This is a genomic window from Methanobacterium formicicum (genome assembly GCF_029848115.1).
Classification (GTDB): Archaea; Methanobacteriota; Methanobacteria; order Methanobacteriales; family Methanobacteriaceae; genus Methanobacterium; species Methanobacterium formicicum.
The window spans coordinates 1-57,671 of sequence record NZ_JARVXG010000037.1; the positions used below are offsets into that span (position 1 = coordinate 1).

Genomic DNA, 57,671 nt, shown 5'->3' on the forward strand with positions numbered 1-57,671 from the left:
GCCGGCAATGGTGATGGAAATTGAAGGCATGGAAGGGAAATTTATTTTAATATAATGGAGTATGGGGGACGAATAATGAATAAAGTTCCTAGGTCAATTCTAGAGGAAATCCAGGAAGAAACCCATCAGAAATTAAAGGATAATGAAGATTTTGATTCTGAATTAATATCAAAACTTAGAAAATTAGATATTTATGATTCTATTCCAAATGAACGAAAATTAATTTCTATTTTACGAGGTGAATCCCCATGAGGATACAGGAACTGGAGATCTGTAACTTCAGAGGGATAAAAGAATTAAAACTTGAACCCAATGGGAATAACTTCCTAATTTCGGGTCCCAATGGTTCAGGAAAAAGTGCCATTGTGGATGCAGTGGACTTTCTTTTAACTGGTGATGTCTCTAGGATGAAAGGACCCGGAACCAAGGACATCAAATTGAAAGAACACGCACCCCATGTGACTTCAGATTTGAAGGATTGCTGGGTTAAAGCAGTAGTTGAGCTTTCAGGCATTGATGAACCAGTGGGAATAAAACGTGAGATGAGCAAACCTCGAGATCTTATCTGTGATGATGAATATGTTGATTTTCTAAAACCTGTCCAGGAATTAGCTTCCCGGGGGCAGCATGTATTAACCAGGCGTGAGATTCTTAACTTTGTTACCGCTGATGCCAATAGAAGGGGAAAACAAATACAAAACCTGCTTAAGATTAATGAAGTAGATCTTACCCGTCAAAGATTGGTCAAAGTTCGAAACCAGTTAAGAAATGAATTTAAAAATGCCCAGGGAAATCTGGAAACCTCAAAGACTCATATAAATAGTACGGTTGATACTGATACATTTGATGAGGATGTAATTCTCAATTTTGTAAATGAAAATAGGAAAATATTGGGTGGTGGACTAGTTAAGGTGCTTGATTCATCCACTGTTAAGTTCGACCTTCAGTCCCCAGATATTGGCTCTGATGAGAGAATCAATCTGGAGTTACTGGAAAAAGATCTTGAAAACCTTCCAGATGCTGATTTTAAAGAAGAAATAGGGTTGTTACAATCTCAATTTAAAGAGTTGTATGATAAGATTCAATCTGATAAGACTAATCCTAAAGATCGACTCGTTTTAACTCAGTTAGGTTTGAAATTAGCAGGAGATACATGCCCCTTATGTGATACTTCCTGGGATTCTGATGAACTGGAGATGCATCTATCCATAAAGTTAAAAAAACTTCAAAAAGTCCGGGAAGATATCGAAAGGTTAGAAGAATTATCTACTGAGATATCCTACCAGGTTAAAAATAAGTTGTCCAGTATTAGTGAAGTACTAAAGGCAAGTAGGGTGTTAGGATTAGACACAGAAACCTATCATCTGATGGTTTGGGAAGAGAATCTTTTAAGGATTGAGAAGGTTCTGGACTCGGATAATTATCAAGGTGAACCATTATCCCCAGCCATGGATCTTCAGGAAATAGGTAATCGAATATTTAAAGTGGCAGACGAACGTTACGAAACCACTTCCCCAGAGCAAACTGCCTGGGATAAACTCAGCCGATTGGAAGAGAACCTTAAATATTATGAAGAAAACCTTGTGAAAAGAGAAGAAACTGAAAATGCACTCGGTAATGCTGAGGCACTTCATGATGCTTTTATCAAAAGCAGGGATCAAGTCCTGGATGAATTATACACTAGTATTAAGGATCGTTTTGTAGAACTTTACAGGCAACTTCATGGTAGTGATGAGGAAAACTTTGATGCTTTACTGACATCATCTGGTGCAGGAGTTGACTTTAAAGTAAATTTCCATGGCCAAGGAAACCACCCTCCACATGCACTACACAGTGAAGGGCATCAAGATAGTATGGGAATCTGTTTATACTTAGCCTTGGCTGAGCGTCTGACACAGGGATATATTGACCTCATAGTCCTGGATGATGTGATGATGAGTGTGGATGCACCTCACAGGAGACAAATCTGCCATCTTTTAGCTGATTTCTTTAAAGGAAAGCAGTTTTTCATTACCACTCATGATCAGACGTGGGCTAGACAGCTGAGACTCGAAGGTGTGGTGAGTTCTAAAGGTATGGTGGAATTATACGATTGGCAGATTGATTCCGGACCTAGAGTGAATTCACAGGCTGATATGTGGAATGCCATAGACAAAGATCTAACAAGAAATGATATCCCTGCGGCTGCTGCTAAATTAAGGAGAGGTTCTGAAGAATTTTTCCGATCGGTATGTAATTCATTAAGAGCAGAAGTAAAATTCAGGGATAATGGCCAGTATGAATTAGGTGATCTTCTACCCCCTGCTCTTAAGACTTACAAGAATTATTTGAAGAAAGCAAAAAAAGCAGCAAGATCATGGGATGATAATGAAGAATATGATAGATTGGTTGCTTTAGAAAAATCGTCTGGTGAAATATTCAGTCGAACTAACTCTGAAAATTGGGCTGTGAATGCTAATGTTCATTATAATAAATGGGCTGATTTCACTCTTTCAGATTTTAAACCTGTAGTTGAATCATTTACTGATCTTTATTCTGTCTTCAAATGTGATAAATGCGAAGGATTGTTGCATGTAAATGTAAATGCAAACAAGGTTGAAGCTGTTAGATGTAACTGTAATAGTTTTAATTGGAATTTAAAGGGTAAATAGGTGAAAAATTTACATGATTCTTAAATAATATTCTCGAGGTTTTAATAGTGAAAAATAAATCTTACTATTATAATGAATTTGATTTAAAAGAAGAATTTTCGAGTTTATCATCTAAAACTACTGAACAATTCCAAGAAGATGCTATAAACAAGTTAACGGATTGGTTCAATCAGAACCATAAACCTTATTCAGGAGGTGTTTTAGCAATACCTACTGGCGGAGGTAAAACCTTTGTTGCTAGCCGTTTTCTGAGTTTAGGACCACTTTCAAATGGATATAAAGTCTTATGGTTAGCTCATACTCATCATCTTTTAGAACAAGCCTATACAACAGTTGGCGAAGAAATTGGTCACACCAATCCTTCTAGAGATAAATTATCTTTAAGAGTTGTTTCAGGAACTAAAAATCATTATAAAATGCGTGATATTAGCGAAAATGATGATATAATTTTTGCAACCCTTCAAACAATTACAAGATCATACAAAAAAGAATTCAAACATCCAAGTATTGAAAAATTTTTAGAATCTACAGATGGAAAATTATTTGTAATTTTTGACGAAGCTCATCATGCCCCTGCTTATACATATAGGCAGTTGATACTTTCCCTTAGACAAAGATTCCCAAAAATGCATATATTAGGAATGACTGCAACCCCAACCAGAACTGACGTCAAAAAGGGAATTTCTAAGACGGAAAAAGAAAAATTGGAAAGAATTAAAAACGTTCAAGATGGCAGACTAAAAGAACTCTTTCCACAAGGGAATCTGTATAGAATTAGCATGCATAATTTAATTGCTTTAAATATTCTAGCAAAACCTATTTTTGAACCGCCAAAATATACCAACTACGAAGTTGAGATTACTAATGAAGATTTAAACAAATTAAAGAATAATAATAAAGTTCCGGAACATATAATAACTAGATTAGCTTCATACGCCCCTAGAAGTGAGTTTATTGCAGATACCTATGCTCAAAATCAAGACAGATATGAACAAACAATCGTTTTTGCAGACCGCAGAGAACAATGCGTTCAACTATGTGACTACCTTAAAAAAAAGAATGTGAAAGCAGGTTATATTTTCTCACAGGGAAAAGAAGAAGGTGGAAGCTTTCAAAGAACAGATGAAGAAAACAGGAAAGTGTTGGAAGACTTTAGAAATGGAAATATAGATGTAATTGTAAATATTCGGATGTTAACAGAAGGAACTGATGTTCCTAAAGCTAAGACTGTATTTCTCACTCGTCAAACTCTTAGTGAAATTTTAATGACACAAATGGTAGGAAGGGCATTAAGAGGGCCTAAATTTGGTGGGAAAAAGAATGCATTTATTGTACCGTTCATAGATGACTGGAAACACAAAATTTTATGGGTGCCCCCAGAGATTGTGAAAGGTGAAATTTCGGTTACTCCCCCACCTCCACCACCACCTGTTGTATTGGAATTTGTATCATTTGAAGCAATTAAAAAAATATCTGATGAGTTATATACAGGAGATTTCATCTTTGAATCCTATTTGAAAAAATTTATTCCTATTGGATGGTATCAAACTGAATTTAAAGGAACAGAAGACAGTGGGGATAATACCATAACATTAAGGGATCTAGTAATGGTATTTGATCAAGAAAAACCTTATTTCGACAAATTCATTCAAGAACTTAATAAACTTGACATAAGTAACTACAGGAGTCCAGATACTAAGTTTAAATCTAAAAAATCTGAATTGAGAACTTGGTATGATACCTTCTTCAGTGAAATAGAAGAACCTGATGATAATGATTTGAGAAATCTTTTCAATATTACAAGTCATGTTGCTCAAAATGAAGTCGAACCAATCTTCTTTGAATTTGAAAATAGAGAAGCAAATGATATGGACGCTCTAGTTGCTAATTTCAGTTCAATGAATCTAAAGATGGGCGAATTAATTGAAAAAGTGAAAAATGAGTTCCAAAGAAGCGATCGTTATTGGAATTCAATATATCCTAATGAAGATCAGTTTTTAAAACATTTCTTAATCCGTTTAGTAGCTTCAGAAAAAGAAGAAGAGAAAGATAAAGATGATAAATTTATTAGCTCAAATGAATTTACTGAAAAGACTGAACTAGAAAAACTAAAGAGTATAGATCTTAATATTCGAAAAGAAGCATGTGATAATTTATTGTCCATTGGTAAGGATTGTGAATTAAAAGAAGAAACAATTGAAGCCGTTTTTGATATTTCTAGAAGAGATTCTGAACAAGAAATAAGACAAAGCGCTCAAAATACTCTTAATAAAGTTGAACGGAAATTATTACCCGTTGAAAGAAGTGAAATCATTAGAAGAGATGGTGATGCATGTTTATGTTGTGGTGAAAGAAATTATTTGCAAATTGACCATATTAAACCAAAATGGATAAAGATTGATAATTCCTATGAAAATCTGCAAACATTGTGCAAATTTTGTAATGGTTTGAAGGGAACCAAAACTATTAATTTCCTTGAGAATGAGACTAAACTACACATTAAACCTTCAGAACCTCCCTCTTTTAAAGATATTTATTATATGGATCGACTTAGCGATGTTACAAATCTAGAACTATGGAAAAAGATCCTGAAAAGACAAATAAACTTTTTTTATCAGTGCAATGCAGTGGATTCCGTGAACATCGGTAAAAGAGGATATAATCTTCGTAATTGGGAAATCAGATTATATTCAGGAAATGATCCTGATTGGATTAAAACTCATCTTGATTATTTGGCTAAAGAAATACTCTTCCTTAGAGATCGTTATAATCTTAAGGGGCCCAATATGATAAAAATCGTTGATTAATAACACCAACAAAAAAAACTTTCAATAGTTTAAATATCAAAATATTTAATCAAATCCTCTTTTAGACCAGATCTTTGCACTTGAGACATTGATTGTTCTTTTAGGATAACTGTAAACTCATCAGCTAATTCTTGGAGTAAGCGTTCCCATAATACATAGTAATCATGGTTAAAATTAATGGTTTTAATACCGGTAGTATCATTTACACCCTGCTTCAGTAAATGAGGATTTAAACTACTAATAATTTCTTCAATAACCTGGTTTAAGAAAACTTCATCCATCTTAAGATAGCATGCATCACTATGATATTGGCTGATACTTTCCATTCTCTTCCTAAGAATAGAGCGTGCATTTGAACATAAATCAACTATATATTCTTCAGATATTTCAAATAGTTCATCAATGTCTTCTTTAGTAATAAAATCCTTCTTGAAAAGAGATTCAGATTTATAGTGGGTTAATATGGGGTTCTCCTTATATTTCTCTACAAGATATAGTAAACTAGAAACTGGTAAGAAAGATAATTTAATTCCCTCTGTCATTTCCTGGAATTGAGTAACATATTCTGGAATTTTTTCAGGGAAATCCGGTGCCACAACCACCATATACTTAACATAATCTTTATAAGCTCCCATTAGTTGGTCCTTACACATATCAGTACAGTAATTCTTTAAATTTAATAATTGAGGGTCTCTAATTGTTCCAGAATGGGCTGCCCTGCAATTAATAACCACAATATAAGGTTGTGGTGCATAGGTACCAAGGACTAGAAGATCCCACCCTTCCGTGCGTCTATTAAAAATAGTTTCATATTCAAGTAACTGGAATGATTCATTTACCAGGGTTTTGAAAACCTTTTCTGGTATTTCTCCATATTTTTCCCGGGCTAGAACTGTATTCTTAGTGGAGATTTCCATTAAATCTGATTTGAGATCATTTAGGATGTTATCGATATTTCTGTCATCAGAAACAACAATTCCATCCTCTTTTTTTCTTTTATCCACAATTTCCATTAAGACATCTAATTTTTTACCAGAAATATGATTAGGTTGGGTGTTTAACTTATCTTGACAAATTAATTCACCAATCACTGCGGGGTAGTGTTTACAAAATGGTGATTGTCCTTGTCTAACCCGGTAGATATAATCTTTGCATTTACCATCACAGGTATAGGAAAAATCATCTGTGCCTAAATTATAAATTTTTACATTTAAACTATCTACAGAGGCCAGGATCAAATCATCAGTACAAGATTCTATCTTCACTGCCTTTCTTAAAACAAAATCTTCTGAATCTTTAATTTTAGCAATCAGCTTAGCTTCTTGTAACTTAGTTACTATTGTATCTAGTTCAGAAGGTGATAAAGTTAGATTTTCAGCTGCGAATTTGACTAGTTTTTGTTGTTTGAGAGAAGAATATCCTTTTAAACCGTTATGTTTACAGATTTCTTTAACCTCTTTCATGGTGATGGTTTTTAGTAGATCTTCCCGGTTAGATGTTGACATATTTCATGATATATGAAATTAATACATAAAAACATTATAGATTTGATTTTGGTAAATAAAATTAAATAAAAAAAGAAAAAATTAGATATTTTCAATAAAGCTATTGAAATTATCCACGGCTTTGAATTCAACGTCCTGACTTAGTGCTTCAAAGTGCTTTTTACCACACTTTATTTTGTCTGCTTCAGTTTGTCTTAATGATCCAATGTCAACATTTCCCTTAGTTTCCAGGACAAAGTATAACTTTTGTTCACCCTCTTTATCTAAAAGCACAGCCCAGTCAGGATTATATGATCCCAAAGGAGTTGGAATTTTAAACCATGGCGGAAGTTTAGCATATAATATAATATTTTCATCTTCCTCAAATCTTTCTGCAAACCCTTTTTCAATCTCAGAATCATATATAACATGGTCGTAAACTGAACGTTCACTTTCTAACATATTTTTCGATAAATAACCAAAGAGTTCAGTTTCGTTAAATAATTCTTGGGCATAATATTCACTATCCCCAATTTTGGTGTATTTAATCCCATCCACTATCATATGATTCATTTGAGAGGAAATAATCTTTAGAGTATCTTCCATATATTGTTGAGGATTTCTCTTAAATTGCTTTAATGTATCACTTTTAATTAAGATATCCACCAATGTTCTACGGGTTAAATAGGTCTCATTTTGTAAAAAGGTTATTATATCCGGTAATAATATCTCATCTTCTTCAGAATGAACTACTCCATGCTGTTTTTCAAATGATTCAATACCTTTACCTTTGATAAGTAATCCGGCTTTAGTATAAATGAGTTTAGGTGTTTTAACATCTAAATTCTCGTCCATGGCTTTAGAACAGTTATTAATTAGTTCTTGGCTATCGAAATCAACGGCATAGGTGGTTTTATATTTGATCTTATCCCAGAAAGCCTTGAATTCCTCACTTAAATAGACTTGCTTATTTATCTTGACTTCTTTTTTATCATTAAGGTTTTTAATATCTAGTTTCTTGGTAAGTTTACGGGCCGCAGCTTCAATATCTTCTTTGAATTGTTGGTATTTTTCAGGAATTTCCACGGCTTTCTGTTTTATGGCAATCTTTAATTCATCCTGAACCTTACCTTTGGCATCAATATAACCTTTATCTTTGAAATGATTGAATATCTCCTCCGAAGCCTGACTTCCCAGGTGCTCTAATTCGCCCTTGTCATTTTCAAAGCTGATACTGGCAAAGGTATGTTTTTGAATGATTCCGAATTTAATTCCTTCATCATCCTCAATTTCTTTTTGCAGGGTCTTGGCAAAGTCTTCATAACTTTCATTGGCCATGACTGTGAGGGTGTTAATCTGATTATCCTTGATTCTTTCCCCTTCCTGATTTACACATAACCTTAAACCTCTTCCAATTTCCTGTCTTTTTTTGATGGTGGATCTAGTTTCATTTAAGGTACAAATCTGGAATACATTTGGATTATCCCAACCTTCACGTAGGGCTGAATGAGAAAATATGAATCTGAGCTTACTATCAAAACTTAAAAGCTTCTCTTTATCTTTCATTATCAAGCTGTAAGTGTCATCATCAGCTAAGGTGTTTCCCCTAGTGTCTTTAAGGACTCCTTTCTTATCCTGGGAGAAATAACCATTATGAACTCCATCCGCAGGTGTTTCTAAATCTATTTCTTTAAGTAAGGTGCTGTATTTTTGTTTACTGATTACTTTCTTGTATTCTTCTTCAAATATTTCAGCATAAATTCCTTTTTGAGGATTGCCTTCCTCATCATAGTAACGGTAATTAGCCACTTTATCGATAAAGAATAGGCTTAGAACCTTTATACCTAAAGGATTTAGTTTTAACTCCTTGTTAAGATGTTCTTCTATGGTTTTACGGATTTGTTGACGTTTAATAAGTAAATCATCAATATCTCCTACAGGCTTTCCAATGGCGAGAACATCCTCTCTATTGGTGAAATCTACATATTCATTTCCTTCTTCACAATAGATTTCATTGACTACATACCCTTCATAGATTTCCCTATTTCCGAGTTTTCTAGAGGAAAGATCATCACCCTGTTTTACAGTGACAGTTTTCCGCTTAGTTTTACCTTTATTGAAACTATCTATCTCAATTTTAGCAGTGATAGGTGATTTCTTATTGTCCACCGAGACTAATTTTAAATAAGCTTTATTATGATAATCAGCTGATTCAAAGGAGGCTACTTCAATTTGCTTAACCAACCCCTTATCATAGGCATCAATGGCATCCAACTTATATACTAAGTTGTGAATTTCTTTATGGGTTGCTGAGTATTGTAAAGTACAAAGAGGATTTAAAGAAGCGATTGCTTCCTTAGCTTTGACAGTTGCTGAAGTGGATTGAGGTTCATCAATAATAACTATAGGATTAGTTTCTTGGATCAGTTCAATAGGCTTCATACCGCTTAATTTATCATTTTCGCGGTGAATAATATTAGCTTTGGTTTCTTTGGTAGGATCAGTGAAGCTTCTACGGAAAGCGTCAATATTAATAATCATTATTTGAATATTGCTGTTAACTGCAAAGTTTCTGACCTGTTCCAGCTTTTGACTATCATAAATAAATGAATCATAAATTACATTATCATATAACCCTTTGAAATGATCCCTGGTCATCTGGATGGCCTTATAAACTCCTTCTTTAATGGCTATGCTGGGAACTACAATAATGAATTTGGTAAAACCATATTTTTTATTTAGCTCAAATACTGTTTTAAGGTAAACATAGGTTTTTCCAGTCCCGGTTTCCATTTCAATATCAAAATTAAGATTATTGGGACTTAAAGTTTCACTGGGAGCTAAAAAATTCTGTAATTGAACTTTTTTAAGGTTTTCTAATATGTCATCGTTACTGATTTCTAATCTATTTCCTATACCTTGCCCAGCATCATAAAGACCAACTTGAACACCCGGAACAGTAAAATAGGATTGCATGGAATTTTGGCCTTCAAATAAATCCACAATAGCCGATATAGCTTCATCCTGATATTCTAAATTAGGATCAAATTTAAGTTTCACTTAAACCACCTATATTGTTACAAATTCCTCGATTCCATTTGTTTTAAGAGTTTCTTTGATGTTTGTCTTGTCACTATCACTGGCAAAACCATTATCCTTAAAGACGACACGCATGACTTCAGGGGAAAGATCATCTTTTAATTTAATGATTTCAGAAGCTAATGTTGATGTTAAATTATCATCTAAACAGACGATTAAGGCCCCAAATCCGATAGAATAGAATTTTTTATCTTTGATCTGATATTCTTCAATTGGTAATGTGAGATCAATTCCATACTTGAGCATTATTTCATAGACTAAATCAAGTTCGTTGCGGCCTGGAACGAGATTTTTTACACTATCTAATAAAGTCTGTTCTAGATTATCGTATTCAGGATCCCATTTGGATAAATTAGATGAATCAAGTTTGAAAACTTTAAATCCAATATCTAAATTATTATTAGTTTTAGAATCTAGTGAAGTTTGGCCATTTTGATTCATTTCAGAAACAATTTTATCTCCTGCTCGTCGAATACGTTCTTTACCAATCTCACAGATATTCTCGTAACCTTCTTTATAAGTATCATCGTTTTTATCAATTTTTTCCGGTAATTGGACCATTATAAACTTACGATTACCCCCATCTTGAACATTTAATTGCATTAAGGAATCTGCAGTAGTTGCAGATCCTGAAAAAAAATCTATTACAATTTCATTTTTTTTAACCCTACTAATTATTGACAAATATTTAATTAATTGAGTTGGTTTTGCAAAATCAAAAGGTATTTTCAGTGACTTTAATTCTTGTGAGGCTTTAGAATTCATAGCATCTTCAATAATAGTTCCCGGAACTACTTTACTTTCTTCTTGAGACTTATAATATTGCTTTGTAAAGATGTTCCACTGTGATTTTTCTCCATTCTCATTAATAAGTGGACTATTTTTAGATTTTTTGAATACTAAATTTTTTTTCTCAATTAAATAAGAATCTGCAGACCATCGCCAAACTTTATCATCTCTAGTCTTCGGAACAACTTTTTCACCGTCTTTTTTAATTTTAGGAAAAATATTTCCAGGAGGAATAGCCAAAGACCCATCAGGACATTTAACATAATATCTTTGGTTTTTACATCCTCTTAGAGGATCTAATGATCCTTGGAACAATCCGCTGGTTTTATATTTTCCAATTTCATCCTGATTTTTGAATTGTTTTATATAATTTTCATTTTGAGGAAAAACAAATCCTTTATTTAAAGACACATTTTTAGTATAACAAAGAATATAATCTATAGATGGACTAACAAATTTTCCCATACTACTGCCCTTTTTCATAACTCTTGAAAACACAGCGACAAAATTTTCTTCCCCAAATATTTCACTGGAAATCTTCTTAAGGTTATCTATCTCATTATCACCAATACTTATGAAAATAACGCCATCATCACTTAGTAAATTTCTAGAAAGTCTTAAACGTGGATAAATCATATTTAGCCAATTTGTATGATACCTTCCACTAATATCTGAATTATTTGAGATTTTTTTTAGATCGTTATCAACTTGGCCAGTTATTTCTAAGTAATTTTGCATGTTATCATGGTAATTATCTGGATAAACAAAATCATTACCAGTATTATAAGGCGGATCTATATAGATCATCTTTATTTTACCATAATAACTCTTCTGAAGCAATTTAAGAACTTCAAGATTATCCCCCTCAATATAAAGATTCTCAGTTGTATCCCAATTCTTACTTTCCTCTTTACACGGCCGTAAAGTTCCTGTTGAAGGAGTTTGAGCAAGACGTAAAGCCGCAGACTTACCTTTCCAAGTAAAATTATAACGTTCATAATCGTCTTCTGTATATTTTCCTAAAACTTCTCTTAGTTTATCAAAATCAATTTTATCTTCAGTTACAATTTCGGGAAATAGTTCTTTTAGCTCGGAAACGTTTTCTGAAACTATATCTAAGCTTTCCCCATTAAGTTGAGTCTCTTGCATTGTGGGCCTCCTTGATTTCAGTATAAATTATATATTTTATATTTAAATTAGCACTGATTTTCTCCATTTAATTCAACCTACCCCTTAATCTTTCCCTTTTATCCTTTAAAATTTTAATTTCCATATTAAATTCAACAATACGATTAAATTGTGTCTCTTTTTTTATTTTTCCCTTAATAAGTTCTATTTTATTATTAATATTATTTATCTCATCATAAATATTCTTTAATTCATAAACTCCAATATCTGAAGATATAGTGGAAATTTTAGAAACATTATAACGAATTATATTCTCAATAATGCAATTATAAAAAGTAAGAAAATTAGTGAAGTTCAAATTCTTCAGTTTAAGGTCTTCAAATAATGCAATATCATTTTCATCTAAATTATCAAGATCAATCCAGTCGGTGAAAATAAATTCATCAATAGTATTCTTACTTTTGTCTGCTTTGTTAAATCGCATGTGACCCGCAAATAAACGAATCTCATTAGTTTTTTCAAATGATAGAACCATGGGGTATGGAATGGTACGCATTACTATCTCTGCTATACGCTTAGTTTTACTTGGAGATCTTAAATTGACACTGATGAACTCAACTTCATTATATTCCCTAATATCACTGCTAAATGGTTTTATATTGGTATTTTCAGGTTTTAGGGAGTAATCCCAGATTATGCGATTAATATTTTTGGTAAAGATATCTTTATCAGCTTTACTCATACTGGCATTTTCAAAAAAGAGTTTTTTATGTATCTTATTGCCTACTTCACAGTTTTTGGGAATTTCGATAAAATCTGTTAATTTAGACACCTAAACACACCTTTTATCTTAATATAAGGAATGTTACGAGTTCAAATTCTTCCAGTCCAGTTCTGGTATTTTTAACTGGGGATGTGCCACCTCTATGAAATAGGCTGTTAACCCCAATTTCTTCTTTTTTACCCAAGATGTTATCAATACAATCTGCTAGTAAATCCGAATACAATTGCATGTCCTGCCCATCATTGGTTTCTTGATTAAACTCATTGACTAATTCCAGCAAAACCTCTTTTTCCCCCAAACAAAGCTTCTTATAATAATCAAGTATCTTTTTAACATGGAGATAACTTAGTTTTACTTCACCATCATTAGTGATATATGTCAAAAAGAAGGGATATAATGGGTTCTGGTCTTTGGTCTTACCAAATCCTTTAACTTGCCTTAAAGTGAAAATAACACCTGGTTTAACGCTTTCTTTTAGAGAATCGTCAATTTCAACTATGGAATAAATGCCAGTGGGTGCTTCTTCCAGTTCTTGACGGTTTTCTTTCATATATTCCATAAGATCAATCTTAAAGTCATTAAAGGTAAGATCTGTAATTGAAATACCGCCAGAAACATCTTCTAAATCTATTACTTCCTCTTGAAGTCGTGTTAGCTGTTTTTTCCTGTATTCCAGGTCATTCATTTTCTTTTTATTGCCATCTTCAATGATGTTTTCTTCGCCCGTAGCTGACACGTCAACCATAACCATACGGTTTTCAACACGGCCTTTGAGTTTAATGTATTCATCTAATTCCATGTTGGGCCAGAAATTCACCAGTTGAATTTCATCATTTATGGAACCGATACGATCAATACGACCAAAACGTTGAATAATACGGACAGGATTCCAGTGAATATCATAATTAATAAGATAATCACAGTCCTGGAGGTTTTGACCTTCAGATATACAATCAGTTCCTATAAGAATGTCTATTTCATCTTTTAGTTTACTGTTAATTTTGGCACGTTCTTTGGAAATTGGAGAAAAATTAGTTAAAATATTGTTAATATCAGTAGCTCCAATCCCTTTAAGGGTTGTTTTGTTCTCATCAGAACCAGTTACCAAAGCAGTATATAAATTATAATCATTTAAAGCCCATTCAGATAAGTTTTCATATAGATATTTGGCTGTATCTGCAAATGCTGTGAATATAACTATTTTTTTGTTATTATCATTTATGGGGTGATGTAGTTTATGGTGAATTATCTTTTTTAAGTCTTGAAGTTTAGCATCACGACCAGGGGTGATTTGACTAGCTTCACGTAGAATATAGGTAAGTTTTTCTTTATCTGCAACCAAATCCTGTTTCCATTTTATGAGGTCCATGTCTTTGAAAAGAACTTTCTTTTTCTTTCCAAACATCATATCATCATATTCTTCCTCATCCGGATCAATAAGGCTGATATCTACAGTAGGATCAAAGTTAATATCGTTAGTTTCAATTTTTTCGACTAAATAAGATATTTTATCCAGCAAGGTAGCTATGGTAAGTTTAAACGAATGAATGGAACTTTCCATACGTTTCAACATGTTAATTCGCATTAATTCCACTACTTGCCTTTCGCGATCAGTTTGCTTGAAAACTGCGTGACCTTCACCCACCAACATATCATATTTTTCACTGTAAGCTTCACGCTTATCAGGCAATAAATACTCTAAAGGAGAATAAATAGCAAGTTTTAATCTCTTAATGGAACTGTTAACCTCTTTAAGAGGTGGGAATTCATGTTCAGTATCTATATCAGAATATTGATTTATGGGATTTTTGCGAATTGGGAATCTTCCAACTTCATCTAAGTTGTAATATTTTTCAATATGTTTTCGAGATCTGGCAATGGTTAGAGTATCGAGCAACTTAAAATAGTCTAAATTCATCATATCAACGAATTTTTCCCCGGTTCTTTCTTCATCCTCCAATTTAGACCATGCATTGAAAACCATCTGGGCATTACTCAAAACTTTTTGAACACTATCCAAACCTATATCTTCAAATGCATTATCCCGATCTTCAGTTATGAAAGAAATTTGATTCTTTATATCATTCATCCGGTTGTTTACAGGAGTTGCTGAAAGCATGAGGACTTTTGTTTTCACCCCTGATTTGATAATATCATTCATTAATCTTTCATAACGAGTTATTCGATCTTTAAAGGAAGGATTATTTCTGAAATTATGGGATTCATCAATGACAATCAAATCATAATTTGACCAGTTAATGGTTTTTAAATTAATTTCTCCTGAAATTCCATCATACCGACTTAAGTCAGTGTGATTTAAGACATCATAATTAAATCTATCTTCTAAAAATAGGTTTCGAAGGTCATTTTTGGTGTAAATAGTCCAGTTTTCCCTTAACTTCTTTGGGACTAACACTAAAACTCGATCATTTCGAAGTTCATAATATTTAATCACAGCTAATGCAGTGAAGGTTTTTCCCAAACCAACACTATCTGCTAATATACATCCATTGTGTTTTTCCATTTTGTCAATGGCACCAATAACGGCATCTTTCTGGAATTTATAGAGTTTATTCCAGATTTGAGTCTCTTTAAAACCAGTTCGTGTTTTAACAATATTTTCTTCAGTTAATTCATCAAGATAATCTCTGAAAATGTTATACATAGTCACAAAGTAGATGAACTCACCAGGATTCTCTTTATACATCACCTGCATCTGTTCTAGGACTTTTTGTTTCACATCATCAACCAGAGATTTATCATCCCATAGTTCATTGAAGTTTTGCAGATAATGGAAAGTAGCTTCTTTGCCGTACATACATGAGTTAAAATCAGAACGATTAGAAGGTGTGATTCCCAAACCATCAGTTGTAAAATCAACACTCCCATTTATTAAAACGTTTTCTTCAGGATTCTCGATATAAACCATTCTTGGCTGGGCTGAGTTAATGTTTTTAAAAGATTTAATTTGAGCTTTATCTTCAAGCCATTGAGCACATTCACGGGCAATATGGCTTTGTTTCATTTCATTTCGAAGTTTAATCTCAAATTCATTGACAAAAAGGTCTCTTTCAAAATTTTTATCAATGTAATATTCCCTATACTGTTCATTATCATTTTTAAGAAAACTAGGTTTAGTAAAAATAAATCGCATGTCATCAATTTTATTGAGTTCATTCCTTAACTCATAATAGGCATAAATGGTAAAATAAGCAGAAATTATTGAAAGCTTAGAACCTTTTTGGAGGTTTTCTCTCAATTCCTCGTGTACAGTTCCATTTTTTTTGTTATCTAACATTTTTGGTGCTTTCAAACTTTCACCTTCAATTAAAAATGTTGTTTAGAGATGATTATGTTACTATTGTAAAGTAATATTAATAGTAATCTCATATGATATATAAATGGAATGGTCCCTTTAAATTCATTTCAAAGGAACATAATAAAGTATCATCAATCTAACAACGTTATTTCGAAATATTTCCTTAATCCATCATTTAAAACAATTCAATACTAATCTGAGAAGCTATTTGCAGAAGTATGTATTTTATATTATAATGATCAATAATAGTAGGAGGGGTTAATATGAAAATAGTAGCTGTATCACATCCAATACCAACTGAATATGCAGAACGAATATATGACGATGGAAAAACTGTCTTTGTAGGTAAATCTTATTTAGGTAAGGTTTCTCCAGGAGATAAATTCATTATCTATGAATCTCACGGGGCTAAAGCCTATACTGGCTGGGCAGATATTGTATCCATTGGAAAACAAACAACAAACACCATCACCCGGAAGTATGGTGATAAATTAATGATTACCAAAGAAGAATTTCAGGAATATGTTAAAGGTCGTCCTGAAATGAATGTTATTGAATTTGAGAACTTCGAAAAATTCAATAAACCAGTAGTTCCTAAGCGTTTCGTTGCAGTTTCCGGCAAATACATCTACGAGGATGAATTTAAGACAATAACTAAAAATAAAGGTTGAGGATATAATGGATTCAACCAATAAGTGTCTTAAAGAATGGAATGCAACTATTGAAGCTTTGGGGCAAGGAAAACAAACTATTCTTATTAGATCTTATGGTACTACTTCTGATAGTTTTCTTTTATATCCCACTGTAAGTTATGCAAATAAAGATAATTTTTTAGAAGGTTTCAAGCCAGAGCATCAATCTTTTGTAAAAGAAAATGCACTTCCCAAAAAGGATGGGAATAAAGTTGCAATTAAATATTATGCAACTGTTGAAAAGATTTTCGAAAAGTCTCCTTCTGCTATTTCCAGACTTCAAAAAGATTACATCTGGACCAGTGAACACGTTCGCAATTATCTTAAGGGTAAAAAAGCACAGGTATGGGTTTTGAGGGTTTATAAATTAAAGGAACCATACATGGCTGAACCTACTCCTGGTGCCATTAAATATGCTAATTTGAAGGAAAAAGTTTCCTTAGACAATATCAAGCCTGTACTTAGTGATGAAGAATTCTCAAAAGTTCTTGAAATTTAACAGGATGAGTTATATGGATGATAATAACATCGAAGCAAAGGAAGTATCAGTTGGGGAACTTTTTAGCCCTAATTTCATGTTTAAAATACCTATTTATCAAAGAAATTTAAGCTGGGGCAGTGAAGACTTTGATTTACTCTTTGAAGATATTTATGATGCTATGAATAATGGGCAAAATCAGTATTTTTTGGGTTCCATTTTGCTTCAAAAAACTGATACAAAGAAATTATATGAAATAGTAGATGGTCAGCAAAGGCTTACTTCCTTAGCAATTTTATTAGCAGTTTTAAGGGATTATTCTGAAGATAAAGATAAAATCAATGAATATCTCTATCAAAAAGAAGATGAATATAAGGATATACCTGCACAAATTCGCATTACACCCTGGGCAGATCTAGATGAAATATTTCAAAAATATGTTTATTCGATAGATGGTACAAACTTATTTTTAGAGAAATTTAATCAAAACCAAATTAATTATAAAGATACACAAGATCCTTATTATCACATTTATGAAGGTTTAAAAACTTTCAAATCTAAATTAACAGATATTGATACCACTAAATATTTGAAATACCTACTTAATAACGTATATATGGTTCATATCATTACTAACACATTTGAATCAGCTTATCGTCTTTTTAATGTTTTAAATGCTCGTGGAGTGCCATTAAGCACTTATGATCTTTTAAAAAGTGAAAATTTAGGTGCAATCCAAGATAATAATAAAAGAGAAAATGAAGCTCTTAAACTTAGGAATATTGAAAATACATTGGGCCTTAAAGAGCTAGACAAAATAATTGGTTTCATAAGGACTATTAAAACACAAGAAAAAGCTAAGATTAATGTTTATGAAGAATATAGGGGTCTTTTTGATAAAGAACTTCTCGAAAGAGGGTCAAATTTCATTAATTGTTTAGATTCAACGTCGAATATTTATCATAAAAAGATTTTAGAACCTGAAATTAACACAAATCCTCAAGATCAAAATGCATATAAAACAATTATCCAACTCATGACGAGGTTTATACCTAATTCTGATTGGATTCCTCCATTAATTGCATTCTATGAGAAATTTAATTCAGATAAAGATTTGCTTGAATTTACATTACTTCTTGAAAAAAAGGTTTTAGTTGAGTGGATGGCAAGTTTTTCTCCAACTGAACGAATTACAAGCCTTAATAAAATCATTAAATTAGTTGATATTAGTAATTCACCTGAAGAAACAATAGACAAACTTCTTTATTATAAGCCAAAAGATGTTACTCGAGGTAGGGCAAGGGTTTTAGATTTTAGTAATAAAGAAGAAATTCAAGCTATAATTACTAATAAATTAAACGATCCTCAGTTATATTCGATTTTTGGTGGTAAATTAGCCAGATACATTTTATTACGTTTAGATATGGAACTTTGGGATTTAGCAGCTTTTCATGGATATAATGGAATGATCACTGTAGAACATATCCTACCTCAAAATCCGTCTAAAAATAGTGAATGGCCTACATTATTTACAGAAGATGAAAGTAGTGAATTTACAAATAAACTTGGAAATCTGGTTCTTTTAAGTGGTAGGAAAAATTCACAAGCCAGAAATTTCGATTTTAATAAAAAGAAAGATGTTTATTTCGCTAAAAAAAGTTCATCTTTTCAAATTACCCAGAAAATCCAAGAATATGATAATTGGAACCCCAAAAATTTTAAAAATAGGCATGAAATGTTAATTAATAATTTTTTAGATATTTTTTTAGTCTGAAAATTATTCCTAATTTTTTTTCTAAGATTAGTTCTTAATCCATATTTACTGCAATTATGAAAATTGTTTATGAAAAAGTATAAATTAAGTACCAACAAATTCTCTAACGATAATAATGAGGGGGTTTGTTTCTGAACGACGAAGATGTTAAGTATCCAACTCTTCACCTTTCACTTAGGGTTCCTTGGCACGATGACCAATGGAAGGGTACAGTATGTAAAAAGCCTATACTAAATAATTCATGTCTTATTTTAGAAAGAATAGCGGATACTAGAAATGATCCAAAAGAAGATTCATTAGCGGGCCAATCAATTGAAGAAATAAAACCTCATGAATGGCCATCATGTATTATCGAACGCGGAACTTTCATGGCTGATTTCGCCTACTCACGTACAGTAAAACACCCTTATGCTAAATCTTCACGAGAAACACACGGACATTTCAAAGCTACTCCCCTTTTTGTACCCAGTTACACTGCATCAGGAGTTCCATTCCGTTGGATGCTCAAAGAAAACTTTGAATATTACCAGAAAAACTACTTTTTAGACATGAATCTTGATTGGGAACCGGAAATGAAGTTCAAATCTTCCTGGACCCAAGCTTATGAAAATCAAAAAGCATTATTAGATTGCTTCTTTGAACATGTAGAAGTTGAAAAATCCCTCTGTTTCTTTTATGCTAAACGAGTTCCCTTTAATGAACAATCTGGAAGAGTAATTGTAGGAGTAGGGAGAGTAAAAAACATTGGAGATAGTGTAGAATACGATTATAAATCTAAAAAACCCCTTCGAGGATTAATATGGGAGAGAAATATAAAACATAGTATTCGTCCCGACTTTGAAGATGGTTTCCTCCTACCATATCATCAAGCTATAGAATATATGGATGAAAACCCGGAATCCGATTTTAACCCTGAAAATATCACTGTTTTTGCACCTGAAGGTCGTCAATTGGAGTTTTCCTATGCCACTGAACACGTAACCCAAGATGGAGCCATAGAAACACTACTTGCTTGTGAAAAAGCTTTAAACAAAGCTAAAGAATATTTACCAGGTCCCTGGAACCAATGCATTAAATGGATTGACGCTCGTCTTGGCGAACTTTGGAAACTAAGAGGACCCTATCCAGGTTTAGGGTCAGCATTATGTGCTTTTGGGATAGATTTAAGTAATTTTGTGGCTAGTTCAATCACCAGTAATCTACCTGAAACTGTCGATCCTTGGGATAAAGTAGATGAAGTTTTCCAAGATCCCTCCAGTCATCTTCCTCAAAAAATAGCGAGTCAAATTGGCAGAAATCATCAAAAAGCTTGGGAAAAAATAAAAAAAGAAAGAAAAGACCTCCTGAAACTTATTAGTCGTTTTGAATTATCACCTGAACAAGCTGAAATTATTTATGACTCCGATAAAAGGGCAGAATTAGGCTTGGAATTTTCAGATATGGATATACTTAAAAATCCTTATTTAATTTATGAATTAACAAGACATTTAGAAGAAAAAGTGAGTTTCCAAACTGTTGATCATGGTATATTCACTGATCCTAATATGCAGTCTATGTTTCCATTACCTGAACCCTCTTACATTGACACTGGTGTAGATGAACGTAGAGTGAGATCTTTAGTCATTGACATTTTGGAAAAAGCTATTAACGAAGGCCATACCTTACTTCCTCAAGGAGAACTCCGAAAGAGAATATCAGAAACCCCTATTCAACCACCTTGTAACCTTAAAAAAGATATTTTTGAAGTAGTTGAAGATTTCTTTGAAGGTGTAATTACCAAGGTGGAAATGGCTGATGGAACACCAGCATATCAACTAAATTATCTGAACCAAATGGGCGAAAAAATCCAAAATACTGTCCTCAAAAGGTCAAAGGCTAAAAGGAATAAAATAGATGCCGATTGGAATGCATTGCTAGAAGAAAAATTATGTTCTTGGGATGAAATTGAAACAGACGATCGAGAAATAGAAAAATTAGCCCGTAAAGAAAAAACCGCAGCTTTAAAAGAGTTATCCGAATCTAGAGTTTCAGTTCTCATTGGTCCTGCGGGTACCGGTAAAACCACATTACTATCAGTTCTTTGTAATCAACAAGATATTCAAAATGGTGGAATTCTGTTACTTGCACCTACTGGCAAAGCTAGAGTTAAGTTAGAGCAGGAAATGGCTAATCCCAATCTAAAAGCATTTACCATTGCCCAATTTTTAACGAAATTAGGAGGTTATGACTGGAAAACCAGCCGTTATCTTCTTCCCACTAAACCACCTCAACATTTCGGTAAAACAGTAATCATTGATGAATCCTCTATGCTCACCGAAGAAATGTTAGGTGCAGTTTTAGCATCAGTAAAAGGAGTCCAAAGATTAATTTTAGTAGGAGATCACAATCAACTACCACCTATTGGTTCTGGAAGACCATTTGTTGACATTGTTAAACGACTAGAACCAGATAATTTTTCTGATCCTGAAATTAAAGTTGCCCCTGCATTTGCTGAACTCCAAATTGTTCGCAGGCAGGATGGAGGGGATCGTGATGACTTATCACTTGCTAAATGGTTCTGTGGATGTCAGCTTGAACCTGGAGAGGATGAAATATTTGACTTAGTAACCGGTTCAAAAGAATCTCCCAATATACGATTTATTCAATGGAATGACCCCGAAGAATTACAAGATATAATTTTAAACACACTTCTAGAAGAAATCAAAGAAATTAATGATTTTAAGGACTACAATGGTTTCAATGAGTCTTTAGGAGCATATAAAAACAACAAAAATTACACTGAATATTCTTCTGAAGGTGCAGAATCTTGGCAAATTCTCTCACCCAATAAAAACTGGCCTTATGGAGTTGTAAACCTTAACCGTTTAATCCATAAGAAATTTAGGGGAGGATTAATCTATCATAAAAAAAATAAATGGGATGCCTTAAATCCATTAGGATTTGAGGAATTAATAGCTGGAGATAAAGTAATTAACGTTTTAAATCACGTTAGATATTATTATGATCCTAATACTCATAAAAAAGAGAAAGGATATCTCGCTAACGGCGAAATTGGTATTGCAGTTCGTGATTATAAATTCGGTTTAAATGTCGAATTTTCATCCCAAAAAGATGTCACTTATGGTTTTGCAGCATATGAGTTTAGTGAAGAAAACACAACTTTAATAGAATTAGCATATGCCTTAACAGTTCACAAGGCCCAGGGCAGCGAATTTAAAACTGTTTTTTTAGTTTTACCAAATCCTAGTAGATTATTATCTAGAGAATTATTGTACACGGCCTTAACTCGTCAAAAAGAGAGAGTTATAATTCTTCATCAGGGTCCAGCAGTAGATCTTAAAAAATACACTGATGATATTTGGTCTGACACAGCTCGCAGATTCACTAACCTATTTGAGAAACCATCAATTATTGAACTTGACAACAGATTCCTAGAAAATCGTTTGATCAACATAACTAAACGCGGAGAAGCAGTTAGGTCAAAATCTGAAGTAATTATCGCTGATCTATTGGATAGTAACGAGATAGATTACACTTATGAAGAAAAATTAGATATTGATGGTGTAATTAAATATCCTGATTTCACTATTCATGATGATGATATGGGTGTCGATTATTATTGGGAACACTGTGGAATGATGCAAAACCCTAATTATGTCCATCGCTGGGAGAGAAAACTTCAATGGTACAAAGATAACGATATTTTACCTTATGAAAATGGTGGGGGAGAGAATGGAACTCTGATAGTAACTTATGATAGTGAAAAAGGAGGAATTTCTTCTAAGGATATTGATGAGCTTATTTCAGAAGTTCTAAAATAGAAGAGGGGATATAGTTGAAAAAATGGCTTTTCGTTTCCAGTAATGTTTTGCAATGGGTAGCATTGGACGAAGATGAAACAAAAGAGTTTTATAATAATAAGTTCCGAGGTGCTGAAGAAGGGGACTTGATACTTGTTTACAAAACCAGCCCTCATAGAAAAATTACCCATATTTTCCATTTGCACAAGGGTGAGTATCAGGATAGTTTCAATCTTCATCCAGATGATCGTATTAAACTTTCACGCCCTATTCCTTATCCACTATTAAATGAGATCTATGGTTTTAGAAACTGGATGAAACGTCCGAGAAAGGGGCTATATGAAATCCCGGATAATGTTTGGAAATCAATTTTAAGACTAATTTTAAAAAATAATCCAGTTTACACACAAACAATCAATTCCTTCATTGGTGAATTAATTAGACCAGGAGAACTAGAAAAATATTATAAACAGGGAACCAAACTGGTTCAAGAAGGAGAAATTGAAAAAGCCATAAAATTGTTCGACTTAATTTTAGATTCTGAAGATGGTTGTCTACCTGCATTATATTGGAGAGGAAAGGCCTTGGAAAAATTGGGCAGACACCAAGAAGCTATCGAAACCTATGAAAAATTACTTAGTTTAGAATCTACCTGTGAAGCAGCACTTAAAAGAAAAGGTATCTGTCACCATATAAAAGGAGAACTAGAAGAATCTAACAGATGTTTAGACGAAGTGCTCCTAGAAAATCCTCAAGATGTAGATGCAAACTTAAATAAAGGTTACAACCTACAAAAAGCTAAATTATATGATGAATCAATTGTTTTTTTCGATAAGGTCCTAGAAGTTAACAATAGGAATATAAAAGCTTTACGTAGCAAAGCGAAAAGCCTCATCCAATTAGGAAAATTCGAAGAAACACTTTATAACTTCAATCGAATTCTTGAATTAGATACTAAAGATGCAGACATCTGGTATTATCGAGGATATACTTTTGTTCAATTAGGAGACAATATTAAAGCTCTTACATCCTACAATAAAGCCATTGAAATCAATCCTATGTTTTATGAAGCACATTACAATAAAGGAGTGGTCTTAATCAACTTGGGTGAAGATATCAAAGCAATGGAATCCTTTGATAGGGCGCTGAAAATTGATGAAAAATCTTCTGACTCTCTTATTGCTTATGCTAGAATATCAGATGATATGAAATTAAGCAATACTGCTTCTGATTATCTTGATAAAGCTATTAAACTACATCCTAATGATCCAAAACCATACTTTTATTTGGGTAAAATTTTTAAATCTCAAGGAAAACTTAGGGATTCCCTTAAATTTTTAGATAAAGCTTTAGAGCTGGATCCTGAATGTACTATTGCCTGGCATCTTAAGGGATCTATTTTGCTTGAAATTGGTGAATACCGCGAAGCTATGGATTGTCTTGACATATCCTTACAATACAATCCTTATGACTCTAAAAATTGGTATCAAAAAGCTCGGCTATTAAGATTAATGGAAAGGTTTCACGAAGCTCTTATTTATTATGATAAGACCCTTGAACTTAACCCTAAAATGCTTGAAGCCCTCCTTGATAAATCATTCATCCTGGGTTTAATGGGTGATTATGAAGATGCTCAACAATGTCTTGATAATACTTTAAGATTTTATAAAGGTAATCCTTATGCTTGGAATATTAAAGGGATGATATTCAAAGCACAGAAGGATTATAAAAATGCTTTAAACTGTTTTGACAATGCTTTGATTTCAGATAATGAATTTTCTGATGCTTTGACCAATAAAGGAGTGGTAATGAAAAAATTGGGCAATTTTAAAGACGCTAAAGAATGCTTGATTACAGCTCTTGAAATTAATCCTTTAGATAGCAATGCGCGAATACATTTAGATGAAATCGGTGGGTAGATGGTAATGAATAATGAGCAAGAAGATTTCTACAGAGAATTTAACCTGATTAAAGCCCGGAAAAATCCATCAACCATTGCATTGAGAACTCATCAAACTCAAGCAATCAAAAATTTGAAGCAATGGTATGAAAAAGACTACAATACCCATAAAGGTGGAATTTTAGTCTTGCCCACTGGGGGTGGGAAAACATTTACTGCAGTTCGTTTCTTATGTGAAGGACCACTATCTGATGGTTATAAAGTTTTGTGGCTTGCTCACACTCATCATTTGCTGGAACAAGCTTTCTATAGTTTTGGACCTAGGCAAATTGATGTTAGCCGTGGTTATGAGGTTGGTTATGTCCAAGAGCCTAAAAATAAACTCAACATAAGAGTTGTTTCAGGTAATAAAAATCAGTATAATATCAACGAAATCCAACCCACAGATGATGTTTTAATTGCAACATTGCAAACTGTTAGCAGAGGATTCAAACGAAATCAACCTAATTTGGAGGCTTTTCTTGATTCTTCCCATGGAAAGTTACTTGTGGTCTTTGATGAAGCTCATCATTCTCCAGCACCTAGTTATAGAAAGTTCGTTCAATCTCTTCGGGACAAATACCAAAGTATGGGTTTATTGGGACTTACTGCCACCCCTACATATACAGATGAAAAAAAGAGAGGATGGTTAAAAGAACTTTTCCCTCAAGACATCCTTTATCAAGTTGATATTAATAATTTAATGGCTCAGAACATATTAGCCAAACCAAAATTTGAAAAACCCTATCATACTCATTTTGAACCAGAATTTGATGATGCTGAATACAAAAAATGGGTTAATTCTTTCAGAGATCTTCCTGAACATGTCATAGAACAATTAGCTAATAACAGAAGTCGAAACCAATACATTGCCAGAGTTTATGCAGAAAATAAGGATAAATTTAATAAAACAATTATCTTTGCAGACCGTTGGAACCAGTGCGTCCAGTTATGTGAATTCCTAAGAAAAGAAGGTGTTCGTGCAGGGACTATGTTCTCTCATGTTTATGTCACACCTCAAGGTAGAACATTAGGTAGCGGAGCAGCTAATGCTAAGGTTCTAGAGAAATTTAAAAACGGAGACCTAGATGTTTTAGTGAATATCCGTATGCTTACCGAAGGAACGGATGTTCCAAAAGTTAACACTGTATTCTTAACAAGGCAAACCACTAGTAGAATTCTTCTTACTCAAATGATTGGACGTGCACTGCGAGGTACTGAGTTTGATGGAACTCCTGAGGCATATATAGTTCCCTTTGTTGATGACTGGAATCATAAAATAATCTTTGCACCCTATGATAAACTAGATGATGGAGGTAAAGATGATGGTGATACAGGGGGTAATGGAACACCATTAGATCTCATATCAATTGATTTAGTTAGAAAGCTTTCAAGATTAATGTTTGAACTAAATAACATTGAGATAGGGCCTTTTCTTAAATCTGTCCCTATTGGATGGTATCGAACTAAGTTTTACAGTTTAAGTGAGGGACAAGATGATTATACTGAGGTAAATCGTTTGGCTCTAGTTTTTGATGATGAAAAAGAAGGCTATGAAAAGTTAATGAATAGATTCGATTCAGCAGATTTATCCCAATTTGAAGAAGAAGAGATAAGATTTGAAGATCATACAGACGAGATTGATAAATGGTCAGAACAGTATTTTTCCAATGCTGATTCTATAGGTGACATTGAAAACAATATTTTTTATATAGCTTGCCATATGGCCCAGAACAGTAAAGAAAAACCAAAATTTTTCCCCTTTGAAGAAAGAGATGCGCATGATATGGATGCTTTGGTTAGAAAGTACATTGAATTCAGTCAATTAGAAACAGATCCAGCTTTAAGAGATGAATACGTGCGCAATGATCGTTATTGGAACACTATTTATCCCAATTACGAACAATTTAAACAGCAGTATGATGCCTGTGTTAATCGAATTCTTAATTTAAGGAGACTAAAACTGTCACCTGCATTCACAAACCCTACAAAACCAGGACAAGGACCTTCAGATGAGCAAAAAAGTAAAGTGAAAAAAAAATATCCAATTTGTCTTTGTTGTGGGGAGGATCATAAGCAAATCCTTGAAGTAGACCACGTTAACCCACGATATATGGGTGGTAAAGATAGTATAGAAAACTTACAAACTCTTTGTATTTACTGTAACACAGCTAAAAATACTAAAGAAATAGACTTTAGGTTTACTAAAACAAATTTGGTTAAACCCTTGCCAGAAATCCCTGACTTAACTCCGCCTCATAATAATATAGAAAAAATAAAAAATTGGGAGCATTATCTCCAGAGGGAGGTAAATTTCTTCTATTGTGCTAGTGCTGTCAAATCAGTTGACGCATCCAATCCAAATGTTTGGAATATTCAGCTTAATGAAGGAAATGACCCATCATGGTTAAAAAAGCATCTTAAAAATTTATCAGATAAAATATCAAAATATCGGGAAGAATTTGGTTTAAAAGGCCCTGATGTGATTCAGATACTTGAATAATTAGGGGGGTTGTCAAATGGAATTACTGAGTAATAAATCAATTGATGAAGAACTTTCCGGACTATCAAATGGATGGAAAACTAATGATTACATAAAAATCCATAAAGAATTCTTTTTCAATGACTTCCAGGATGCATTGAATTTTACTAATAAAGTAGGATATTATGCCGAGGAAATACCCCACCATCCAGAAATTACCCTTTCCTATGGACATGTTTTGCTAACTTTATCAACTCGTGATCTTGGCGGATTAAGTGAACTAGATTTCCTGTTAGCCAAAAAAATTGATCGACTAAACTTGGACAAAGAAAGTCTCGAAATCTCTAAAACCTTGGAAATTATTAAAAAAGGAAATGATTATGAGCGCCGAAAAGCTGTTGGCAGATTAGGAAATATTGGAGATATAAGGGCTGTTTCTATTTTAATTAAATCTTTAAACGATAAGGATCCGTTTGTTAGGAGACTTTCTGCTAGTTCTTTGGGTAAAATTGGTAGTGAAAAGGCCGTATATCCTTTAGCCACTAAATTAAATCAAAATGATATTGATCTGAGTTATGCGGCGAGAGATGCCTTGATTAATATTGGTAAACCTTCTGTTGATGAACTTCTCAGAAGAATAAAAAACAAAAATGCCATTACACGTAGAAGAGCTACAACAGCACTTGGTGAAATAGGAGATAAAGATTCTATTTACTATTTAATTCCGTTACTTCATGATGAAGATGAAGGAGTAAGATGGAGAACTGCTAAATATGTAAGTATCTCTTGGAATAACTCCGCCATTGATCAACTTAAAAAACTAGTAAAAAGTGACAAATCACCAAAAGTTAGAGAAGAAGCAGCTGAAACTCTTAAAAAAATTAGTAATGATGTAAAAAATTTAATCCCTATTTTTGAAAAAGGTATGAATGCTATAAGTGTAGAAATTACAAGTAAAGTCATGAAAAACGGTTCAAAACAATTCTACAACCATAATAAACCATTTTTAAATTTAATAACTTACAATCCCTACAATAATCGTGTTTATCTGTTTAGAAGTAATAAACGTATTGAAGGTGTAACTCCAATGAAAGGCAATCCAAAGTGGGGTGTTATCACCTTTCAAAATATAAATGAATTGAATACAGTCTTAGAAGCTGCTAAAGGGTCTTATATTTTATTCAAGGAATCATTATAAAATTTTAATTATAATAAAAAGGTTGAGCGTAAGTTAAAACAAAATATTGTGTGTAATAAGATTTGTTCATGGATATTAATTCATAAAAAGGGAGGAGTTTTAGTGGAGTTACTATTTACTCTAAAATTAAGCCCAACAAGGTTGTTGATAATTTTGGAGATGGGAAGTACAAGGAAGAAGGTAGGATTCTCTTAGCAGAATTTATGATTTCATTCTTTAAACATTTATTTCCCTAGTGGTGCGAACTCTGATAAAAAATATCCAGGCCAATGCTTCATCATAAATTAATGTTTTATGATAGGTTCCTAAACCTAACTGAATTTTTATCATCTTCTGGTGAGAACCTATTGATCTCATTTTGACAAAATTGATGTCGAAGCATTCCTAAATCAAGCTCGTGAATTCAAAAGTTATGATTCCTTATATAAAATTGCAAAAGCAGCTTCAATAATGTGGCCAAACCCCTCCCTGGACAGTATTGCGAGCATCAGAATTAATTAAATGGTATGAATCAGGTTCATATCAAAAAATGGTAGACAAAGACGCTTCTGATACTCTTACATGCTTTAATTGCGGAGCTGAACTTAAAGGAAAAGAAAAATTCTGTGGGGAATATGGTGCTAACACATCAAAAAGATAAATATTGAATACCTTCACCAAGGTTTTTCCACTTAACAACTAAAATTGAAACTGAGATTGCATGCAGCTCCTATTTTAGAAAATTGAATATCAAAAATCTTTTAAATATAAGTAAAAATCCGTATAAATTCTTTATTTCTTCTATAAATTTATTTATAGTCCTAATATATTGTTTTTTGAAAATTTCTCAATTTATTTCCATCTATCCAAATAGAAACACTTAATTATAATTTAATATCAATAACAATTTAAGTTTTGTTTGTTTTATGTTGATTAACTTATTAAAACTGTGAATTGGATTAATTTTTAAGTTAAACATTAATGGGGAATTATCAGTGAATGGAAAAATTTACAAAATTAAAGACAACAACGAGCTCGTGGCAATTCATGAAGAAAAACATCACAATGAAAACAACTTCCAGGAGTTGCTCTTCCTATATCCAGACCTCATCCCCGGGGACCAGATCAATAGTGAAAATCCACGCAGATGGCTACGTGTAGGTCGTGAAATTGACAATATCGACATCTTCTTATTAGATCAAGACGGTATTCCCACTATTGTAGAAGTTAAAAAAAGCAACAATAGTGAAATTCACCGTGAAGTAGTTGGCCAAATGTTGGATTATGGGTCAAAACTGGTTTTTTCTCAATCTGTGGAAACAATCATCCCCCAAATAGAAACTAACAGTCCCATAAGTGTGCAGGACTTTTTAGACAACACTATAAGTGAAGAAGAATTTTGGGATAAAGTAGATAGGAACCTAAACGAAGAAAAAATGAGACTCATAGTAGTATCTGATGAAATACCCAGAAATCTACAAAATATTATTGAGTTTTTAAATAATAAAATCGAATCAACTGAAGTTCTAGCACTGGAAATAAAACAATTCACTGATAATTCAACAGGGACAAAGACTTTAGTGCCTCGATTAATGGGTCAGACAAGAATCATAACACCTATCGAACCGGAATTAGTAGAAACAACCTTTTTTGAAAACTTGGATGATGTTGGGGTAGAGTTCTTCCAGGAATTAATCACTTTTGCCGATGCAAATAATCTAACCAAAAAATGGACCAAGAAAGGATTCTTTTTAACAGTTCCCCTTGAAAATCAGGAAGTAAAGATCTTACAATGCTATTCCCAGTTATATTCTTACGGACAAAGTGTCTTCTCCACTCACTTTAACCTAATTAATGAAGTTAAAGATGGAAATAAAATCTTCAAGAAATCTTTAGAGGATATAATGGAATTAGAAGATTTTTATAGTGTAGGCAATGATTTTGGATTTAAAGTCGTAAAGAATTTAGATGAATATCAGTGGAAAGAGTTTAAAAGAATTTTACTTGAAATAAAAGAAGCAATTGAAGAAAATGGGTTGATTGGAAAAAGTTAGAGGCAGTCATTATTCGATTCTTTTCCCGATATAAAACACATACCCATAATATGCTTTGTATTTACGATATAAATCCGCTTCATATCGCTGATAGGCTATGAATTCTTCTGCGGATTTATTGCCCTGGTAATTTTCTTTTTCCAGTAAAGATTCCTGCATTTGGGGGTGCTGAACTTCATAATAATATGTCCAACAAGCTTCGGGGACAACAAAAGTAGCAATGGGAAGATAACCTGCTTTTTCCATTTGAGCAACCTTGTTGGATATGGTGTCTATTTCAGGATAGGCTTCCTGCCAGAAGTCCTGAATTTCGTTGGGTCTCTCATCGGTAAACCAGGTATTTTCGGTAACTGCGATATATCCTCCTTTTTTAAGATATTTTCGCCATTCGCGTAATCCACGTTCAAATCCAATGTTATAAATTGCACCTTCCGACCAGATCAGGTCCAATTCTTCTTCTTGAAACGGAAGATCTTCCATATTGCCAACGACACCTTTCACTCTCTCTTGAAGATTTTGTTTTTGGATGTTTTGGTTAAATTGTTTGATAAACTCCGGAAATAAGTCAACACCGATAATTTCGCTGGCTGTGTTTTGCGCCAACACCATTGTTTGGCCGCCGGTTCCGCAACCAATATCGGCAATTTTGGATTTTGTGGTAAGACCATCTATAAAACTCAAAGCTTTGAGGGTTATTTCCGGACTTCCTGGTCCTTGTCGTTCTGTATTTGAAAAATAATCGTAAATAATATTCAGGTCAAATTCGTGAATTGTTTGGTTTTCGTTGCTCATAAACTAATCCCCTTTGATTTCAATAATTGTCAATTTTCAGTACTCATGCTTGCCTTTAACGGTCGCGTATATGAAATGAAGCAGATTATGGAAGCATATATATCCCCAGGATTAAATGCTCTGTTAATACATCTCTTGCTATTCCTATAAATCCTTTTTAAGATAAATCATATCCACCAGTTGTATGTCGCCCTCGAACATGGGATGGTCGTAATTGTCGGTAAAAAAATTCTTTACCCGGTGTGACTTTTCAAATCCACAACTTTCATAAAACGACAAGATGGCCGGTGTTTCGCCGGTCCCCACCAGCATTGTTTGGTATTCGTTTTTGTAGAAATTGAAAATGAAATTTATCAATGCTCTACCGTACCCTTGGCCTTGATATTTCTCGTAGGTTGCTATGTTTTTCAACTCGCAGATTTCGTTATTTACAGGTACTACAACGCAAACACTTTTCAAATCATCGTCATATAAAGCAAACAAGTCTCCACCCGGCAAATACCTGTCAATCATATCTTCCTGCTCGTCGGCCAACAACAATAAGTCCAGGAACTGTTTCTTATTTTCAATAATTTTTTCTATTTTTATCATGTCTCTTTTGTTTCCTAATTTGTCAAGTTTTCCGTCATATCCCCCCCATTACTGCTAAAGGTGGCGTTATGGCGAGTAGGATTAATAAGGTGAGTTAGTTCCAAGTTACACAAAAGATGAAGCGGGCAACAAACCTTGAATTGATTACTGTCCCTGCAATTTTTTATACTGTATGTAATAACAATTATTTATTAGCAAATTATTATTAAATTCCCCGGTACATGTATAGGTGCATCTATCTGGTAATGGAATCGAATCCCTCGACTAATGAAATGTATTTTAAGTATAATATTACCAGTATTTCAGCCTACTATGACCAAGATTAAGATAGGATTATTAAAAAAGCATTAATAATTAAATCTGCCTGATTTTCCCCTCAATAGCCGCCTTCATTATAAGCCCAGTGAAGGGCACAGTGTGCGATCTTCCGTTGATAGTGAAGTTGAGAGTATGATGATCTATCCCGGTAAAGTACTCAGTTTTTTGTTTATTTTCCCTCTGGGATGCAATACCATCTTTATAGGCGGTTATGGATATTATCTTCCCTAAATCTATGTTGGTGGTCCTCTTGGATCCAATGAATATTAATCTTTTATTGGTTAAAACCAGGGTTCCCTGGTCAATATTTCGAAGTTCTTCATGGGATTCGCTTCTGGCGGCCACACTACCCATACGGAAGGAAACACCCTTAGCCACCCGGATGGTAGGCCCAGCATAACCTCCCCGTGTTTGCCTGACTGCCCGGGGCTCCATGAGGGTGATACCACTGAAAACTACACAGGCCTCTTCATTCTTCTTCAAAATAACAGGTGGATTTGATACCGGAGTCAAATTAAGAGTTCCCTGATTCAATGCATTGACGAAGTTTACCAAGTCATCCTGGGATGTTTTTTCTTCTAAGAGGCACTGTTCCTCATTGGATATTCCCCCGTGTGCTATTCTAGTCCATTCCTCTTCACTCAGGGTTTTTCTACCATATTTTTTCCAGAAATCAGAAGTAATATCGTATATGGCCTTAAACTTAAACTTTTTAGAATGCTCTTCAAACACTGCCCCACAGTAATCACATTCTAAAATATTCTTGGAGGAGAGGATTCCCTTGTAAGTTTTGGGAGTTAAGGAGCTCATGTTACAAGCAGGGCAAAGTTCACGCCAGGTTTCAGAACCCTTGGGAGGAATGTACTCAACTTTAGGAGTTTTAATTGGAGTTTCATCAGGAGTTTTTGGTGCAGTATGTTCTTCCTCAGTTGGCTCCTCTGAAGGTGCTTCTGAATATTCAACATCCGGATCTCCTCCTGATTTCATTCGCGCCCCACACTCTAAACAGAACTTGGCATGAGGTGGGTTCAAATTACCACAAGATGAACAGATTTCTCCCTTCTCTTCCAAGACATAACCGCATTCCATGCAAAATCGAGCTTCTTCTGGATTTTCAGTATTACAATGTGGACATTTCATCTAAGACAACCTTCTATACCCTATTAATCCATTAATTATAGCAACTAAATAATTGCTAAATTGTATTTATTTCAGTGAATTGGTCCTTTCATTAGATATTGATTCCTGAAATAACCCCAATAAAAATCTTCGATTGTTGAATAACCTTGTTGAGATGTAGTAGATGCCCAGTTACTACGTCCAGACGCTTTAGGATCAACTGTAATGAGAACTGAACCCGGTTCATTCATACTTAAAGTTCCAGTTTGTTTAAGATTATTCTGAACTTCATTGCTAAATGTGCTGTAAATAACCAAGTTATACTCTGTATTTTTGTATGTTTTCCATTCAAATTTAAAATTCCCATAAATTTCACTATTACCGGTTATACTGTTGGAATCAATAATTTCAGGACCATTATTTGAAGTATTTTGGGTGGCTGATTGAGTATTTTGATTTTCATTAGTAACATTTGTATTGTTAACAACCGGAGCTTTACTAATCATCATCATGCCCGCAATAACACTAATACCCAAGATCAACACTACCACGGCAACCATCAAAATCTTATTGGTTTTTCTCCGGCCCGAAGAACTAGGAGAATTAATGGAACTTAAATTAGTCCCACAATTCTCACAGTAGAGTGCATCGTCGTCATTTTCATAACCACATTTCTTGCAAAACACCAGATTCACCCACATTAATAGTAGTCATAAACGGTTACATTCCAGCTCTGCAAGTCTTTGGTGGTTACATGGGAATAATAGTTCCCTGGAGGTGCAGTAAATTCAATAGTTTTTTCTTTACTACTTAGATCATCATTTGGTCCCCAATTCAGATTCCCAGAGCCAATGATTCCACTGGTTCCACTCACATCCACGTTCATGAAGTTAGTATTGTAATTCAAGGTGGGTGTAGCCGACATTACCACTTTAAAGCGCTGGCCTTTTATCTGGAATGAACGGTAATCATCACTCACCCCAGAGAAACTGGTGACCTGATGCCAATCAGCTTGATAGGTAACTTTCTCCGAGGATTCATTAGCGGAGACTGGAGTGTTTGCCGGTGTTTTAGCGGGGTTCATCATCCACGCCCCGGCAAAAACTCCCAATATTGCTACCAGTGCTATGACCGCAACGATAAGTAACTTGGTAGAGGTGCTCATCCCAGTTTTTTCAACATCCCTGGGTTGTCTTCCGTAATGGGAGTACCTATCCAACCGGGATCCACATTTTTCGCAAAAGGTAGCATCCATATCATTATCATAACCACAGTTTTGACATCTCATACCTATCTACTCCTATCAGTTAGAAACACTTTTTAGGGCTTTTTTTATGAAAACTCCAAAGGAACCGCCTACAGCACCAAAGACAAAGATCAATATCATGATTACAATGCCCTTGAAAATAGTGAGGAAGAAGTCCCCTGAACCCGCACTGGAACTAGTACTACTTCCCAGTGACGAAGATGTGGCTGTTGAGGAGTAAGATGAAAATGCACTGGAAAGGGCAGCGGTGATACCCATGGCAATGAATAGGAACAGTCCAACGATAAAACCTAAAATCACTAGAGCCACTAAACTCATGAAGAAACCATTTATAGCCCCGTCTTTAAATTTATGGCCACATACAATACCAGTGGTGGTCCCTCCACATAAGGCCATGAACACCAGAACCACACCTATATAAATGGATATATCTAAACTGGCCGAGGCCACAATTGCCCCAAATAGAAGTGAACCAATAATTAAGACAATACAGGAAACAGCGAGCCCAATAAAAACTGCAAACAAATTTATTTCGTCATTAATTTGGGAAATTAAATTTTTTTCTAATTTTTTACCACACTGTTTACAGAATTTAGCATTTGATTTATTTTTATAATCACAATAGGGACAGGGAACACCAGGATTATTAATATTAGAAAGTATCTTTGTTCGATGAATTCTATCGGAACTGGTAACATATTTTAATTTTCCCCCACACTCACAGGTATCATCAAAATCTTCCGGGGATTCATTTCCTTCAAGTTGGTATTGTCCACCACATTTATCACATTCTAAATAGGCCATTAAATTACCTCCCATATTTTTGCTACAAATACATCATTTTTTTTCAGTCTTCACTGTGCACCACTGTATTTTCACCATCAGAAACTGCTACAGTTTTACCATCTTCACTAACAGCATACCCGTAACCATCTTTAGTTGTTCCATAAGTTACGCCACTACTGGGGTCATAATTGGCTGTTTGGATACTGTCCGAACTAGAACTACTACTAGAAGAACTATCATCCGATGAACTGTAACTACTGCTGGATCCGGAATTGGAACCTCCACTCAGTGCTCCCAGAGCAATTAAAATTACTATAATTCCCAAACAACATCCCGCCCCTATACAAATATTCTGATTTTTCTTATCCTCTGCCATCTAATACCTCCCTAAAAGAATTAATTTAAAACTAATAACCAGAATCAAAAGTCCAATTCCCCCAATCAAACCTGAAAAAAATCTTAAATAATTATTACTCTCTCTTAGACCAAATAATTGTGTAAAACCATCAATAGCTGTGGGTATGACCATTAAAAACCCGAGAAGGGTAAAATTAATTGAATAATGTACGAGATTAAAGTAGGAGAAAATGAAGAATGAAAACATTCCAATATACATGCCTGTACACCGAGAACAAACTGGAAAATAGTGTCTTTTTAATTTAAATGTTCTGTCGGGAAGGCGATGGCAAAAAAGCTGTGATGAAATTTTCAGATAATTAAAAAAGGTTGTTTTCATCTTTAACGGAGTTAATTCATTCAATCAGGCCCCTCCCCCTACATTGTTATCAAATATGAATAGTATAATACAATAGCAATATTAAGTTTTAATCACTCTCATAATAAACTTTGTTGTGAAAATCTGTAACAATTTTTTTTAAAGTATTATTTTCATTTTCGTAAACTTGATTAAACCCTCTAAATTTATAAATGACAAGCAAATGTTTCTTTATTTAATTTGATGTACCCCTTTTTAGTAGTAAGTAAGTAATAACAACATTACTCACCATTAAGCATATAGTTTATTAATAACAACGGATGATTACAATAACAACACTTTAGTATGATGTTAAAATTAGAGGGGGATAAAATGGGCTACCTTGTTTGCAATAAATGTGGAGGAACCTACGAACTACAGGAAGGAGAATCGCTTGATGACTTTGAAAATTGTGAATGCGGTGGAAAACTTGAATACGTTGAAGATATTGAGCCTACTGCTGATTTGGTTAAGGACAAGATAGGTTTAAAATGTCCTAAGTGCGGACATGAGAATCTCGACAATGTTAAATTCTGCGGATCATGTGGAGAAAATCTTGTCAAAGAAAATAAAAGTATTAAACCATTATTCAAAGCATTAAACTTTAATATTATCCTAATTGGATCAACCCTGACTATTCTAGCATTAATACTGTCCAAAGTATTATTTTTTGATATTGTTATAGGTTTGGAGCCGGTTACTGATTCTGAACACTCACTATATACACTGATTTATTTCATTATTATTTTTATGGGCAGTTTCATTCCGGGAACATTAAAAAAACTAGATTATAAAATAGCAGCCCTCCATGGGGGCATTATAATGATTTTTCCAGCTACATTTTTCTGGATATCAGTGTTAGGTTTCTATAACGAGCTTTTATCAAACTATGTATCCAGTTCATTAGAAGGAATCTCACTTAATTTAATCTTTGTTCTAGCTACAGCAATTCTAGTAATTGTTTATATAATAGTGGGTTCATTGGGGACTTTTATTGGAACATTCCTTAATAAAAAGCTAAACTTATCTGAAAAGAACGTTTGGATTAAATCCGAGAACTATATTAACAAAATAACCAATGAACAATGGAAATTCGGCTACCTATCCTTTTTGATTACCATCATATTGCTGTCAATAATGAGTTTTATTTAACATTTATTGATTTGAACCTTAGTTTGGGAAGTATTTGCATGAAAGAAGAAGATCAATCATTAAAACAGATTACATGTCCTAAATGTAATGCTACAGTAGGATCTAAATTAAAATTCTGTACTGAATGTGGTAGTGAAATTAAACAAACTGTCAGTTCCGATCAGACCACTACCTGTCCCAAATGTTACGCAGACATCGCACCCGGATTGAAGTTCTGCACAGAATGTGGTAGTGAAATTAAACAAACTGTTAGTTCTGATCAGGCTACTACTTGTCCGAAGTGTTTCGCAGATGTGGGACCTGGTTTGAAGTTTTGTACAGAATGTGGTGCTGAAATTAAACGATCTGTTAGTTCTGATCAGGCTACTACTTGTCCAAAGTGTTTCGCAGATGTGCAACCTGGATTAAAATTCTGCACAGAATGCGGCACTTCAATAATGATTCAAGATATTTCTAGTTCTAGTATTAGTGAAAAATTAAGGCAGCGTCGTGAAGCAGAAAGTAGAAGTGTTCCACCTCGTGATGAGACATTAGATACTGTTGTGGAATCTGGAAAGGGATTAATGAAAGGTTTGGGAGGATTCCTGAACAAAACTGCAAAAAGCATTGACCAAAGCATTGAAAATAACCGTCAATCCTCAGCCAGCAAAGAAATCCTTCCCCAAAACAGGAAAGAAGATGAAAATTTAGGATATCTTGTCTGTGATGCTTGTGGTGGTTATTACCAACTACAACAAGGTGAATCTGCAAACGATTTTGAAACTGAATGTGATTGTGGTGGTAAATTACAATATAGACTAGAATTATGAGTAGGGGGAAAATTTTATGGAAAGAAAACAACTATTATTACTAAACCCAGTTGAATATGAACACCAATTTGATAAAAAAGCTCTTAAAACTTTAGAAGGAACACCAGGGCTGGAAAAGGCTGTGAAATATATTCACAAACATGGTGTAGAAAGAGTTATGCGGTTAGTTAACACTGGTAGTCATATTCGAGTTACTCCTGACAATTTTCCTGATATTTATAAGTTATTAGAAGAGGCTTGTGCCAATATTTTTCTTAAAGATATTCCAGAATTGTATATTAGATGGAGTTATGATGTAAATGCCTGTGCTATAGGTTCGCAAAACCCGATTATTATTTTAGATTCAGGTGCTATTGATTTATTATCGGATGATGAATTGTTATGGTTAATAGGACACGAAGCAGGACATATAAAAAGTGGCCATATGTTGTATCATGATATGTCTTTGATAATTCCTATTTTAGGAGATATTATAGGTTCTGCAACTTTAGGTATTGGGGGATTAGTTTCATCAGGTTTAGAATTAGCTTTATTGTATTGGTATAGGATGTCTGAACTTACTGCTGATAGGGCTGGTCTTTTAGCATGCCAGGATCAGAAATCTGTTTTCAGTACTTTAATGAAGGCCGGCGGTGTTCCCAAAAGTTTCTATGATAAAATGAAAACAGAAGACTTCATCAAACAGGCGGAAGATTTTAAGAGTTTTGATTTTGATACTTCGGATAAAGTTACCAAAACTGTAATGATAAGCATATCAGATCATCCTTGGACAGTATTAAGAGCCTCTGAAATATTAAAATGGGTTAATTCAGGCAAATATGATGAAATCATTAAAATGCATGGTAAAGGCAGTTTAGAAGATATTGAAATCACTTGTCAAAAGTGTGGGAAAAAATTAAGTGGTAATGAAACATTCTGTGGTGTGTGTGGATCTAAAGTGTGGAAAAGATAATTATGCATTATTTTTAAATCAAGGAGGTGTAAGCTTCTAGAAACTCGCTAAAGGAAATTTAATGATGAAGAAGTTTTCTAAAAAGGAGAATGATGGGTTTATGCTGAATAATATTGATGATTCACTGAATGTAAAAATTAATTTAAGCAGGGTGTGAGTTAAATGGATGGAATGGAACCTTGGGCCTGGGTTGGAATAATAACTGTTTAGATTTTTATCATAAAAATCAACAATAAAGATTATTTATAAAAATCATTACTTAATTTATAAGCCTTTTTTTAAAGTTGAATCTTTTTTACTTCTCAGATACTCTCCAGGACAAACTATCTAACTTTTAATGATCTTAGTAAACTACACACATACCCTAATCATTAGATAAAAACTAAAGACAGGGATAACTAGTAAAAGTTATAAACAATTCATGGGGGTTTGTTTTATGCAAAACTGGAGTAAATATTTTTAGGATTGAGATCTATGGCCGAAGATCAAAAATTTGAAAAAAATAATATAATTCTGTACAAGGACGATGAAGGGGCGGCGACCATTGAAGTTCTTTTAAAAGACGACACCATGTGGTCTACACAAAAAACAATGGCAGAACTCTTTGATGTGACCGCACCAACCATAAATGAACACTTAAAAAATATCTTTCAAACAGGGGAATTAGATGAAATGTCAACTATTAGGAATTTCCTAATAGTTCAAAAAGAGGGTAATAGAGAAGTTACTAGAAAGATAAATTTTTATAATTTAGACGCAATTATTGCAGTAGGTTATCGTGTAAACTCTAAACAAGCTACACAATTCAGAATATGGGCTACTAATGTCCTAAATGAATTGATAACCAAAGGTTTCGTCTTAGATGATGATCTTTTAAAAAACGGTACCCGCTTTGGTAAGGATTACTTCGACGAATTACTGGAAAAGATCCGTGAAATCCGGGCCAGTGAACGTAGATTCTACCAGAAAATAACCGACATCTATGCACAGTGCAGTTTCGATTATAATAAAGACGCGGAGATTACCCGAACCTTCTATGCAACCGTTCAAAATAAGCTTCATTGGGCCATCACCCACCACACCGCAGCTGAAATCATATCAGAACGAGCTGATAGCACCCTAAAGAATATGGGCCTCACCACTTGGAAGAATGCACCAGAAGGTAAAATCCTAAAAACAGACATTGGTGTTGCTAAAGACTATTTATCCGAAAAAGAAATCTTAGAATTAAACCGAATTGTAAATATGTACCTGGACTATGCCGAAAACCAGGCAGAAAGACATAAACTCATGTCCATGGAGGACTGGGCATCCAGATTAGATGCATTCCTTAAATTCAATGAATACGATATTCTCCAGAATCCTGGAAAAGTTTCCCATACCGTGGCCAAGGAAATTGCCAATAAAGAATTTGAAAAGTATCGAAAGATCCAGGATAAAGACTATATCTCTGATTTTGATAAAGAGGTAGCTAAGAAATATTTGGATAAAAAAGGGAATGGAAACACTTAAATTCTTTTAACAAATGAATCTCCAAATAACCTACAGATACAGTGTGGTTATATAGGCTTGAATGACAAAGCCACACCTTATTATTCATTTAATAAAAAAAATAATTAAAAAAGAAATAAAGGTTTATTTTTTAATCTTAGGCGTTATTAATCCACTTACCACCATCAAAACAGCCAGTACCAGGTAATTCACTGGTGTTCCGGTACTCTTCATGGGCACGGTTTTGGTGGTGCTGGCAGCGTTTACAACATTAGAACCATTGCCCTGCACATTAAACGAGAATATTCCAGTAGGGTCCAGGTTAGCGTTGAAAGTACCGGAACTTATCACTGGTCTAATGGTAAAACTTCCCCCTGCCGTTGATATCACGGTTAAGTTCAGGTAGGGATCTCCCATAGGTACTGAGTCCAGTATCCAGGTTAACGTCCGGTTGTTAGCATTGTAACTCACACTTCCAGTATCTACCTGGGCACCCACGTAGTTCAGGCCTTCTGGTAAGGGGATATATATGACCACGTTTTGGGCAGTATTAGGTCCCTTGTTCCCCAGTTTATACTTCAAGGTGAAGGGTTGACCAGCAACAGGATTGACTGGATCAGAAACCCCATCCAGGTAAAGATAACAGGCCGGGTTAACCGACAGGTTAAAGGAAACTGTCTGGTTATCGGTAGTGGCGTTAACTGAAGTAGAACCAGTGGCGGTGGGTGTGAAGGTGGTGTTTACCACGCCGTTAGCCGTGAGTAGATTAGCCGGGTTCAACGTCCCCCGGTCACTCTGGAAGTTAACCGGGGTTCCATCGGGAATATGGCCATTAACCGGGTCTATTGGTGTTAGAATGGTTCCATTGTAGGCATTGTTGAAGCTTACTGTAACGTTACTGGTAGCGCTAGAATATATGGGTGAATCAGCGGTGATGGTCATGTACAACCAGGTACTAACATCCACTATACTGGATTCCGTGCCCACAAGTCGGACAAAATCCGGATTGTTGGTCCCCCACCAGTTCAATGTAGCATTGACAAAACTGGAACCTGATGGTTGAATAAAAGCACTGTAAATAGCAGCACCATTACCAGCGGTGTTGTTAACCAATCGGTTAAAGTTAACTAGTATATCTCCACCGAAGTTACAGATAGCACCTCCATAGTCGGCAGTGTTCAGGGTGAAGGTACAACCCGTCACCTTACTGAGGACACCTTCCTCATCGTTATGGATAGCACCACCATCTCCGGCAGTGTTAGCGGTGAAAATGCAGTCCATTATACCGTCGATAGTGCCACCCATATTGGCAATGGCACCCCCGTAACCAACCAGTTCACCAAGGGCGTTGTTGTTGGTGAAGGTACAGTTGGTGAGATTACCCATGGTTATTCCATTACTGATGGCTCCTCCATTTTCTGCGGTGTTACCGGTGAAAATACAGTGAGTCAAGGTATTCATGGTACCCTTGTTCTGGATGGCACCACCATCACCATTGTAGGCAGTGTTCCCCGTGAAAGTACAACCCTCCACATTATCAATAGTAGCTAATGCGTAATTGTCAATAGCACCGCCAGGACCATCCTGTGCAGTGTTTTCCACGAAAGTACAGTCCATCAAATTTCCAAGGACGGCATCATAGTCATTACTGATGGCTCCCCCACCGTAACCGGCAGTGTTCTGGGTGAAAACACAATCAGTTACATTATTGATAGTGCCCTGGTTGTTGAGTGCACCCCCGTAATAGGCTGAGTTTCCCTGGAAAGTGCAGGTGGATATATCACTGATAGTACCGTCGTTAAAGATTGCACCACCGTAGAACCATACGCAATCACTGTTAAATTCTGCGGTGTTTCCGGTGAAGGTGCAACCAGTTATTTTACCAATAGTATCGGTGTTATAGATAGCACCGCCCTGGTAAGTTTCTTGAACTTCAGGATCATCGCTTTTAACGGTGTTGTTGGCGAAAATACAGCTGGTTATATTGCTGATAGTACCGTGGTTATCAATGGCACCACCGTCACCATTATTGGCTGTGTTTTCCCGGAAGGTGCAACGAAGGAGATTATCAATGGTACCACCATTGTAAATGGCTCCACCACCACTAATCACCGTAGAAGTCGCATTATTTCCAGTGAAGGTACAATCAGTTATACTAAGGGTACCGGTACTGTAGATAGCACCACCAATATCTGCAGTTGCGTTGGCAAAAGTCAGGTTAAAAAAAGCCACGGTAGCCTCTGGCCGGATTTTGAATATCCAGCTGGTTCCTTCACCATTGATTATGGTGTTGTGTTGACTTTCACCGGTAATGGTCATACTTCTGGTGACTGTGAGGTTGGTGTTTCCGGTTCCGGTGTATATTCCTTGGGCAATGTTCACTGTTCCGTTTTCATCAACACTGCTAATTCCTTTATCTATAGTCAGGAAAGGACTATCTGCAGTTCCCAAATTTGTGTCGCTTCCACCAGTGGAATTAACATATACGGTTGATGCGGCACTAACACAGGAAACTGTAGCTAAAGTCATTATCATTCCCAACAAACATAAAATAAATATTGTTCTTTGTTTTTTCGTAGTTTCTCACCCCTCTTTATAGTAATTAACCACAATATTTCACCTTTTTAGTGGTTATGTGGATAAATAAAGAATCTTAATACATAATAAATTTATTGATTTGTTTCTTAAAATAAAACCAGAAAAATATAGTTCATCCTTCCTGAGAGAAATAACAAGAACTACAACCACGTCCAGGTTAAACAACAGTTATAGGAGAATATGGAGATCATTGGTGACCAGAATGTTACAATTCTTAAAGGGGGCAAATTTTATTTAAATAGGTAATGATATAACTTTAATTACTTTCTAATTCATTTTCTACTTTATTTAATAATTTTACGGCCATTTTAACCACATGATGGGCTTCGGATTTAGATATAGTTCCAGTCAAGTCATAAACAGCACGATGTCTTTTTCGACGTATTCTATCCAGACAAATAGAATAATCTTTTCCCAGCACTATTTCTGTGAATTTTACCACGGCAATATGTGAGTTTTTACTGGATGGCCGATAACCTCTGTTAAACATGAGAGCTCTAATGGATTGTAGCATGGAGTTATAGGATATGTTAAAGGCCCAATCATAATCGCTTTCATCTAAGATTCTCATAGCTGTATCAACATCTCTCCTAGCTAAACTCAAAGAGTTTTGTACTCTACGAAAGTCAGGTGATAATTTCTTAATGTAACCCTCTTTTTCCAGGTTATCCAGCATTTATTTCACCTAAAATTATGATTTTGGGTTCATGGAGTATTTCTTTAATGAAAGGATCGTTATTATCGATTTTTTCATTATATTCTTCATTGGATAGTATGATGTAATTTATTTCACGGGATAACTTTATTTCCAGTGTATTAAATTCAGTTATTAGGGTATCCTCATCTATATCACCCACCATGAAAACGTCAATATCACTGCCGGGGCCGGCATTTTTAGTAGCGTAGGATCCGTAAATGAAAGCTAGTTTAATCTGACCCCATTTTTTCACATTTTCCTTTAACAATTGGGCCACACCTTCAGTTTTCATCACCATATTGTAAAGTTCATTGTAAAGATAAAACTCATTATCTACCCTAAAATATTTTAGATTTCCTGCTTTTCTACTAGTTAAAAGACCAATATCCTCTAGATTGGAGAGTTCCCTCCTAACGGAGTTTATGTTTTCATTTATTTTCTTGGTGATTTCCCGGACATACAACTCTTCACCGGGATTTAGCATGAAAAGGGTGATAATTTTACTCCGGGTTTTGGATGTGAAGAGTTTACTTAACATGAATAAAAAATGTATTCGATTGTATAAATAATTTATTCATTATATATTAAGTTTAGTAATATTTTTATTATGAAGATGTAAGTGATATAAGCAATTTTCTATCCCCAAATTAACTCCCTGCAAATAATTTTATTATTAACATTATACCAACATAGATTATCATTTTATCTTGTAAATGGGGAGTTATCACTTGATATCATGGGAAACATATCAGAATATAGTAATTGAGCATTTAAACCGGAAGATAAGCTCTGCTGACAATCCGGATCAACACCAGGCCATCAGTGCTTCCACTGGTGAGTCCCAGTTCCTGGTGGCCGGGCCGGGTAGTGGGAAAACCACGGTCATGGTGTTGAAGATACTGAAGTTCATCTACGTGGATGATGTGCACCCTTCTTCTATATTGGCCACAACCTTCACCAGAAAGGCGGCTACCGAGTTACGCTCCAGGATCCTTTCATGGGGAGATGAAATACGCCAGGTCCTCCTGGAACTCCCTGAATTTAAAGACATACATCCATCTCTAAGGCACCTGGACTTCAACCAGATTACCACTGGCACCCTGGACAGTATATCCCAGGACATACTGAAGATACACCGTGCCCCGGGTTCAGCCCCACCAGTGGTTATCCAGGACTTTGTAACCAACGCCCTCATGCTCAAGGTGGGCCTCTTCCAGGAGGAAAAACACCATAACCAGGAACTCAGGGAATACCTCGTCCAGCTCCGGGGAGGTAAATTCGGGTTCAACACCAATGAAATGGCAAGACAGTTACTGGAGATAAAGGACCGGGTTTACTACGACCAGGTGGACTGGGAAAAACTCCACCAGGAAAAGATAAACCAGCATCCCGGCTTTGATGTGGCCCATCAAGCCATAAACGATTATCTCCAGGAACTTAAAAAACGGAGCCTCTATGATTTTGCCATGCTGGAAGCAGAATTCCTGGACCAGTTAAAGGAGGGGAAACTGGACGACTTCCTGGAAGGTTTGAAACTTGTCCTGGTGGATGAGTACCAAGATTCCAACCTCCTCCAGGAGCAGATCTATTTCCAGCTGGCACGAGCAGCAATAAATAACGGGGGTAGTATGACTGTGGTGGGGGATGATGACCAGTCCCTCTACCGCTTCCGTGGTGCCACTGTGGACCTTTTCACCAGTTTCCAGGAACGATTCCAACAGGAAATGCCCCAGGCACCCCAACCAAGGGTTATCTACTTATCCCAGAACTACCGTTCCACCGGTAACATTGTCCAGTTCTGTAACCAGTTCGCCCAGCTGGACCAGGAATTCCAGGAAGCCCGGGTGAGGGATAAACCAGCCATTAAACCAGAAAGAACACCACCACTCACTGAGTTTCCCATACTGGGAATGTTCCGGGAGGACGTGGAAACACTGGCCACCGACCTATCCAGTTTCATCTGGCAGGTAGTGTGTGGAGAGGGATACCGAGTACAGGACTACGTGATCAAGGTGAACCCGGATGAAGGTTCACCCACGGATCTATCCATTCTTTTAAGTTCGCCCCAGGAGCAGGCCTACACGAACAAGAAATTACCATATTATCTCCGGGAGAAACTGAAAATACCCATTTTCAATCCTCGAGGTCAGAGTTTAGAGAAGACCTGGGAGGCCAGCGTACTGTGTGGACTCATGTTAGACTGTATTGACCCGGAGTGTGAGATACAGAACTCCATTGAAAAACTGCCCTACACTGCCACTAAAAACTTCAAGTCCTGGCGGAAAACTGCCCGGGAATTTGTGGAAACCAATCCCGAACCAGAAACCCCTATATCACTAAAACAATTCGTTGATGCCTGGCAGGGGCGACAACCGCTGGGGCGTAACACCTGGAAGAGAGATGTTCCCCTACTGGATCTAGCCTATAAACTGGTGACTTGGATACCCACCCTGCAGGATGATGTGGAGGGACTGGTTTACCTGGAGGCCATCACCCGGACCATTGCCGAAACTGCCCTCTTCAGTAACTACGGTGGGGAACTGGTTTTTGATAAAAAATTCCCGGAACTGGAATGTTACTCCATAAAGGAAGCCTTCTGGAATATATTCGTACCCCTGGCCAACGGAGCTATAAAGGTGGATGAGGGATTACTGGACACCTTGCCTGATAACCGGATCAATGTCATGTCCATCCACCAGTCCAAGGGACTGGAATTCCCCCTAGTGGTGGTGGATATATGCTCTGATTTTAGAACTAACCATCCAAAAAATGCCTTTAAACGATTCCCAGATGATGGTGGTAAATCCTGTACCATGGAAGATGAGATACGTTCCTGTTCCCCTCTGGGACTACCCCCAAGAACTGGAAGGGACCGGGCCTTCGATGATCTAATCCGGCACTATTTCGTGGCTTACAGCCGGGCACAGGATGTATTACTATTAATAGGGTTAACCACCTATCCTGACATTCCCAACGTGGCCACGGGATGGACCAGGAATGAGGCCTGGCCCTGGGATGGTCTGGATAACTTGTTCCTGATCTAATAATAATATTTATATTTAAATAAGTATTATATTAAAGGTATGAAAACCTCCCGTACAAAAAGTGAAATTTTATCATCTAAAAAATCCAGATATATAAAACGAGGTGGGCTAATGGATATTTCTGACCTGGAATACCGGCTGTTAAATTTAGATAAAGAGTTACATCTTATACTAAAAGAAATCCGCAAAGCAAAATCTACCCCTAAAAATATAGTAGAAAATGCTACTGGCTCATGGGGATATGATGTGGATAGTAAAGATTTTGTTAGTAAATTACGGCGTTCTGAAAGGTTAGATCAGCTATGAAATTTTTCATTGACACCTCAATTTTTGTAGATGTACTCCGCACTGAATTTAAACCCTCATCTAAAAGATTTCTAGAAAGTATTGAAAAAGAGAATAAAGGTTTTTCTTCAGTTATTACCACAGCAGAACTTAGTGTAGGAGCTTACCGATCTAATCGTGAGGATTCTATTCGTAGAACTCTTGATCTTTTATCCATCGTTGACCTGGTTGATGTTAACGAAGTTATTGCATTAGAAATTGGGAAAATTTTCGCTGATTTAATGGATAAAGGGAAAATAATTGAACTCAATGATTGTATTATTGCAGCTAGCTCCTTATCACTGGGAATAAAAAGAATTATAACCAGGAACATAGAACATTTCCATCGCATTAAGGGTGTTGAAGCTATCGAACCCGAAGAATTGGGGTTTTAATATGTTATTTCTAATTATCAAAGAATCTAAAATAGGAAGGTAAATATGTGTCTTTCTGTCCGTTCCAAACCATACATAATCCCCGAGTACAGTCTAACTGGTGATCTACTGGCCTACCTTACCTGTGGTTTACAGTACCGCTACCAGAACAAGGGAACCCTACCCCCTTCCATGCCTATCCAGTTATGGTTTGGGGACTTTATCCACGGGGTTATGGAGGAATCCTACCTTAAGTGGAGGGATGATGACTGGAAGGATTTCCCCTGGGACTGGGAAACACAAATCCGAAGGGTGGAACTGGATATACACAACCGCATGCAGTCCCGTGGACTGCAACCTCCTGCCAACCTGTTCTGTCCCTTCCAGGGGGAAAGTGAACACCAGGGACTGTGCCCGGATTCCCATCACCCCCACAAGCTGGTGGCCAGTATCCGGGCCGAAGCCGCCATTAACACCTGGGGACCACACTTGTTTCCCCTGGTAGATGACAACGAAGTACGGTTAAAGGGTATACGGGACATGCCCCACTACCAGAAGGGGGTCAGCCGCTCCAACTACTACGGTGTAACCGGGATCATCGATGTCTTAAGCTCGGTTAAGCTGGAAGAGGCCAGTAATAAAAATCTGATTATAAAATACCTCCATCAGGATCCATCATTCCGGGAAAAACTGGAAAAGTTGGAATCTGACAAGTATGAGGTTATAGTGGATTATAAAGGTATGAAGCGACCCGCTATTGGTTCACCCTCATGGAAACACCACTACTGGCAGGTACAAACCTACTCCTGGCTACGATCACTGCAACCTGACTCCAGCCCGGTGCTCATTGGTATACTATTCTATCTTAACGAGTTATCCCTGTTTAAAGAAGACCTGTTAGAGCTTCAAAGGGAAGTTAAGGAAAACAGTACCGATGTCATGCCCACTGAAGGTGACCGGGAACTGATTTTACGGTGGAATCCTAAAAATAAAACACCTAAACTCTCGGAACCTTTCCGGAACCTGAGATCTATACGTATGATACCCATGGATGATGAATTACTGGCCCAGTCCCTGAAGGAATTTGATAACGTAGTGGAAGAAATTGAGGGGAGCATCATCCAGGAGGTGGATGGGCAGGTGATCCAGGATTCCTGGAGGACCAATCCAGACAAGCGAACCTGTGATGCCTGTGACTACAAAACCTTCTGCAAAACCTCGGCCAGCACTAAAAAACTAACTGTGCCCTAACGGTGAAAAATGTGTGAAGAATGCGATTTCTGTGGTAAATCCAGGACTGGATAGATGTATAGTATGCCATAGATGTTACTGTATTGACCATATGGGTGGTGATGGTTACTGCCTGGACTGTTACTTTGGTACAGGATTGTTCGAGTAACCATTTTATTAAGTAACCATCCTTGTTATATCAATATGCCAGAAATTTTATAGAAATCTTATTTTATTTATTCACCGGTTATACTTCTGATATTCTTTAAAAATCGCCGTGGACTACACCGGGGACTAAAGAAATATTTATTTACTTATTGATCACATAAACAACATCAATGATATAAATTAGTGATTTATTATAGATAATAACCAAATGGAGAACAAAAAAACAGAATATATCTTTTTTTCAGTGAAAGTTGTGGTAAAACAGTGATTAGTAAGGGAGGAACCTTAACATGTGGAAAAAACTGGAACTGGGTTTATTAGTTGTATTTGTATGCATGGTTGTGGCAGTATCAGGATGTATGTCCTCTTCAGTGAAGGTGGTTATTGATTACCCTGGCAGCTGGAATGGTACACTGAAAACTGATGCCGGAACACGTAGTATTGAAGGTACAGGAAATCAAACCATCGATTTAGGCACCATGACCGGTAGTTTATACGTTAAGGTGGAAAAGAAAGATAAAGGATCCAACAACACCATAAGAGTTTCAGCCATAAGAGGGGATGAAACCGTGAACACCATGAATTCCTCCACCCAGTACGGAGAATTGGACGATGCAATACTGAGCATTTACCTGACTCCATAGATCCAAGGATACATTAACTCTCATGGTATGGTTAAGTATCCATAAAGGGTTAATTATCCATAGTCTATTGAAAAAATTAAAATTGAGAAGTTATCTACAGGGAAAGATAATTTCTCCCCCTATTTTTTTTTTATTTGGAAAAGGTTTAAACGATTTTGTTGTATTCATATTACAGAATAGGTGTAATCACATTATTTTTAAGATCGTACCATTTTCCATTCTGCCAGTATTCTTTACTTAAACTTCCGCACTTGGTGCAGTAGTTTTCACCGATCATTATCCTTTCTCCGGCCGAGTTTTTATATTCAGTTACCTTCCGGGTAACTGTCCACTGGTCGCAAACCCGGCAGCGGATATTACCGGTGGCAGTGTCTTCTCTCACATCCACCGCCTGATAATCAGTTAAATCCACACTTTTACCATTGGAAGTTACTATGGATGTGGGGAGACTGTTATTGGTTGATTTGGCTTGATTCCCTGTCATGGTGGTGTTCTGTGGCATGGCCGTGGTGTTGTTGGCGGTGGTGTTAACTGCCGGTGATTGGTAAGTTAAGAGCATTGCTGCACCAATTCCTAACACTGCCACCATGATGATCACCACTGTTATGAGTATCTTGGTGGTTTTACTCCCACTTGATGCCAGTTCTGGAGTGGTGGAGCGTGAATCAGCAACACCTTCCTCCCAGATGGATGGTTCCTTATTTTTGTGTGCGCACATCTTACAATACATCTCCTTTTCCCTGTATACCCCTTGAATAAAAAAAGATTCGTTTTAAATAAAAGATAAATGATTTTAGGTTCCCGGGTTAAGCTCTTAATTAAAAATCTTCATTAATATATGGCTTTTGAGGATTATAAAAATTTGTATTAATGATGCTGGAACCGGCATATCAGTAGTCAATTGAAGTTGGACAATCCATACCTGAACAGGATCACTCCCCTGGTACTGGGCTGCACTGCCTTTATTTCAGATAATACTGTACTTTCCATCACTGGGGTTGTATTCTGGTAGGACTGGTAGGTTTGCAGTCCAGCCACGATTTTTCGGGGATAGATAATACTGTATGTTCTGGCCCAGTTTCTTAAACCGGTTATTCCATGGTCATAGTCACCTATATAGAGCATGGGAACTATGTAATCACAGTAGGGGGCTATCATGTAATAATACTGGTCTCCATCCCATCCTTCAGGTTTCACACAGAGGGAGAAGGTTACTCCCTTGGTTTCCTCTCTCATGGCCTTTATCTGGGATAGATAAGAGGGCATGTCGTAGGTTTCCACATCAAGATGAACCCCTATTTTCATCTGGGCTACCTGGGATGCATGGTTGAACCCGGGAAATACCCAGGCATGGGTCCGGATCCCCACTTCATCTGCCTTGGTCTGGGCTTCAGTGAGTACTGGTAAGTAATTATCATTGCTCACCCGGATGTAGACATCGGTGATACCCGCAGCCTTTAAGGAGGTGAAATTGATCCCAGATAGGGGTGTTACACCGGGGTTTATGTAGTAGCCCATGATGAAACCCGCCCCTAAATACTGGATGGGGTTCCAGGGAGTAACTGTACTGGTGTAAGGCACCGGTACAGGTTCCGTGGTACTGATGTTCCGTGTATTATTGTCCGCTGCGGTTACACAGCACAGTGTTAGGGAAATTAGTACTAAAAGTGTTAATATCCATTGGTACTTAATTTTAACGCCCTCAATCAGTTTTTAGTTCAGAATTTTAATATTTCCATAAGACTATTGTAAGTATACTAATAGTTTAGTCCATTAAGATTGTAAGTATACTAATATTTTAGATGAATGTACTGTAATTTTTTTTCATTCACCCTTTCTCGGGATAATTATGGTTGATTTATAACACTTATTTCAAAAACTAGTATTATCCTATAATACTATTCCTACAAAATGGAAATAAATTGACTTTTTAGAGCTGATCAAACCCTTGATAAGAGCCCCGATTATCCCCAGTTCCTGTGCTACCTTACTCTGGTCATTCCCTTCTTCATAGGAGCGAATGATCTCTCTTTTAGCCCGGGGATATTCTGCTATATAAATACAAGGATATTTTTGGTTAAAAATAATACAAAATTAAATTCTGTAAAATTCACACTGGATTATTTTAAGTAAATGAATAGCAAGGGGGGAGTTCCAGTAAATCATTCCCTGAAAATTATTCCCTGAAAATTTTATGTCTAAAAATACATATTATAAATTACAAAAAAATGGGTATAAAACTCAAGGATAACTGTGCAGGGGGAAATAGAACAGTGAATAAAGATCTATCCATCTTAGTGGTGGCTCTTCTATTGGTTACCGGAAGTCTACTCATCAGTGGATGCACGTCACCAGTATCCTGCCCTCAGTGTGGTTCTTCCAGTCTGGAAATAGTTGGAAATTACACCAACCAGACAACTGGACAGGACATGCTACTCTGTAACTGCAACAACTGTGGATATGTCTTTGAAGTTGAAAAATGAACATAAATCATAAGCTTAGGAGTTTGGAGTTTATACTAGATAGGCATATGAGTGTATAGTAGATGCATATTTTAACTGAGTGTACATATCCATGATTTAGTTATATTAATACAACAGTTTCACCTTAAACGATATTTTATATCCTTAAGAATAGACATACACTTGAATCCAAGTATTGAAGAAGATGGGGTTTAGTTTTTATGGAAAGGGAAGAAAAAAAATTGAGGATCCTTAAATGCAGTACTTGTAATACTCAGGTTCCAGAAGGTGCCCGGATCTGCACGGTGTGTGGTGAACCACTGCTTGCCAGTACGTCTCCTAAAAAGAGTATGTGCCCTCACTGTTACGCTGAATTTCCACTGGAAGTTGAATTCTGCCCATCATGCGGAACCAAAACCAAACAAATTACCGACAAAAGCAAGGAAACAACCTGCCCCCGGTGTTATTCTGAAATAGAAACTGATTTAAGTTACTGCCCCCAGTGTGGTAGTGATCTTAGTCCATCCCTCACCTGCCCCAAATGTAAGGGCAAAATACCCCCGGGAAGGAATCGCTGCCCACTATGTGGAACTTCCCGAAAAGAGAAGGGCGTATCCAGCTATGTAATCCACCAGAAACTGCAAAAACAGCGAGAAATAAACAGAATAGATACCACCTCCAAAAATATGACTCCCACTCCCGATAATAAAACTTCACTAAGTCAAAAAGTGCACAGTACCCCTACCTTCCCGGACCATGAATTGGAAAAAAGTAACCCTGAAGAGACAAAGGAGGAAAAAATAAACCACCAGGGGTACCTGGTTTGCAACCGTTGCGGTGGTTACTACAAATTGCAACCATATGAGTGTCCCGCTGACTTTAAAGAGAAGTGCCCCTGCGGGGGAAAACTACAACACCAATTAAAATTATGAAAACATCTATTCTAAATGAAGAAAAACCTTAACCATAAATGAATAAACCATTTTTTACATATTAATTGTAAATAATAAATCTAATCGGGGTGCCTTTAGTGTATTTCACAGCAGGACTAATATTGGTGATAATTGCCTGGATAATTCAGTTCTATAAAACCGTTATCCAAAAGGATAAAAATATCAATCCCTATTTCCTCATTTTATACGTAATAGGGGTTATTTTTCTGGTAATTGGAAATTTTTTAGCTAACGATACCTTTACTGGACTTTTGAATCTGATAAGTGCCATATTGCCCTTATTGATATTCATAGCCGTACTTCGAAACTGAATAAATCCAATTGGAGGAATGAAATGGTATACTGCACCAAATGTGGCATGGAAAATGAGGACCAGTCAGTTTATTGTGCTGAATGTGGTCAAAAGTTACAAGATGATAGTGAAACTCTCCAGGAAATGATTCATGTGGCCTGGAATAAAGGCACGGTTCCACCCCGGAAGATCCTCTGCTTCACCGACAAAAATGCTTACATTATGGAAGGAAACTTTCTAATTGGGCTGGGATGGGGAATTGGAGGAATTGTAGGTAATTACATTGAAAAGAAGGATACCTCCCAAAAGGAAGAAAATGCTCGAAATGCCAACTTTCAGGAAGTAGTGGCCCAGGACCCCGAGGTAGTGGTCATTCCCTACAATGAAATCATGAAGGTAACCATGGGAAAGAAGAGAATGCTGCTTAACCCTTCCATAACCATTGAAACCACCACCGATGATTACAAGTTCACAGTTATGGATGGTAAAAAGTACAAACAGTACCAGAAATCCATACCTTCAATTTTAGGCGATAGAGTGCAGGTTGAATGAACAAAAAAATGGGAATTTAAAATAAAGGAATAAAAAATAAGGAATTTAAAAAGGGGAGGATTATTTAATTTTCTTCCTCCCCGAAAAACTAGTTTTTATGGTTAGCTCCGGAAATCCCGCCGTTTTCTGTAACTGGACATGGCTCCTATTTTTTCATTTTCTTCCATCTGGAAGAAGGCAGTGTGTATCACCTGGTCCTGGTAGGTGAGGGCTGAACCCACTATCTGTGGCCCTTCCAGACGGTGGTCCCAACCATAACCCACTGATTTGTGTTTTTCATCCACGGATAAGCGGGCATCATCCAGGAATGAACGAGCACACTCCGGTCCGTTGAATGTCCCTTCACCCTCCCCTTCACTGAGCATAGCCTCCAGGGCGTAACTTTTCAAGATTTTCTGGTGGAGTAACTGGTAAGCACTGGCACTGGATAGAATATCCAGACCCATAACTTCCCCATTAACCATCACCAGCAAACCCTTCTGCCCCTCCTCCAGAGGGAATGATTCCAGGTATTCATCCAGATCCCTCCGACGGGAATGGTATACATCCTGCAGGGCCCGAGTATTGGATTTTGTCCGGGCTTTTTCACTCACCTCATCGATTTCATCCCAGACCAGTCTCTGGTTAGAGTAAAACTCACCCTTCTGTCGCAGGGAAGTATTCACCGAGGCAGATTTTGTTCGACGCATCCGGTAGGAAGCCACGTTACCAGATTCAGCAAATTCCAGGGAATTGTAACTCCACCTCCCCTGTTCGGTGCAGCTTACCGGTATCACAGTTACTGACTGTGGTTTTAATAATATAGTAGTGTTTAAAACACGGTTCTGTTTGGCCCCAACCAGTTCCTCCCCGTCAAGTAATAGTACCGGCATATCGGCATGGTTTTGAACCTTCAACTCCGGGACAGAAGCCACATCATCTATTTCAGTGACAGTCAGTACTTCCCCCTGCAAAGCTTCGGTCAGGGTTAGATAAGTACACTCCCCTCCCTTTTGGTAAAGGGGGAACACACCCATGCCCTGGTGTTCCTGTAGCTGGCCCAGTTCCATCTGGTATATGTAGTCGGCAATCAGTTCATCCAATTAAATCACCTTCATCCTGTTCTTTTCTTATTTTTAATTCCAGGGCGGATCTTATCTTGTGCTGTAACACTTCATAATCCACTGGTTTCTTCAAAATGGCATAGGGTACAGTTTTTGCTGCTTCGGTTATTACGGCCTCATCACCCTGGCCAGTTACATAGATGAGGGGAATGTGCAGTTTCATAATTTTTCGGGCAGCCTCCACTCCATTGAGTTCTCCTTTAATCCCAATATCCATTATTATCAGATCTGGTTTTTCCTGGAATGATTCTGCTATTGCATCTTCTCCCGAAGAGATCACTGGCCCTACAGTGTATCCCCATGACTCCATTTTACTCTGGAGGTCCAGGGCAAAGATAAAATTATCTTCCACCACCATTATCTTAAAATCAACCACTTTCTGGCCTCCCCTTAAGTTTTAACTACAAAAAAAAGAAAAAAAATATGTTAGGTATTCCTACAAAGTCACAGTTTGATTGTAAATGTTTCCGTCTTCACTTCCACCGGAAAATGCAGAATCAAATATCAACACTTTGACCTTGGCCGGAGTTCCTTTTTGATACAATGATGCAGTACCTCGGGCCTTTATGGTCTGACCAGCCTTGGCATCGTTGATATTCCAGGCCAGGGGGGTACGATCTATGACGGCATTACTTGAATCGTACCAGACCAGGACCATTTCCAGGTAGCGGGTGTCCTGTTTAGGTACGATGTCACAGGTAACATAGTACATGCCGTACCCTTCACTGGATACTTTTAAATTGGTCACATTCAAGGAATTTTTATCTCCAGAACTGGTACAACCGCTCACAAACACAACCGCCAGAACAGCAAGCACCACTAATATTAAGGCCATTTTTTCTATTTTCATTTAATTCCTCCTATTTTGATGAAAATTACTTCCTGAATATAGCTATCAAACCTGCCAGTAGGAACAGTATGAATCCCAGAACTCCAAAGAAGGATATACTTATCAGTAGCCAGATGGAGCTTAACACCAGGATTATGCCACCCCATGTGTGATTTCGGGTAACGAATACTGCTCCAACAATACCCACCACTGAGGCTAAGATGGCACTGACTCCTAATTCTGGAAGGAAGAGTAAAGCGAATACACCTCCTATTAATCCAAATATTCCTCCAGCAAATCCTAAAGCTAATTCAATCGTTCTTGTTCGTTTATTTTCAGGTAAGGTGTTTTCCTGACCTTCATTTGCCATTTTTTCTCCCATAAAATTACTCTCCAATATAATTAACATTACCATAGTGGTACATAATACTCATATTGTGATTATGTTATATAAATGTTAATGTTTACCATTAACAAATTAGTTATAATACATACAACCCCATATTTAACCAAACATGTTCAATATGAAAAAGGGTAGTTTATCACTAAAATAGGCTACTTAAGCATCAAAACACTAATATACAGGTTAAAGGAGAATAGATAACAATGAATATGATACATAACACCTTAACGTGGTAAAATGGAAAACACCTTAATCTCTACCATATATTCACTGGAGCCGGTAATGGCTTGCATTACTCAGTTTTCTCCAGATAAAATAGTCCTTATTCGGGAAGAGGATGCTCCAGCTAAGATGAAAGAAACTGAACGCATGCTGCAGGAAACTGTGGGGCGGGTTCTGGAAATTGAAGTCAAACCTACCAGTATATACAACGTGGTTATGGTGGCCCGGGACACTGCGGAAATAATAGAAGAAGAACACGCCCACGGAAGAAACATCGTGGTGAATATCAGTGGTGGTAGGAAACCACAGGCACTGGGAGCTCTTTTTGGTAGTTACGCGCGCCACGATATGGTGGAGAAGATCGTTTACATTACTGAGGAAGATAAGAACATTATCGACCTGCCCATTCTCAATTTTGGGATTTCCAAAACCAAAAGGATCATCCTCGAAGAGTTAAATGATGGTGAAAACAACGTTAAAAACCTGTCCACCAAGATCGGTATCAGCCGGGGAATGACCTATAACCACATCCGGGAACTCCGGGAAATGGGTTTAATAGATCAAAAAAGCCTGCAAATAACCAGTGCCGGGGAACTGGCCATTATATAAACAGAATTTCTCCGGATATTAATTCAGAGTAAAGTCTGTAATTCACCATGTTGATCACATGATTAAAAAGCCATTATTATCCTCATTTTTAACCAGTTATACTCATTTAACCGGTTAACTCTTTATCCAGTTATCCTGTAATACCTATTAAACCAGTTAACTCTTTACTGGTTTATATCCTTTTTTTATAGTGTAATTCCTGGAAAGAAATAGTAAAAGATGTCCCCTTACTGCGGTCAAGTGTTATTTGACCATCCAGTTGTCTAACCAGATTATTAACCAGTTGTAAGCCCAGTGAATCAGTATTTTCATAATCAAGGTTTTCAGGAAGGCCTATGCCATTATCGGCAATAACCATTTCCAGGTGGTCATTCCTGGTTTTGAGCCTGATCTGCAGTGTGCCCTGGTTATCGGGAAAGGCGTATTTGACACTGTTGGTTACCAGTTCGTTTATGATCAAGCCGCAGGGAATAGCCGTGTCTATGCCAATGTGAATATCTTCCACATCTATTTCAGTTTCAATGGTTCCTTTCCGGACTCCGTATGAGTAGAATATGTCGTTTATCAGTTTTTCGGCGTAGTCTTTAAAGTCAATTTTGGTGAAGGTGGGGGATTGGTAAAGCTTCTCATGCACCATGGCCATACTTTTAACCCTTCCCTGGCTCTCTTTTAGGATATT

Annotated in this window: 48 protein-coding genes and 1 pseudogene (1 of these 49 running past the window's edge); 25 read left to right on the plus strand and 24 right to left on the minus strand. The window is 36.1% G+C overall.

What is annotated here, in order from left to right; genetic code table 11:
- Nucleotides 1-75 precede the first annotated feature (75 nt).
- From QC759_RS03485 to QC759_RS03495, 3 genes are read left to right on the plus strand one after another with little or no spacing between them, the layout of a single operon-like run.
- Nucleotides 76-252 (plus strand): hypothetical protein, encoded by a 177-nt coding sequence (locus tag QC759_RS03485; protein WP_243687944.1) that lies wholly within the window; start codon nt 76-78, stop codon nt 250-252.
- Nucleotides 249-2,651: an AAA family ATPase gene (locus QC759_RS03490; RefSeq protein WP_048073253.1), complete on the plus strand. Its 2,403-nt coding sequence runs from the start codon at nt 249-251 to the stop codon at nt 2,649-2,651. Before QC759_RS03485 ends, QC759_RS03490 begins: the two co-directional genes overlap by 4 nt.
- A 47-nt stretch (nt 2,652-2,698) precedes the next feature.
- Nucleotides 2,699-5,458, plus strand: a complete 2,760-nt coding sequence (locus QC759_RS03495) for a DEAD/DEAH box helicase family protein (protein WP_048073252.1) — start codon at nt 2,699-2,701, stop codon at nt 5,456-5,458.
- 29 nt (nt 5,459-5,487) lie between these two features.
- Here QC759_RS03495 and QC759_RS03500 read toward each other — a convergent pair whose 3' ends face one another.
- The 5 genes from QC759_RS03500 to QC759_RS03520 form a co-directional block, all read right to left on the minus strand.
- The gene (locus QC759_RS03500; RefSeq protein WP_048073251.1) at nt 5,488-6,963 is read right to left on the minus strand and encodes a hypothetical protein; all 1,476 of its coding nucleotides are present in this window, start codon (nt 6,961-6,963) and stop codon (nt 5,488-5,490) included.
- Nucleotides 6,964-7,044: 81 nt separating this feature from the next.
- The gene (locus tag QC759_RS03505; RefSeq protein WP_048073250.1) at nt 7,045-10,002 is read right to left on the minus strand and encodes a type III restriction-modification system endonuclease; all 2,958 of its coding nucleotides are present in this window, start codon (nt 10,000-10,002) and stop codon (nt 7,045-7,047) included.
- 9 nt (nt 10,003-10,011) lie between these two features.
- Nucleotides 10,012-11,979, minus strand: coding sequence for a site-specific DNA-methyltransferase (locus tag QC759_RS03510; protein ID WP_048073249.1), 1,968 nt, complete (start codon nt 11,977-11,979; stop codon nt 10,012-10,014).
- Between the two features lie 67 nt (nt 11,980-12,046).
- Nucleotides 12,047-12,790 carry a DUF4391 domain-containing protein gene (locus tag QC759_RS03515; protein WP_048073248.1) on the minus strand — a complete coding sequence of 248 codons (744 nt, stop codon included), beginning with the start codon at nt 12,788-12,790 and terminating at the stop codon, nt 12,047-12,049.
- Nucleotides 12,791-12,803: 13 nt separating this feature from the next.
- The gene (locus tag QC759_RS03520; protein WP_048073247.1) at nt 12,804-16,055 is read right to left on the minus strand and encodes a helicase-related protein; all 3,252 of its coding nucleotides are present in this window, start codon (nt 16,053-16,055) and stop codon (nt 12,804-12,806) included.
- 269 nt (nt 16,056-16,324) lie between these two features.
- Between QC759_RS03520 and QC759_RS03525 the strand changes: the two genes are divergently transcribed.
- The 8 genes from QC759_RS03525 to QC759_RS03560 all read left to right on the plus strand — a co-directional run bounded on the left by QC759_RS03525 (nt 16,325) and on the right by QC759_RS03560 (nt 30,457).
- Nucleotides 16,325-16,732 carry a DUF365 domain-containing protein gene (locus QC759_RS03525; protein WP_048073246.1) on the plus strand — a complete coding sequence of 136 codons (408 nt, stop codon included), beginning with the start codon at nt 16,325-16,327 and terminating at the stop codon, nt 16,730-16,732.
- A gap of 7 nt (nt 16,733-16,739) precedes the next feature.
- Nucleotides 16,740-17,252 (plus strand): DUF1802 family protein, encoded by a 513-nt coding sequence (locus QC759_RS03530; RefSeq protein ID WP_048073245.1) that lies wholly within the window; start codon nt 16,740-16,742, stop codon nt 17,250-17,252.
- A 13-nt stretch (nt 17,253-17,265) separates the two neighbouring features.
- On the plus strand, nt 17,266-19,005 hold the full coding sequence (locus QC759_RS03535) for a DUF262 domain-containing protein (RefSeq protein ID WP_048073244.1): 1,740 nt from the start codon (nt 17,266-17,268) through the stop codon (nt 19,003-19,005).
- 125 nt (nt 19,006-19,130) lie between these two features.
- Nucleotides 19,131-22,826, plus strand: coding sequence for an AAA family ATPase (locus QC759_RS03540; protein WP_052659996.1), 3,696 nt, complete (start codon nt 19,131-19,133; stop codon nt 22,824-22,826).
- A gap of 14 nt (nt 22,827-22,840) precedes the next feature.
- Nucleotides 22,841-24,724 (plus strand): tetratricopeptide repeat protein, encoded by a 1,884-nt coding sequence (locus QC759_RS03545; protein WP_048073243.1) that lies wholly within the window; start codon nt 22,841-22,843, stop codon nt 24,722-24,724.
- Nucleotides 24,725-27,247 (plus strand): DEAD/DEAH box helicase family protein, encoded by a 2,523-nt coding sequence (locus QC759_RS03550; RefSeq protein WP_048073242.1) that lies wholly within the window; start codon nt 24,725-24,727, stop codon nt 27,245-27,247. It begins immediately after the preceding gene.
- Nucleotides 27,248-27,263: 16 nt separating this feature from the next.
- Nucleotides 27,264-28,424, plus strand: coding sequence for a HEAT repeat domain-containing protein (locus QC759_RS03555; RefSeq protein ID WP_052659995.1), 1,161 nt, complete (start codon nt 27,264-27,266; stop codon nt 28,422-28,424).
- A gap of 974 nt (nt 28,425-29,398) precedes the next feature.
- Nucleotides 29,399-30,457 carry a hypothetical protein gene (locus QC759_RS03560; RefSeq protein WP_052659994.1) on the plus strand — a complete coding sequence of 353 codons (1,059 nt, stop codon included), beginning with the start codon at nt 29,399-29,401 and terminating at the stop codon, nt 30,455-30,457.
- A gap of 9 nt (nt 30,458-30,466) precedes the next feature.
- On the opposite strand, the gene QC759_RS03565 is transcribed toward QC759_RS03560, so the two are convergent.
- From QC759_RS03565 to QC759_RS03600, 9 genes and pseudogenes are all read right to left on the minus strand, one after another.
- Nucleotides 30,467-31,249: a class I SAM-dependent methyltransferase gene (locus tag QC759_RS03565; protein WP_048073241.1), complete on the minus strand. Its 783-nt coding sequence runs from the start codon at nt 31,247-31,249 to the stop codon at nt 30,467-30,469.
- 144 nt (nt 31,250-31,393) lie between these two features.
- Nucleotides 31,394-31,840 (minus strand): GNAT family N-acetyltransferase, encoded by a 447-nt coding sequence (locus tag QC759_RS03570; protein ID WP_341776972.1) that lies wholly within the window; start codon nt 31,838-31,840, stop codon nt 31,394-31,396.
- A 354-nt stretch (nt 31,841-32,194) separates the two neighbouring features.
- Nucleotides 32,195-33,298: a zinc-ribbon domain-containing protein gene (locus tag QC759_RS03575; RefSeq protein ID WP_082055717.1), complete on the minus strand. Its 1,104-nt coding sequence runs from the start codon at nt 33,296-33,298 to the stop codon at nt 32,195-32,197.
- A 71-nt stretch (nt 33,299-33,369) separates the two neighbouring features.
- Nucleotides 33,370-33,840, minus strand: a complete 471-nt coding sequence (locus tag QC759_RS03580) for a hypothetical protein (protein ID WP_243687676.1) — start codon at nt 33,838-33,840, stop codon at nt 33,370-33,372.
- Between the two features lie 57 nt (nt 33,841-33,897).
- Nucleotides 33,898-33,978 (minus strand): annotated as a pseudogene (locus tag QC759_RS12250) (zinc-ribbon domain-containing protein); the annotation flags it as partial.
- Nucleotides 33,978-34,565 carry a zinc-ribbon domain-containing protein gene (locus tag QC759_RS03585; protein WP_052659992.1) on the minus strand — a complete coding sequence of 196 codons (588 nt, stop codon included), beginning with the start codon at nt 34,563-34,565 and terminating at the stop codon, nt 33,978-33,980. The pseudogene QC759_RS12250 and the gene QC759_RS03585, both read right to left, overlap by 1 nt.
- Nucleotides 34,566-34,580: 15 nt before the next feature.
- A complete protein-coding gene (locus tag QC759_RS03590; protein WP_048073239.1) occupies nt 34,581-35,348 on the minus strand; it encodes a zinc ribbon domain-containing protein in 768 nt (255 codons plus the stop codon).
- 43 nt (nt 35,349-35,391) lie between these two features.
- The gene (locus QC759_RS03595; protein WP_048073238.1) at nt 35,392-35,706 is read right to left on the minus strand and encodes a hypothetical protein; all 315 of its coding nucleotides are present in this window, start codon (nt 35,704-35,706) and stop codon (nt 35,392-35,394) included.
- A complete protein-coding gene (locus QC759_RS03600; protein WP_048073928.1) occupies nt 35,707-36,066 on the minus strand; it encodes a DUF2085 domain-containing protein in 360 nt (119 codons plus the stop codon).
- A gap of 351 nt (nt 36,067-36,417) precedes the next feature.
- On the opposite strand from QC759_RS03600, the gene QC759_RS03605 reads away from it, so the two are divergent.
- From QC759_RS03605 to QC759_RS03620, 4 genes are all read left to right on the plus strand, one after another.
- Nucleotides 36,418-37,236: a zinc ribbon domain-containing protein gene (locus QC759_RS03605; RefSeq protein WP_052659991.1), complete on the plus strand. Its 819-nt coding sequence runs from the start codon at nt 36,418-36,420 to the stop codon at nt 37,234-37,236.
- A gap of 38 nt (nt 37,237-37,274) precedes the next feature.
- On the plus strand, nt 37,275-38,045 hold the full coding sequence (locus QC759_RS03610; protein ID WP_048073237.1) for a zinc ribbon domain-containing protein: 771 nt from the start codon (nt 37,275-37,277) through the stop codon (nt 38,043-38,045).
- Between the two features lie 16 nt (nt 38,046-38,061).
- Entirely contained in the window at nt 38,062-38,997 is a 936-nt protein-coding gene (locus QC759_RS03615; RefSeq protein ID WP_048073236.1) for a M48 family metallopeptidase, read from the plus strand.
- A gap of 474 nt (nt 38,998-39,471) precedes the next feature.
- Nucleotides 39,472-40,509: a virulence RhuM family protein gene (locus QC759_RS03620; RefSeq protein ID WP_048073235.1), complete on the plus strand. Its 1,038-nt coding sequence runs from the start codon at nt 39,472-39,474 to the stop codon at nt 40,507-40,509.
- Between the two features lie 123 nt (nt 40,510-40,632).
- Here the strand turns inward: QC759_RS03620 and QC759_RS03625 are convergent, their stop codons facing one another.
- From QC759_RS03625 to QC759_RS03635, 3 genes are all read right to left on the minus strand, one after another.
- The gene (locus QC759_RS03625; protein WP_048073234.1) at nt 40,633-43,017 is read right to left on the minus strand and encodes a DUF11 domain-containing protein; all 2,385 of its coding nucleotides are present in this window, start codon (nt 43,015-43,017) and stop codon (nt 40,633-40,635) included.
- A gap of 325 nt (nt 43,018-43,342) precedes the next feature.
- Nucleotides 43,343-43,762, minus strand: a complete 420-nt coding sequence (locus QC759_RS03630) for a HEPN domain-containing protein (RefSeq protein ID WP_048073233.1) — start codon at nt 43,760-43,762, stop codon at nt 43,343-43,345.
- Nucleotides 43,752-44,321, minus strand: a complete 570-nt coding sequence (locus QC759_RS03635; RefSeq protein WP_048073232.1) for a nucleotidyltransferase domain-containing protein — start codon at nt 44,319-44,321, stop codon at nt 43,752-43,754. The genes QC759_RS03630 and QC759_RS03635 overlap by 11 nt, the downstream gene beginning before the upstream one ends.
- Before the next feature lie 190 nt (nt 44,322-44,511).
- On the opposite strand from QC759_RS03635, the gene QC759_RS03640 reads away from it, so the two are divergent.
- The 6 genes from QC759_RS03640 to QC759_RS03665 all read left to right on the plus strand — a co-directional run bounded on the left by QC759_RS03640 (nt 44,512) and on the right by QC759_RS03665 (nt 49,567).
- The gene (locus QC759_RS03640; RefSeq protein ID WP_048073231.1) at nt 44,512-46,827 is read left to right on the plus strand and encodes an ATP-dependent helicase; all 2,316 of its coding nucleotides are present in this window, start codon (nt 44,512-44,514) and stop codon (nt 46,825-46,827) included.
- A gap of 111 nt (nt 46,828-46,938) precedes the next feature.
- Nucleotides 46,939-47,133: a hypothetical protein gene (locus tag QC759_RS03645; RefSeq protein ID WP_048073230.1), complete on the plus strand. Its 195-nt coding sequence runs from the start codon at nt 46,939-46,941 to the stop codon at nt 47,131-47,133.
- On the plus strand, nt 47,130-47,546 hold the full coding sequence (locus tag QC759_RS03650; RefSeq protein WP_048073229.1) for a type II toxin-antitoxin system VapC family toxin: 417 nt from the start codon (nt 47,130-47,132) through the stop codon (nt 47,544-47,546). Before QC759_RS03645 ends, QC759_RS03650 begins: the two co-directional genes overlap by 4 nt.
- Before the next feature lie 45 nt (nt 47,547-47,591).
- On the plus strand, nt 47,592-48,776 hold the full coding sequence (locus QC759_RS03655; protein WP_048073228.1) for a PD-(D/E)XK nuclease family protein: 1,185 nt from the start codon (nt 47,592-47,594) through the stop codon (nt 48,774-48,776).
- Nucleotides 48,777-48,789: 13 nt separating this feature from the next.
- The gene (locus QC759_RS03660; RefSeq protein ID WP_279383645.1) at nt 48,790-48,924 is read left to right on the plus strand and encodes a hypothetical protein; all 135 of its coding nucleotides are present in this window, start codon (nt 48,790-48,792) and stop codon (nt 48,922-48,924) included.
- A 289-nt stretch (nt 48,925-49,213) separates the two neighbouring features.
- Nucleotides 49,214-49,567 (plus strand): hypothetical protein, encoded by a 354-nt coding sequence (locus QC759_RS03665; protein ID WP_048073227.1) that lies wholly within the window; start codon nt 49,214-49,216, stop codon nt 49,565-49,567.
- A gap of 169 nt (nt 49,568-49,736) precedes the next feature.
- Here QC759_RS03665 and QC759_RS03670 read toward each other — a convergent pair whose 3' ends face one another.
- Nucleotides 49,737-50,285: a hypothetical protein gene (locus tag QC759_RS03670; protein ID WP_048073226.1), complete on the minus strand. Its 549-nt coding sequence runs from the start codon at nt 50,283-50,285 to the stop codon at nt 49,737-49,739.
- A 179-nt stretch (nt 50,286-50,464) separates the two neighbouring features.
- Complete coding sequence (locus tag QC759_RS03675; protein WP_144405536.1) at nt 50,465-51,085, minus strand: hypothetical protein; 621 nt, start codon at nt 51,083-51,085, stop codon at nt 50,465-50,467.
- 755 nt (nt 51,086-51,840) lie between these two features.
- On the opposite strand from QC759_RS03675, the gene QC759_RS03680 reads away from it, so the two are divergent.
- The 3 genes from QC759_RS03680 to QC759_RS03690 all read left to right on the plus strand — a co-directional run bounded on the left by QC759_RS03680 (nt 51,841) and on the right by QC759_RS03690 (nt 53,826).
- Complete coding sequence (locus tag QC759_RS03680; RefSeq protein ID WP_048073224.1) at nt 51,841-52,050, plus strand: hypothetical protein; 210 nt, start codon at nt 51,841-51,843, stop codon at nt 52,048-52,050.
- Between the two features lie 200 nt (nt 52,051-52,250).
- On the plus strand, nt 52,251-52,961 hold the full coding sequence (locus tag QC759_RS03685; RefSeq protein WP_048073223.1) for a double zinc ribbon domain-containing protein: 711 nt from the start codon (nt 52,251-52,253) through the stop codon (nt 52,959-52,961).
- Nucleotides 52,962-53,316: 355 nt separating this feature from the next.
- Entirely contained in the window at nt 53,317-53,826 is a 510-nt protein-coding gene (locus tag QC759_RS03690; RefSeq protein ID WP_048073221.1) for a zinc ribbon domain-containing protein, read from the plus strand.
- A gap of 101 nt (nt 53,827-53,927) precedes the next feature.
- Here QC759_RS03690 and QC759_RS03695 read toward each other — a convergent pair whose 3' ends face one another.
- The 4 genes from QC759_RS03695 to QC759_RS03710 are packed head-to-tail and all read right to left on the minus strand — an operon-like array spanning nt 53,928 to nt 56,140.
- The gene (locus QC759_RS03695) at nt 53,928-54,908 is read right to left on the minus strand and encodes an ARPP-1 family domain-containing protein (RefSeq protein ID WP_052659990.1); all 981 of its coding nucleotides are present in this window, start codon (nt 54,906-54,908) and stop codon (nt 53,928-53,930) included.
- Entirely contained in the window at nt 54,901-55,305 is a 405-nt protein-coding gene (locus QC759_RS03700; RefSeq protein WP_052659989.1) for a response regulator, read from the minus strand. Before QC759_RS03700 ends, QC759_RS03695 begins: the two co-directional genes overlap by 8 nt.
- Before the next feature lie 60 nt (nt 55,306-55,365).
- The gene (locus QC759_RS03705; protein ID WP_052659988.1) at nt 55,366-55,779 is read right to left on the minus strand and encodes a hypothetical protein; all 414 of its coding nucleotides are present in this window, start codon (nt 55,777-55,779) and stop codon (nt 55,366-55,368) included.
- Nucleotides 55,780-55,804: 25 nt separating this feature from the next.
- Complete coding sequence (locus QC759_RS03710; protein ID WP_279845101.1) at nt 55,805-56,140, minus strand: hypothetical protein; 336 nt, start codon at nt 56,138-56,140, stop codon at nt 55,805-55,807.
- Nucleotides 56,141-56,398: 258 nt separating this feature from the next.
- Between QC759_RS03710 and csa3 the strand changes: the two genes are divergently transcribed.
- Nucleotides 56,399-56,992: a CRISPR-associated CARF protein Csa3 gene (csa3, locus tag QC759_RS03715; RefSeq protein WP_048073220.1), complete on the plus strand. Its 594-nt coding sequence runs from the start codon at nt 56,399-56,401 to the stop codon at nt 56,990-56,992.
- A 172-nt stretch (nt 56,993-57,164) separates the two neighbouring features.
- On the opposite strand, the gene QC759_RS03720 is transcribed toward csa3, so the two are convergent.
- Nucleotides 57,165-57,671: the 3' portion of a PAS domain S-box protein gene (locus QC759_RS03720; RefSeq protein WP_052659987.1), read on the minus strand. The gene runs 2,748 nt beyond the window's last position; only the last 507 of its 3,255 coding nucleotides appear in the window; the start codon falls outside the window, past its right edge; its stop codon occupies nt 57,165-57,167.

Excerpts from the sequence above, each read along its gene's own strand:
- QC759_RS03485 (WP_243687944.1), top strand. The coding sequence starts at position 76 with ATGAATAAAGTTCCTAGGTCAATTCTAGAGGAAATCCAGGAAGAAACC.
- QC759_RS03565 (WP_048073241.1), bottom strand. The coding sequence starts at position 31,249 with ATGAGCAACGAAAACCAAACAATTCACGAATTTGACCTGAATATTATT.
- QC759_RS03625 (WP_048073234.1), bottom strand. The coding sequence starts at position 43,017 with ATGACTTTAGCTACAGTTTCCTGTGTTAGTGCCGCATCAACCGTATAT.
- QC759_RS03510 (WP_048073249.1), bottom strand. The coding sequence starts at position 11,979 with ATGCAAGAGACTCAACTTAATGGGGAAAGCTTAGATATAGTTTCAGAA.
- QC759_RS03550 (WP_048073242.1), top strand. The coding sequence starts at position 24,725 with ATGGTAATGAATAATGAGCAAGAAGATTTCTACAGAGAATTTAACCTG.
- QC759_RS03670 (WP_048073226.1), bottom strand. The coding sequence starts at position 50,285 with ATGTGCGCACACAAAAATAAGGAACCATCCATCTGGGAGGAAGGTGTT.
- QC759_RS03645 (WP_048073230.1), top strand. The coding sequence starts at position 46,939 with ATGGATATTTCTGACCTGGAATACCGGCTGTTAAATTTAGATAAAGAG.
- QC759_RS03530 (WP_048073245.1), top strand. The coding sequence starts at position 16,740 with ATGGATTCAACCAATAAGTGTCTTAAAGAATGGAATGCAACTATTGAA.
- QC759_RS03525 (WP_048073246.1), top strand. The coding sequence starts at position 16,325 with ATGAAAATAGTAGCTGTATCACATCCAATACCAACTGAATATGCAGAA.
- QC759_RS03705 (WP_052659988.1), bottom strand. The coding sequence starts at position 55,779 with ATGAAAATAGAAAAAATGGCCTTAATATTAGTGGTGCTTGCTGTTCTG.
- QC759_RS03570 (WP_341776972.1), bottom strand. The coding sequence starts at position 31,840 with ATGATAAAAATAGAAAAAATTATTGAAAATAAGAAACAGTTCCTGGAC.
- QC759_RS03710 (WP_279845101.1), bottom strand. The coding sequence starts at position 56,140 with ATGGGAGAAAAAATGGCAAATGAAGGTCAGGAAAACACCTTACCTGAA.
- QC759_RS03685 (WP_048073223.1), top strand. The coding sequence starts at position 52,251 with ATGGAAAGGGAAGAAAAAAAATTGAGGATCCTTAAATGCAGTACTTGT.
- QC759_RS03575 (WP_082055717.1), bottom strand. The coding sequence starts at position 33,298 with ATGAAATGTCCACATTGTAATACTGAAAATCCAGAAGAAGCTCGATTT.
- QC759_RS03630 (WP_048073233.1), bottom strand. The coding sequence starts at position 43,762 with ATGCTGGATAACCTGGAAAAAGAGGGTTACATTAAGAAATTATCACCT.
- QC759_RS03690 (WP_048073221.1), top strand. The coding sequence starts at position 53,317 with ATGGTATACTGCACCAAATGTGGCATGGAAAATGAGGACCAGTCAGTT.
- QC759_RS03595 (WP_048073238.1), bottom strand. The coding sequence starts at position 35,706 with ATGGCAGAGGATAAGAAAAATCAGAATATTTGTATAGGGGCGGGATGT.
- QC759_RS03665 (WP_048073227.1), top strand. The coding sequence starts at position 49,214 with ATGTGGAAAAAACTGGAACTGGGTTTATTAGTTGTATTTGTATGCATG.
- QC759_RS03675 (WP_144405536.1), bottom strand. The coding sequence starts at position 51,085 with ATGGGCTACTACATAAACCCCGGTGTAACACCCCTATCTGGGATCAAT.
- QC759_RS03615 (WP_048073236.1), top strand. The coding sequence starts at position 38,062 with ATGGAAAGAAAACAACTATTATTACTAAACCCAGTTGAATATGAACAC.
- QC759_RS03620 (WP_048073235.1), top strand. The coding sequence starts at position 39,472 with ATGGCCGAAGATCAAAAATTTGAAAAAAATAATATAATTCTGTACAAG.
- QC759_RS03600 (WP_048073928.1), bottom strand. The coding sequence starts at position 36,066 with ATGAAAACAACCTTTTTTAATTATCTGAAAATTTCATCACAGCTTTTT.
- QC759_RS03635 (WP_048073232.1), bottom strand. The coding sequence starts at position 44,321 with ATGTTAAGTAAACTCTTCACATCCAAAACCCGGAGTAAAATTATCACC.
- QC759_RS03605 (WP_052659991.1), top strand. The coding sequence starts at position 36,418 with ATGGGCTACCTTGTTTGCAATAAATGTGGAGGAACCTACGAACTACAG.
- QC759_RS03655 (WP_048073228.1), top strand. The coding sequence starts at position 47,592 with ATGTGTCTTTCTGTCCGTTCCAAACCATACATAATCCCCGAGTACAGT.
- QC759_RS03650 (WP_048073229.1), top strand. The coding sequence starts at position 47,130 with ATGAAATTTTTCATTGACACCTCAATTTTTGTAGATGTACTCCGCACT.
- QC759_RS03610 (WP_048073237.1), top strand. The coding sequence starts at position 37,275 with ATGAAAGAAGAAGATCAATCATTAAAACAGATTACATGTCCTAAATGT.
- QC759_RS03490 (WP_048073253.1), top strand. The coding sequence starts at position 249 with ATGAGGATACAGGAACTGGAGATCTGTAACTTCAGAGGGATAAAAGAA.
- QC759_RS03590 (WP_048073239.1), bottom strand. The coding sequence starts at position 35,348 with ATGGCCTATTTAGAATGTGATAAATGTGGTGGACAATACCAACTTGAA.
- csa3 (WP_048073220.1), top strand. The coding sequence starts at position 56,399 with ATGGAAAACACCTTAATCTCTACCATATATTCACTGGAGCCGGTAATG.
- QC759_RS03585 (WP_052659992.1), bottom strand. The coding sequence starts at position 34,565 with ATGAGATGTCAAAACTGTGGTTATGATAATGATATGGATGCTACCTTT.
- QC759_RS03500 (WP_048073251.1), bottom strand. The coding sequence starts at position 6,963 with ATGTCAACATCTAACCGGGAAGATCTACTAAAAACCATCACCATGAAA.
- QC759_RS03555 (WP_052659995.1), top strand. The coding sequence starts at position 27,264 with ATGGAATTACTGAGTAATAAATCAATTGATGAAGAACTTTCCGGACTA.
- QC759_RS03535 (WP_048073244.1), top strand. The coding sequence starts at position 17,266 with ATGGATGATAATAACATCGAAGCAAAGGAAGTATCAGTTGGGGAACTT.